We start from the raw sequence: 56503 nt of genomic DNA on the forward strand, positions 1-56503 counted from the left end.
CGGGTTGGGGCAGGGGAGAAACGCATCGACTCGAGCATCTGCGTCGCCACCACCACCGGTTTGCCCAGCGCACGGCAGGTGGTGATGATGTTTTTCTGAATCTGCGGCACGCTTTCCGCCGGCACTTCCACACCAAGATCACCGCGAGCGACCATGATTGCGTCGCTCAACTCAGCAATCTCACGCAGTTGCTCGACCGCCGAAGGTTTCTCGATTTTCGCCATCAGAAACGCCTTGTCGCCGATCAATGCGCGGGCTTCGACAATGTCCTGCGGGCGCTGTACGAACGACAGCGCGACCCAGTCCACACCCAATTCCAGGCCGAAGCTCAGATCGCGGCGATCCTTGGCGGTCAGCGGGCTCAGGTCCAGCACCGCTTGCGGCACGTTCACACCTTTGCGATCAGACAGTTCGCCGCCGTTGAGCACGGTGGTGTCGATCGCATCGGCGTACTTGGTGACCACGCGCAGGCGCAGTTTGCCGTCGTCGAGCAGCAGATCCATGCCGGCTTCCAGCGCAGCAATGATCTCCGGATGCGGCAGGTTGACCCGGCGCTCATCGCCCGCTGTCGCATCGAGATCGAGGCGGAACGCCTGACCGCGATGCAACTGCACCTTGCCGTCAGCGAACTTGCCGACGCGCAGTTTCGGCCCCTGCAGATCCATCAGAATGCCCAGTGGGTAGTTGAGCTGACGCTCGACTTCGCGGATCCACTGATAGCGCTTGGCATGGTCGGCGTGATCGCCGTGGCTGAAGTTCAGGCGGAAGATGTTGACCCCGGCCTCGACCAGCTCGCGGATGTCGTCGATACCGTCGACGGCAGGGCCGAGGGTGGCGAGGATTTTGACCTTTTTATCAGGCGTCATGATTTGCAGTTCTCAAGGATCAGAATGGCGCGGAAGTCGTTGACGTTAGTGCGGGTCGGCTCGGTGACGATCAGCGCATCGAGCGCCTGGAAGTAGCCGTAGCCGTTGTTGTTATCCAGCTCGTCGCTGGCGCTCAGACCCAGTGCGGCGGCGCGGGCGTAGCTGTCCGGGGTCATGATTGCGCCGGCGTTGTCTTCCGAGCCGTCGATGCCATCGGTGTCGCCGGCCAGCGCGTAGACGCCGGGCTGGCCCTTGAGGCTGTCGGTCAGGCTGAGGAGGAATTCGGCATTGCGTCCGCCACGGCCATTGCCGCGCACGGTTACCGTGGTTTCACCGCCGGAGAGAATCACGCAGGGCGCCGCCAGTGGCTGGCCGTGGTGGATGATCTGTCGGGCGATGCCGGCGTGGACTTTCGCCACTTCACGGGATTCGCCTTCCAGGTCGCCGAGGATCAAGGTGCTGAAACCGGCCTGACGGCATTTCACCGCCGCCGCGTCCAGCGATTGCTGCGGGCGGGCGATCAACTGGAAATGACTGCGCGCCAGACTCGGGTCGCCGGGTTTGACCGTTTCCGATTCTGGACTTTGCAGCCAGGAGCGCACGGAGGCGGGAATGTCGATGCCGTAGCGCTTGATGATCGCCAGCGCCTCGGCCGAAGTGCTCGGATCGGCCACGGTCGGGCCAGACGCAATGACGGTGGCGAGGTCGCCCGGCACATCGGAAATCGCGTAGGTATAAACCGTCGCCGGCCAGCAGGCCTTGCCGAGGCGGCCACCCTTGATCGCCGAGAGGTGCTTGCGCACGCAGTTCATCTCGCCGATGGTCGCGCCGGATTTGAGCAGGGCTTTGTTGATCGACTGCTTATCGGCAAGGCTGATGCCTTCGGCTGGCAGGGCGAGCAGGGCAGAGCCGCCGCCGGAGAGCAGGAAGATCACGCGGTCGTCTTCAGTCAGGTTGCTGACCAGCTCCAGCACACGTTTGGCCACGGCCAGACCCGCCGCATCCGGCACCGGGTGTGCGGCTTCGACCACTTCGATTTTTTCGCACGGGGCGCCGTGGCCGTAGCGGGTCACCACCAGGCCGGTGACTTCACCCTCCCAGCAGCGCTCGACCACTTGCGCCATGGCAGCAGCGGCTTTGCCGGCGCCGATGACGATCACCCGCCCCGTGCGATCAGCAGGCAAATGGGCTTCGAGGACTTGGTTCGGATGGGCCGCGTCGATGGCTGTGGCAAACAGCTCGCGCAGCAGTTGTTGCGGATCGACCGACATGGCGGGCTCCCGGAATTCTTGTTATTGGGATGGAGCGACAACGGTGCAGCGACGCGGTCCTTGTGGGAGCTGGCTTGCCAGCGATTCAGGCACCGCGGTCGTTCAGGCAGACCGAGTTGATGCCATCGCGGGCAAGCCCGCTCCCACAGGGAGCGGGCCAGAAGCGCAGATTATTTGTTATCGCGAATCGAGAAATTGGCCATGTGCTCAAGGCCCTTGATCAGCGCCGAGTGGTCCCAGTTGCTGCCACCGATGGCCGCGCAGGTGCTGAATACCTGCTGGGCATTGGCGGTGTTCGGCAGGTTGATGTTCAGTTCCTTGGCGCCTTGCAGGGCCAGGTTCAGGTCCTTCTGATGCAGGCTGATGCGGAAGCCCGGGTCGAAGGTGCCCTTGATCATGCGCTCGCCATGCACTTCGAGGATCTTCGAAGAAGCGAAACCGCCCATCAGCGCTTCACGCACCTTGGCCGGATCGGCACCGTTTTTCGAGGCGAACAGCAGGGCTTCGGCAACGGCCTGGATGTTCAGCGCGACGATGATCTGGTTCGCCACTTTGGCGGTCTGGCCGTCGCCATTGCCGCCGACCAGGGTGATGTTCTTGCCCATGGCCTGGAACAGCGGCAGGGCGCGCTCGAAGGCATCGGCGTCGCCACCGACCATGATGCTCAGGGTGGCGGCCTTGGCACCGACTTCACCGCCGGACACTGGCGCGTCAAGGTATTGCGCGCCTTTCTCGTTGATCTTGGCGGCGAAGGCTTTGGTGGCTGTCGGTGAAATCGAGCTCATGTCGATGACCACTTTGCCTTTACCGATACCGGCGGCAACACCGTCGGCGCGGAACAGCACGTCGTCGACTTGCGGGGTATCCGGAACCATGACGATGATAAATTCGGCTTCCTGCGCCACTTCACGCGGGTTGGCCAGGGCGACGGCGCCAGCGGCGACCAGATCGGCCGGGGCCGCGTCGTGGTGTTGCGACAGGAACAGGCTGTGACCGGCTTTCTGCAGGTTCGCCGCCATTGGGTGGCCCATGATGCCGGTGCCGATGAATCCGATTTTAGCCATGAGAAAATCCTCTTGTTTTTGTCGTGCTCAAGCAAATAGGGGAGCTACTTTTCATGTGGGAGCGAGCCTGCTCGCGAATGCGGTGGAACATTCAATATCCGTTTTGACTGAACCACCGCATTCGCGAGCAGGCTCGCTCCCACAGGGGATTTGCTGTGTTTTCAGATTGCGTTATGGGTTTTCAGCCAGCCGAGGCCCGCTTCGGTGGTGGTCAGCGGTTTGTACTCGCAACCAACCCAACCCTGATAACCGATGCGATCAAGGTGTTCGAACAGGAAGCGGTAGTTGATCTCACCCGTGCCCGGCTCGTTGCGCCCCGGGTTATCCGCGAGCTGCACATGGTTGATCTCGCCCAGGTGCGATTGCAGGGTGCGGGCCACATCGCCTTCCATGATTTGCATGTGATAGATGTCGTATTGCAGGAACAGATTGGCGCTGCCGACCTGTTCGCGAATCGACAGGGCTTGCGCCGTGTTGTTCAGGTAGAAACCGGGAATGTCGCGGGTGTTGATCGCTTCCATCACCAGTTTGATGCCCACCGCTTGCAGCTTGTCGGCGGCATATTTGAGGTTGGCAACGAAGGTCTTTTCCACGGTGGCATCGTCAACGCCTTGCGGGCGAATACCGGCCAGGCAGTTGACCTGGGTGTTGCCCAGCACTTGTGCGTAAGCGATCGCCAGATCGACCCCGGCGCGGAACTCTTCGACCCGATCCGGCAGGCAGGCAATACCGCGCTCGCCCTTGGCCCAGTCACCGGCCGGCAGGTTGAACAGCACTTGGGTCAGCCCGTTGGCCTCGAGTTTTGCCTTGATTTCAGCCGAGCTGAAGTCGTACGGGAACAGGTATTCCACGCCACTGAAACCGGCCTTGGCGGCGGCGTCGAAACGGGCAAGGAAATCCTGTTCGGTGAACAGCATGGACAGGTTGGCTGCGAAACGCGGCATGGTGGTCTCCTAAAAACTGATGAGGCACGGTAGGTCAGACTGAACGCGATCAGTCCACTCTCCTTGGGGAGAGGGTTAGGGTGAGGGGGAATCCTGAGTCTGATCCCGATTGTGCGAACACCGCAAAACCTTTCCCTCACCCCAGCCCTCTCCCAGAGGGAGAGGGGGCTAAAAGCGATCAATCGAGCAACGAAATCGCCGTCGGCGCGTCATTGCCGACCAGTGCCAGGTCTTCGAACTCGTTGACCGCGTTGATCTCGGTACCCATGGAGATGTTGGTCACACGCTCCAGAATGATCTCGACGATCACCGGCACCTTGAACTCTTCGATCATCTGTTCGGCCTTGCGCAGGGCAGGGGCGATTTCCGACGGTTCGAACACACGCAGCGCCTTGCAGCCGAGGCCCTCGGCGACTGCGATGTGGTCAACCCCGTAACCGTTGAGTTCCGGCGCATTCAGGTTATCGAAGGACAGCTGCACGCAGTAGTCCATTTCGAACCCGCGCTGGGCTTGACGGATCAGGCCCAGGTACGAGTTGTTCACCACGACGTGGATGTACGGCAGTTTGAACTGAGCGCCGACCGCCAGTTCTTCGATCATGAACTGGAAATCATAGTCCCCCGACAGGGCCACGACTTTGCGGTTCGGATCGGCCTTCACCACGCCCAGCGCCGCCGGAATGGTCCAGCCCAACGGGCCGGCCTGACCGCAGTTGATCCAGTGACGCGGCTTGTAGACGTGCAGGAACTGCGCGCCGGCAATCTGCGACAGACCAATGGTGCTGACGTAGCAGGTGTCCTTGCCGAACACCTGGTTCATTTCTTCGTAAACGCGCTGCGGCTTGACCGGCACGTTGTCGAAGTGGGTCTTGCGATGCAGGCTGGCCTTGCGCTGCTGGCAATCCTGCAGCCAGGCGCTGCGGTTCTTCAGCTTGCCGGCGGCTTGCCATTCACGGGCGACTTCAATGAACACGGTCAGCGCTGCCGCGGCGTCGGAAACGATGCCCAGATCCGGCGTGAACACGCGGCCGATCTGCGTGCCTTCGATGTCGACGTGAATGAACTTGCGGCCTTCGGTGTACACGTCAACCGAACCGGTGTGACGGTTGGCCCAACGGTTACCAATGCCCAGCACCACGTCGGATTTCAGCATCGTCGCGTTGCCGTAACGGTGCGAAGTCTGCAGACCAACCATGCCGACCATCAGCGGGTGGTCGTCAGGGATGGTGCCCCAGCCCATCAGGGTCGGGATGACCGGAATACCAGTCAGCTCGGCGAACTCGACCAGCAGATCGCTGGCGTCGGCGTTGATGATGCCGCCGCCTGCGACCAGCAATGGACGCTCGGCCTGATCCAGCAGGGCCAGAGCCTTCTCGACCTGTACGCGGGTTGCGGTCGGTTTGGCCAATGGCAGCGGTTGGTAAGCGTCGATGTCGAATTCGATTTCGGCCATCTGCACGTCGAACGGCAGGTCGATCAGTACAGGGCCTGGACGGCCGGAGCGCATTTCATAAAAGGCTTTCTGGAACGCGTAAGGCACTTGGCCCGGCTCCAGAACGGTGGTTGCCCACTTCGTCACTGGCTTGACGATGCTGGTGATGTCGACAGCCTGGAAATCTTCCTTGTGCATCCGGGCGCGGGGTGCTTGCCCGGTGATGCAGAGGATTGGAATCGAGTCGGCCGAGGCGCTGTAGAGCCCGGTGACCATGTCGGTACCGGCCGGGCCGGACGTGCCGATGCACACGCCGATGTTGCCGGCCTTGGTGCGGGTGTAGCCCTCGGCCATGTGCGAGGCGCCTTCAACGTGGCGAGCAAGGACGTGATCGATGCCACCGACCTTCTGCAAGGCGGAGTACAGCGGGTTGATCGCTGCGCCCGGGATGCCAAAAGCGGTATCAACCCCTTCGCGGCGCATCACCAGAACGGCGGCTTCGATTGCTCTCATTTTGCTCATGGTTTTGTGCCTCTTTACGTTTTGTAATTGTATACAAGTGGCTTTGCGCAGAGTGTATTCACGGCGGACGGCGCAGGTCAATCCATTTTCTCAAGCGCCTGTTTCATTCGTCGGAAGCCCGATGTGCTGTGGCTTTTCGTCGCATGTGGCGCTTTTCGAGAATTATTGTATACAAAAAAATAACTCATTGTGTTCTATTTGTGACATCGGACTGCGGCACAAACGCGCAGTCCCACGACTTTCCCTATAACAAAATGAGGACGGCACCATGAGCGCTTTAACCTTGAAAGTCGCAGTCAACCTGGTCAGCGAAGCCATCAACGCAGGACGCGGCATCAACGCCGCACCGCTGACCATCGCGGTACTCGATACCGGTGGCCACTTGATCGCCCTGCAACGCGAAGACGGCGCCAGCCTGCTGCGCCCCGACATCGCCATCGGCAAAGCCTGGGGCGCCATCGCCCTGGGTAAAGGCTCCCGCCTGCTCGCCCAGGACGCCCAACAACGCCCGGCGTTTTTTTCTTCGTTGAACAGCATGGGGCAGGGCAGCGTAGTGCCGGCACCGGGTGGCGTGCTGATTCGCAACCAGGCGGGTGAAGTGCTGGGCGCGATCGGGATCAGTGGGGATTTGTCGGATGTGGATGAGCAGGTGGCAATTAAAGCGGTGGAGGCGCTGGATTTGCGGGCGGATGGCGGGGTGGTTTCCTGATCTCTGGTGCTTGATCGATAGTCATCGCTGGCAAGCCAGCTCCCACAAGTTTTTGAGTTGAACAATTATGAACGCACGACACAAATCTCTGTGGGAGCTGGCTTGCCAGCGATGGCGGTCTGGCTGACACATCATGAAAAAAGACTGTCGCGATGTAGTTGGCTTTGAGGTCTAGCCTTTCATCTGAACACATCATGAAAGGGGCAATGGATTGCCTGATTTTCCTGCTTCACATCGCTTGCGTATCGGCCGCTATGCAGAGCCGAATCGAATTTATCTTCTCACCACCAACACACTGGATCGCGAGCCGGTATTTGCTGATTTCGCTTTGGGCAGACTGGTCGTTGCGCAATTTCGTCGTGCACATGACCTGGGGTTGGCGAAATCATTGGCATGGGTTGTCATGCCTGACCATTTTCATTGGCTCGTTGAGCTTGAAAATTGCTCACTCAGCAAGTTGATGCGAGAAACCAAATCACTCAGTACGCGGGAGGTTAACCGTTCGACAGGTCGAACCGGGCCGCTCTGGCAGTACGGTTTTCATGATCGGGCGCTGAGGAGGGAAGAAAATCTGGAGAAAATGGCGCGTTATGTTGTGGCCAACCCATTGCGGGCGGGCCTGGTAGATACGATTGCCGACTATCCGTTGTGGGACACCATTTGGATTAGAAATGAAACCGAGTTGCCGCCATCGCTGGCAAGCCAGCTCCCACAGGATTCCATGGTGTTTATTGATTCCGAATCCAACCCATAAATCTGTGGGAGCTGGCTTGCCAGCGATAGTCGCGCCTCGGTGTATCAATCCGGCTCACACCCCTTCAACACCAACCGGATAATCGTCTGCGCTGCCGCTTCATAATCCGCTTCATCAAGCTTGTCCTTCCCGGTCACTGCGGAAATCTGCCAGTCGAAGTCGGCGTAGGTCTGGGTCGCGGCCCAGATGCTGAACATCAGGTGGTTGGGGTCGATCGGGGCGATCTGGCCGCGGTCGATCCAGCTCTGGATGCAGGCGATGTTGTGCTTGGCCTGGGCGTTGAGCTGCTCGACCAGGTCGGCGCTCAGGTGCGGGGCGCCGTGCATGATTTCGCTGGCGAACACCTTGGAGGCGTAGGGCAGGTCGCGGGAGATGCGGATCTTCGAGCGGATGTAGCCGCTCAGCACCTCGCTCGGCACGCCGTCCGGGTTGAACGGGGTCGAGGCCTGCAGAATCGGCTCGATGATGCTTTCCAGCACCTCGCGATAGAGGTTTTCCTTGGATTTGAAGTAGTAGTAGACGTTGGGCTTGGGCAATCCCGCCTTGGCGGCGATGTCGCTGGTTTTGGTCGCCGCGAAGCCCTTGTCGGCAAACTCTTCGCTGGCGGCGCGCAGGATCAGTTCTTTGTTACGCTCGCGGATTGTGCTCATAAACCCGGTGGTTCCTTGCCTGTTCTGGCGGTGGCGCATGGTAGCACCGGCCTTGAGCGGCGCTCAACAATGCAGCCTGTGGCCGGCGGTCGCGTTATGCTTGGCAACATTCATACACAGAAGGAAACAGGATTCATGGCAGGAAGCAGTTTGCTGGTGCTGATCGATGACATCGCCACCGTTCTGGATGACGTTGCATTGATGACCAAGATGGCCGCGAAGAAGACCGCCGGTGTACTCGGTGATGATCTGGCGCTTAATGCCCAGCAGGTTTCGGGCGTGCGCGCCGAGCGGGAAATTCCCGTGGTCTGGGCGGTGGCCAAGGGCTCGTTCGTCAACAAACTGATCCTCGTGCCGTCGGCATTGGCGATCAGCGCTTTCGTACCGTGGCTGGTGACACCACTGTTGATGGTCGGCGGCGCGTACCTGTGCTTCGAGGGTTTCGAGAAGCTCGCGCACAAATTTCTGCACAGCAAAGAGGAAGACGAGGCAGAGCACACGCAGTTGACCGAAGCAGTGGCCGATCCGGCGACCGATCTGGTGGCGTTCGAGAAGGACAAGATCAAAGGCGCAATCCGCACTGACTTCATTCTCTCGGCAGAAATCATTGCGATCACCCTCGGCACCGTGGCAGATGCCTCGCTGACGCAGCAAGTGGTGGTCATGTCCGGCATAGCCATTGTCATGACCGTGGGCGTTTACGGTTTGGTGGCGGGCATCGTCAAGCTCGACGATCTGGGGCTGTGGCTGACACAGAAGCCCGGGCAGATGGCGAAAAAGATCGGCAGCGGCATTCTCAGCGCCGCGCCGTACATGATGAAAACCCTGTCGGTGGTTGGCACGGCAGCGATGTTCCTGGTCGGCGGCGGCATCCTGACCCATGGCGTGCCGGTGCTGCATCACGGGATCGAAGGTGTTGGCGCAGCGGCAGGGAGCGCCGGGTTCGTCGTGCCGATGCTGCTCAATGGTGTTGCGGGGATTATTGCTGGCGCAGCGGTGTTGGTAGTGGTTTCGGTCGTAGGCAAGCTCTGGAAAGCGCTGAAGGGTTAATCAGCAACACATAACAAATGTGGGAGCGAGCCTGCTCGCGAATGCGGTAGTCCAGTCAATATCGATGTTGACTGAAACTCCGCGTTCGCGAGCAGGCTCGCTCCCACAGTGTTTTGCGGCAGCCGATTTACTCGGCGATCTGCAACTTGCGCGCCTCGGTATACACGTACCGCACTTTCTCGTACTCGAACGGCGAGTTCATCTGGCCGTAGCGGAAGCTGGTCTGGTAGCGCTTGTCGATCGCACGCAAGGCCCAGACTTCCGGGTGGTTGGAGCTGACTTCCGCGACATTGAGGAAGTTGATCGCGGTGTCGGCGGTGTAATCCACGGCCAGACCTGCGGTGTCGCGGATGTTCGACGGGCCGAAGATCGGCAGTACGAAGTAGGCGCCGCCCGGTACGCCGTAGAAGCCCAGGGTCTGACCGAAGTCTTCGTTCTGGCGTGGCAGGCCCATGGCGGTGGCCGGGTCCCACAGGCCGGCGATGCCGATCGTGGTGTTGAGCAGCAGGCGCGCGGTGGTTTCCATCGAGCGCTGGCCCTTGAACTGCAACAGGCTGTTAACCAGGTTCGGCACGTCACCAATGTTGTTGAAGAAGTTGCTCACCCCGGTACGCACGAAGCTTGGGGTGATGTAGCGATAGCCATCGACTACCGGCAGGAACACCCACTGGTCGAAGCGATAGTTGAAGTGGTAGACCCGGCGGTTCCACGATTCCAGCGGGTCATAGACGTTCAGCGCGTTGAGCGTCGAACGTTCGAACTCGCGCTGGTCCAGGCCCGGGTTGAACTTGAGTTTGGTCAGCGGTTCCTTGAAGCCGTCGCTGTCGACCACCACCGGTGCGTCGGCTTTACTGTTGTCGGCCTGGGCCACGCCTGCACAGAGGAACGCTGCAATCAGCAGGAGATATTTAGCCACGGAAGAACTCCAGCATGGCGTCGCTGTTGACGCGATAGTTAAGGTTGCCGCAGTGGCCGCCCAGTGGATAAACGGTCAGGCGATCACCGAAGGTTTTACGCAGGAAGCCCAGGTCGCCAGGGCCGAGGATGACGTCGTCGGCGTTGTGCATGACGGCGATTTTCGGGCTGTCGTGCAGGTAATCCTTAAGCGCATACAGGCTGACCTGATCGATCAGTTGCAGCAGGCTGCCGCCGTCAGTGCGCGCGCGCCACATCGGAATGACCTGCTCGGTGATGTAGCAGTCGAAGTCGCATTGCAGCGCACGCTTGAGGAACGGCGTGAGGCTGGTGCCTTCGGTGATCGGGAATTTCGGCGGGGTAATCAGACCGCGACGGTTGACCAGGTCCGAGGTGTAGGCAATGTCGGCTGCCGAGAAACGGAACGACGTGCCAATCAACATGGCCATCTGCTCGTTGGTCAGATGCTGCTTGGACTGCTGAAAGTCATACAGCAGCGCATCGTTGAGGTCGATGTAGCCTTTCTGCTGGAAGTAGCGGGTCAGCTTGGTCAGTACCAGTTCATAGAAGGTGGTGCTGTTGTTGATGCCTTTCACCTCGGTCTGTACCAGCTTGTCGAGGTTGGTCACCGAGGTATAGAGATTGACCGGCGGGTTCAGCAACAGGACTTTCTTGAAATTGAAGCTGCGGCGTGTCTCGTCCAGATGCGCGACGAACGCCGCATCGAGGGCGCCGAGGCTGTAACCGGTGAGATAGTACTCGGTGACCGGCAGTTTCGGGTTCTGCGCCCGCACGGCCTGCATCACCCGATACATGTCTTCGGCATCTTCCTTGGTCACGCCCGGGGTGGCGAAACGCGAGGCGGCGCTGATGAAGTCGAAGCTGGTCGGCGACGACAACTGCACGACATGGTAGCCGGCCTTGTAATACAGCTTTTTCAGGTATTCGTTGAGCGTGCTGTCAAAGCGCGCACCGGTGCCGGCGATCAGGAAGATCAGCGGCGCCGGCTTGTCCTGCGTGGCGATGCGGTAAGTGAGCTTCTTCACTGCCCAGAAATTGTCCGGCAGCTGGAATTCACGCTCCGGGCGCAGGGTGAGGCTGCGGTCCGTTTGATTGATGTCGTCGTCCAGCGGCAACTCCGGACGCAGATCCGGCGGTGTCGTGGCGATCGTCGCCTCGAACGGGTTGGTCAGCGGGTAGCCATAGCTGGCGGCGTCGATATCCACCGCCAGCGCGGACGCACTCAAGATAAGGCCGCTGAACAGCGCGGCGAAGCGCAAGGAACGGAGCATGACTAGATCCCTTAGAGGAAGGTGCCGATTGAAGTTCGCAGGCTATGACCACCGGCCGTGCGCCAAAGTGCCATGCTGCGGCACCAAACAGGCGGAATTCGGGGTAATAGTAGCTGGACGATACACGTTGCGAGGGCTTGCTGAACAGTTAACAGTTGTTAGTGCTTGCGAATGCCGGTCGGCAGATTAAGCTGGCCGCCGATTTCCGCAGATTGGAGTGCCCCATGTCCCGCCGCTTGCCCGTGATTGTGCTGCTTGTTTTGTTGCCGCTGTGGCTGGCCGCCGGTTATGCCGCGCGCTATGGCTTCATGGAAGACGGGCAGTGGGTGGGCATCTGCGTCGACGAGGCCAGTCGTTGGGAATGCCTGGTGCGTTCGAATCTGGGGCTGATGATTCATTTCAAGGTGTTTGGCTGGGCGGCGGTGGCCACCGCGGTATTGGCATTTGTCGTGCCGGGACGGGCAGGGTGGTGGCTGGCGGTGCTGGCGCTGGTGTTCGGCCTGCCGGCGCTGGCGTTGTACAACACTACATTAGCGGTGTTTGCGGTGGTGATTGCCGGGTTGCGCCTGGTCCGCGAGTCCCGCAGCGCCTGACAGTCAGTCATCGCGGGCAAGCCCGCTCCCACAGGAATTGAGGTGAACACAACATTTGTGTGCAGCAGAAATCCTGTGGGAGCTGGCTTGCCAGCGATGGCGATTTCGAAGGCGCTGAAATCAGGCCTTGCGAACCCGCAGACAGCGCCACAACGCCACCACCATCAAACCACTCACCAGCGCCCAAGCCCACGCCTGCTGATTCAGCATCCCTTCCTGATACAACTGCGGTGCAATCCCGGCTCCGACGATAAAGGTCAGCAGAGCAATCTCCCGACGCGGCACGCTCACCGGGCGGCACAGGTAGGCCAGCGCCGGCAGCACGAACGCCATGCTGGCGAAACTGCGATAGCGCGGATCGAAGACCATCTCCAGCATCATCACCGCCGCGGCAAAACCGGCCGCCACGACCAGCCAGCCGGCGCGCCGCTCGAGGAAATCGAAGGCTCGCGCGCGCCAACCTGTGCGTGCGCTTAGCGTCAGCGCGGCATGCGCGAGCACTAACAAATTCAACCCGGTCAGCAAGCCGACCCACAGCCATTCCCCGGCAAACCGCGTGGTCAATCGAGCCAGATCGCCCCAAGCGCCAATCGAGCAAGCAGCGACGGCGCCCAGCAGTGGCAGGGCAAGCGCCGAACGTGTGCTGCGCACGCGTCCACCAAGCATCAGCGTGCCAAGGAAAATCAAACCGCCTACCGCCAGCCATTCTTTCCAGTACGGCACGTTGCTCACCGGCCCGGCGAGTACGCCCTTGTCCTGCCGATCGGCATCGAACAGCCCCCAATAGCCGCCGACCGCGCCTTCACTGCCGCGCTTCCACGGTTGGTCGAAGGCTTCGATCAGGTTGTAACGCCAGCCTTCCTGCTCGGCCATCGCCACAAAGCCACGAATGAATTTTGCCTCGTTGACCCGGCTCGGTACGGCTGTTTCACGCTGACGGCCTTCGCTCGGCCAGCCGGTTTCGCCAATCATCACGTCTTTGGGCGCGAACTTGTTGCCGAACACCTGACGCACATCCGCCACATGCTGCAGCGCCACGTCGATGTTCGACGGATCGTCTTCCCAGTACGGCAGCAAGTGAATGGTCAGAAAGTCCACGGCCGGGGCGATTTCCGGATGCTTGAGCCAGAATTCCCAGACGTCGGCGTAGGTCACCGGTTGCTTGACCTGGCTTTTGACCTTGTTGATCAGCCGAGCCAGTTGCGCGCCAGTGACCTCTTTGCGCAGCAGCGCTTCGTTGCCGACGATTACGGCTGTGACCACGTCGGGGTTGGCATTGGCCGATTTGATCAGCAACTCGACTTCCTGTTCGGTGTCGACCGGGTTGCTGTTGACCCAGGCGCCGATCATCAGCTTCAGACCGTGCTTGCGCGCCAGATCGGGCAGGGCGTCGAGGCCGGTCATTGAGTAGGTGCGGATACACTCGAAGCGCGTCGCCAGCAGTGCGAGGTCGGCGTCCATGCGCTCGGGGCGCAATTTTAACGGCACGTCGAACGGCGATTGGTCTTTGTCGAACGGTGTGTAGGAGGCGCATTGCAACTTGTGCGTCGGCGTCGCGGCGTCCGGCAGGATCACCGGTTGGCCGAGGCCATACCAGAAACCGCCAAGGGCCAGGAGCCCGAGCAGGCAGGCGAACAGATAAGGCAGAAAAGGAAATCGGGACGTTGCGGACATGGTCAGGCCGAGTGGCTGCAAAGCGACGCATGTTACCTGCATTTATAGAAGGGCAGGTGGCTCGCAGGCGTTGTACATGCAAAGTTCGGGCGGATTGTCTGGCGTCAATTAATCGCGCTTGATTAATGGCTTTCTGATGTCGTTTCTCGCTGCCTTGAGGTCGCTGACAGAGCAGGTCGCCGGTCGCTTGAGGTTGATGATCAAACCATCAGTACCCTTTTTGAAAAATCGGCTGATGTTCGGTGTGTGAGGTCCGGCGTGATGGGGGCGCTGTGCACCATAACAATACGTTGACGATGCCCGGCATCCGTCGGGCGCAGCATTTCGGGGAAGTAAACGATGAAGATGCGACGACTTTTAGGCGCAGGTGCCATTCTGGCGCTTGCGATGAGTTCCACTTTCGCCAACGCTGAAAAACAGACCCTGAACATCGGTTACGTTGACGGCTGGTCCGACAGCGTCGCGACCACCCACGTGGCGGCCGAAGTGATCAAACAGAAACTCGGTTATGACGTGAAGCTGCAAGCCGTCGCCACCGGGATCATGTGGCAGGGCGTGGCCACCGGCAAACTCGACGCGATGCTCTCGGCCTGGCTGCCCGTGACCCACGGTGACTACTGGACGAAAAACAAGGATCAGGTCGTCGATTACGGCCCGAACTTCAAGGACGCGAAGATCGGCCTGATCGTGCCGGAGTACGTCAAAGCCAAATCGATCGAAGACCTGAAAACCGACGACACCTTCAAAAACCGTATTGTCGGCATCGACGCCGGTTCAGGCGTAATGCTCAAGACCGATCAGGCGATCAAGGATTACGGTCTGGACAAGTACAGCCTCAAGGCCAGTTCCGGCGCCGGCATGATTGCCGAGCTGACCCGCGCCGAGAAGAAAAACGAATCCATCGCCGTCACCGGTTGGGTGCCGCACTGGATGTTCGCCAAGTGGAAACTGCGCTTCCTCGATGACCCGAAAGGCGTGTATGGCCAAGCTGAAACCGTGAACAGCATCGGCAGCAAAGGCCTGGACGCCAAGGCACCGGAAGTGGCCAAGTTCCTGAAAAACTTCCAGTGGGCTTCGAAAGACGAAATCGGCGAGGTCATGCTGGCGATTCAGGACGGCGCCAAGCCTGATGCAGCGGCCAAGGACTGGGTGGCCAAACACCCGGATCGTGTAGCTGACTGGACCAAATAATTTCAACACCGCCACACCCCTGTGGGAGCGAGCCTGCTCGCGAATGCAATCTGTCAGTTGATGCAATATCGACTGATACGACGCCTTCGCGAGCAGGCTCGCTCCCACAGTTGTTTTTGTGTGTGCTTGAAAATGGCCAGAACATCATGGCCATCTACTACTAAGGTCGTCTGGAACCTCTCTCGCAGCCGCATACATTAGCTACGTTCCAACAATAATTTGTGCTGCGAGGATAAAAACAATGAACGACAGCATTTACCTCTCGATTCAAAACAGTCCCCGATTCAAGGAGCTGGTTCAGAAAAGGGAACGATTCGCCTGGATTCTCTCGGCAATCATGCTCGGGCTGTACTCCGCATTCATCCTGCTGATCGCATACGGGCCGCACGTGCTCGGGGCGAAACTCAGTCCTGAATCGTCAATCACCTGGGGCATCCCGATCGGTGTCGGCCTGATCATTTCGGCCTTCGTCCTGACCGGCATCTACGTGCGCCGCGCCAATGGCGAGTTCGACGACCTGAACAATGCGATTCTCAAGGAGGCTCAGCAATGATCCGGCGTCTACTGGCTCTATTGAGTGTTGCGGCTTTCGCGCCGAATGTCTGGGCGGCTGACGCGTTGACGGGGGAGGTGGCCAAACAGCCGCTGAACATTCCGGCGATTCTGATGTTCGTGGCCTTCGTCGGCGCGACTTTATACATCACCTACTGGGCTTCGAAGAAAAACAACTCGGCCGCCGACTACTATGCGGCGGGCGGCAAGATCACCGGTTTCCAGAACGGCCTGGCGATCGCTGGCGACTACATGTCGGCGGCGTCCTTCCTGGGGATTTCCGCGCTGGTGTTCACCTCCGGCTACGACGGCCTGATCTACTCGATCGGCTTCCTCGTGGGCTGGCCGATCATTCTGTTCCTGATCGCCGAGCGCCTGCGTAACCTGGGTAAATACACCTTTGCCGACGTGGCGTCCTACCGCCTCGGGCAAACCCAGATCCGCACCCTGTCCGCCTGCGGTTCGCTGGTGGTAGTGGCGTTCTACCTGATCGCGCAAATGGTCGGTGCCGGCAAGCTGATCCAGCTGCTGTTCGGCCTCGATTACCACGTTGCGGTGATTCTGGTCGGCGTGCTGATGTGCATGTATGTGCTGTTCGGCGGCATGCTCGCGACCACTTGGGTGCAGATCATCAAGGCAGTGTTGCTGCTGTCCGGTGCCTCGTTCATGGCGCTGATGGTGATGAAGCACGTCGGCTTCGACTTCAACACGCTGTTCTCCGAAGCGATCAAGGTTCACGCCAAGGGCGAAGCGATCATGAGCCCGGGCGGTCTGGTCAAGGATCCGATTTCGGCGTTCTCGCTGGGTCTGGCACTGATGTTCGGTACCGCTGGCCTGCCGCACATTCTGATGCGCTTCTTCACCGTGAGTGACGCAAAAGAAGCGCGCAAGAGCGTGCTGTACGCTACCGGCTTCATTGGCTACTTCTACATCCTGACCTTCATCATCGGCTTCGGCGCGATCCTGCTGGTCAGCACCAACCCGGCCTTCAAGGATGCTGCGGGCGCCTTGCTCGGCGGCAACAACATGGCGGCGGTGCACCTGGCCAACGCGGTGGGCGGCAGCATCTTCCTAGGCTTCATCTCGGCGGTGGCGTTCGCAACCATTCTGGCGGTGGTAGCCGGTCTGACGCTGGCGGGTGCTTCGGCGGTTTCTCACGACCTGTACGCCAGTGTGATCAAGAAGGGCAAAGCCAACGAGAAGGATGAGATTCGCGTGTCGAAGATCACCACTATCGCCCTGGCGGTGCTGGCGATTGGTCTGGGCATTCTGTTCGAAAGCCAGAACATCGCGTTCATGGTCGGCCTGGCGTTCTCGATTGCGGCGAGCTGCAACTTCCCGGTACTGCTGCTTTCGATGTACTGGAAGAAGCTGACCACTCGCGGCGCGATGATTGGTGGCTGGCTGGGTCTGGTGAGTGCTGTTGGTCTGATGATCCTCGGCCCGACCATCTGGGTGCAGATTCTGCATCACGAGAAGGCGATCTTCCCTTACGAATATCCGGCGCTATTCTCGATGATGATTGCGTTCATCGGGATCTGGTTCTTCTCGATTACCGACAAGTCGGCGGCTGCGGACAATGAGCGGGCGCTGTTCTTCCCGCAGTTTGTGCGTTCGCAGACCGGGTTGGGGGCGAGTGGGGCGGTTTCGCACTAAGAGATCAGATGTAAGCTGTAAGCTGCAAGCTGCAAGCTTCAAGAAAACGCCCTGATTGAGAGATTGGGGCGTTTTTTTTGTGGGTGGTTATTGGTTGGTTTGGTGTGTATATCCGTTGCTGCGGTAACGGCGGCTTAGGGTTTCGCCCTTACGGCGAGTCACCTTTTCCAAACGCCGAAAAGGTAACCCAAAAGGCTTGCTCCTACGTTCGGCCCTCGCAGGCTCGGGTTCCTTCGCTCCGGGACTGATCCGGGCGCAGCGGCTCCGGTTTGCTTCGCTGCACCTCCTTGCGCTGTGTCTGGCTGCGCCAGACGGTCGCTGCGCTCCCACCCCCGGATCAATCCCTCCACTCAGCCTTCCGACGTCGCCGGTGAGTCAAGATCAAAAGCACGCGAGCTAACGCTCATTGTTGAGTGGTTAGAAGCGGGTGGTCTGCTTTGGATCTGCGTTGGATTCGCCCCTCATCGGAACGCCGCCCGCCCAGCCCTCTCCCGAGGGAGAGGGAGCCGATTTGTGGGCATTTCAAAGTCTGAGTTCAACTCGATATTGCATGTCGGCGTATGCCTCCAATCACCTCGGTCAGTCCCCTCTCCCTTCGGGAGAGGGCTAGGGTGAGGGGCTTTTGATTTTGCTCTGGCTTTTGATTTTGATCTGGCTCTTGATCTGGCTTTTGATCTTTTGCCCCTTCGGCAGGCTGAGTGAAGGGATCGATCAGGGGGTGGGAGCGCAGCGACCGTACGACGCAGTCGTACACAGCGGAAGGAGGTGCAGCGAAGCAAACCGTAGCCGCTGCGCCCGGATCGGTCCCGTAACGAAGGAACCCCCGAGCTTTAGCGAGCGGGCCGTACGCCGGGGCAAAGCCTTTTGGTTCCTTTTTTGCGTTTGAAAAAGGGACTCGCTGTAAGAGCGAAACCATAAGAAGCCGTTACCGCAGCAACGGATATGCCCCCAATCCAATGAACACCAACAGAAACAAAAACGGCCTCTATATAAGAGGCCGTTCCTGACACACCACTAAACCATCACACAAAAGAAAAAACCTTATTTGCGATCTTCCAGCTTGGTGATGTCTCGCGACTCATAACCGGTGTACAGCTGGCGCGGACGGCCAATCTTGTACGGGCTCGAGAGCATTTCTTTCCAGTGCGAAATCCAGCCCACGGTACGCGCCAGGGCGAAAATCACCGTGAACATGCTGGTTGGAATGCCGATCGCCTTGAGGATGATCCCCGAGTAGAAGTCGACGTTCGGGTACAGCGAGCGCTCGATGAAGTACGGGTCGGTCAACGCGATCTCTTCCAGGCGCATGGCCAGTTCGAGTTGCGGATCGTTGTTGATGCCCAGTTCCTTCAACACTTCGTCGCAGGTCTGCTTCATGACAGTCGCGCGAGGGTCGCGGTTCTTGTAGACGCGGTGACCGAAGCCCATCAACTTGAACGGATCGTTCTTGTCCTTGGCCTTGGCGATGAACTTGTCGATGTTCGACACATCGCCAATCTCGTCGAGCATGGTCAGCACGGCTTCGTTCGCACCGCCGTGGGCAGGGCCCCACAGTGCGGCGATACCGGCGGCGATACAGGCGAACGGGTTGGCACCCGAAGAGCCGGCCAGACGCACGGTGGAGGTCGAAGCGTTCTGCTCGTGGTCGGCGTGGAGGATGAAGATCCGGTCCATGGCCTTGGCGAGTACCGGGCTGATCGGTTTGATCTCGCACGGGGTGTTGAACATCATGTGCAGGAAGTTTTCCGCGTAAGTCAGGTCGTTGCGCGGGTACATCATGGGTTGGCCCATGGAGTACTTGTAAACCATCGCTGCCAGGGTCGGCATCTTCGCAACCAGGCGGATCGCGGAAATTTCGCGATGCTGCGGGTTATTGATGTCCAGGGAGTCGTGGTAGAAGGCCGAGAGGGCGCCGACTACACCGCACATGACGGCCATCGGGTGGGCGTCGCGACGGAAACCGTTGAAGAAGGTTTTCAGCTGCTCGTGAACCATGGTGTGGTTCTTCACGGTGCTGACGAACTGGGCCTTCTGTTCTGCGGTCGGCAATTCGCCGTTGAGCAGCAGGTAGCAGGTTTCCAGGTAGTCCGACTTTTCAGCCAGCTGTTCGATCGGGTAGCCGCGGTGCAACAGAATGCCGTTGTCGCCGTCGATATAGGTGATTTTCGATTCGCACGAAGCGGTCGACATGAAACCCGGGTCGAAAGTGAAGCGGCCCGTGGCCGTCAGGCCCCGAACATCAATTACATCGGGACCAACGGTGCCGGTTAAAATGGGCAGCTCGACGGGGGCTGCGCCCTCGATGATCAACTGCGCTTTTTTGTCAGCCATGTGGCCTCCTATTTATGCTTGAACCATCAGACAGACCCCCCACGCAGGGCCCGCACCACTATAGTGAGATAAATTCGAATGTCAATTTGCCTAAAGTCTTGCTCCAGAAGGCTTTAAGCCGACTTTTTCCTCGAAATTGCCTGCCATTTACGCCTTTTATGCAACTTGTGCAATCCGCTATTGGGGGTAGGTGAACGCGTTGTCATTAGTAGCCTAACTGTCTATACTCGGCCACCGACCGCCAAGGGCTTTTGGGCTTGCTTTCATTGGGGGTCGCATCCCTGGGTGGTGGTTACCTGACCAGTGCACTCCCCAACAACTTTGCCCTGATTGTTAGGGGCTCTTCAGTGTGAAAAAAAAGCCGTGAAAAGCCAACGACCTGTAAACCTAGACCTAAGGACCATCAAACTCCCAGTCACTGCTTACACGTCCATTCTTCACCGTATCTCCGGTGTCATCCTCTTCGTGTGCCTTGCCATCATGCTTTACGCATTGGACAAGTCGCTGAGCTCCGAGGAAGGCTTCGGTCAGGTGAAAGCGTGTCTGACCAGTCCGCTAGCCAAGCTAGTGATTTGGGGCATCCTGTCCGCTCTGCTGTATCACCTGGTAGCCGGTGTGCGCCACTTGATCATGGACATGGGCATCGGTGAGACGCTGGAAGGCGGCAAACTGGGCTCGAAAATCGTTATCGCCGTTTCCGTGGTGGTAATCGTTCTGGCAGGAGTCTGGATATGGTAACTAACGTCACTAACCTGTCGCGTTCGGGCCTCTATGACTGGATGGCACAGCGTGTGTCTGCGGTCGTTCTCGCGGCTTACTTCATCTTTCTGATCGGATACATCGTTGCCAACCCTGGCCTCGAGTATGCCCAGTGGCATGAACTGTTCGCTCACAACGGAATGCGTATTTTCAGCCTGCTGGCCCTTGTTGCTCTGGGCGCTCACGCCTGGGTCGGCATGTGGACCATCGCGACCGACTACCTGACGCCAATGGCGTTCGGCAAGTCCGCAACGGCGATACGTTTCCTTTTCCAGGCAGTATGCGGCGTTGCGATGTTCGCTTACTTCGTCTGGGGTGTGCAGATTCTCTGGGGTATCTGATTCATGGCTAACATTCCAACGATTTCTTTCGACGCCATCATTATTGGTGGTGGCGGTGCCGGCATGCGCGCTGCGCTGCAGCTGGCACAGGGCGGCCACAAGACTGCGGTGATCACCAAGGTTTTCCCGACCCGTTCGCACACTGTATCCGCGCAGGGCGGCATCACGTGCGCCATCGCTTCCGCCGACCCGAACGATGACTGGCGCTGGCACATGTACGATACCGTCAAGGGTTCCGACTACATCGGTGACCAGGACGCTATCGAATACATGTGTCAGGAAGGCCCGGCCGCTGTTTTCGAGCTGGACCACATGGGGCTGCCGTTCTCGCGTACCGAGCAAGGCCGCATCTACCAGCGTCCGTTCGGTGGCCAGTCCAAGGACTACGGCAAGGGCGGTCAGGCTGCACGTACTTGCGCTGCGTCCGACCGTACCGGTCACGCGCTGCTGCACACGCTTTATCAGGGCAACCTGAAAGCCGGCACCACGTTCCTCAACGAGTACTACGCTGTTGATCTGGTGAAAAACCAGGAAGGCGAATTCGTTGGTGTGATCGCGATCTGCATCGAAACCGGCGAAACCTCCTACATCCGTGCCAAGGCCACCGTTCTGGCCACTGGCGGTGCAGGCCGTATCTACGCGTCCACCACCAACGCCCTGATCAACACCGGTGATGGCGTCGGCATGGCTCTGCGTGCTGGCGTGCCGGTGCAAGACATCGAAATGTGGCAGTTCCACCCGACCGGCATCGCCGGCGCCGGTGTACTGGTTACCGAAGGTTGCCGTGGTGAAGGTGGTTACCTGATCAACAAGCACGGCGAGCGTTTCATGGAGCGTTATGCTCCGAACGCGAAAGACCTTGCAGGTCGTGACGTGGTTGCCCGTTCGATGGTCAAGGAAATCATCGCCGGCAACGGTTGCGGTCCGAATGGCGACCACGTGATGCTCAAACTCGACCACCTGGGCGAGGAAGTGCTGCACAGCCGTCTGCCAGGCATCTGCGAACTGTCGAAGACTTTCGCCCACGTTGACCCGGTCGTTGCTCCGGTTCCGGTTGTGCCGACCTGCCACTACATGATGGGCGGCGTTGCCACCAACATTCATGGCCAGGCGATCACCCAGAACGCCGAAGGTCAGGATCAGATCATTCCTGGCCTGTTCGCGGTAGGCGAAGTGGCTTGCGTATCGGTTCACGGTGCGAACCGTCTGGGCGGCAACTCGCTGCTCGACCTGGTGGTATTCGGTCGCGCTGCCGGCCTGCACCTGGAAAAGGCGTTGACCGATGGCATCGAATACGACGACGCTACCGAGTCCGACATCGAAGCTGCACTATCGCGTCTGAACGCGCTGAACAACCGTACCGACGGTGAAGACGTTGCCACCCTGCGTCGCGAGCTGCAAAGCTGCATGCAGAACTACTTCGGTGTATTCCGTACCGGCGAATACATGCAGAAGGGCATCGCTCAGCTGGCCGATCTGCGCAAGCGTATCGCCAACGTGAAGATCAACGACAAGTCGCAAGCGTTCAACACTGCACGTATCGAAGCGCTGGAATTGCAGAACCTGCTGGAAGTGGCTGAAGCTACCGCCATCGCGGCCGAAGTACGTAAAGAGTCCCGCGGCGCTCACGCCCGTGAAGACTTCGAAGACCGTGATGACGAAAACTGGCTGTGCCACACCCTGTACTTCCCGGGTGACAAGCGCGTCACCAAGCGTGCCGTGAACTTCTCGCCGAAGACTGTTCCGACTTTCGAACCTAAAGTCCGGACTTATTAAGGGTGACCGCCATGTTGCAAGTCAGTGTTTATCGCTACAACCCTGATCAGGACGCCGCGCCGTTCATGCAGGATTTCCAGGTCGATACCGGTGGTAAAGACCTGATGGTGCTGGACGTGCTGGCCCTGATCAAAGAGCAGGACGAAGGTTTCTCCTATCGTCGCTCCTGCCGTGAAGGCGTCTGCGGCTCCGACGGCATGAACATCAACGGCAAGAACGGTCTGGCCTGCATCACGCCGCTGTCTGCCGTTGTAAAAGGCAACAAACTGATCGTTCGTCCGCTGCCAGGTTTGCCGGTTATTCGTGACCTGGTCGTCGATATGAGCATCTTCTACAAGCAATACGAGAAGGTGAAGCCTTACCTGCAGAACGACACGCCGGCTCCGGCCATCGAGCGTCTGCAGTCGCCAGAAGAGCGCGAAAAGCTCGACGGTCTGTACGAGTGCATCCTGTGCGCCTGCTGCTCGACCTCTTGCCCATCCTTCTGGTGGAACCCGGACAAGTTCCTGGGTCCTGCTGCGCTGCTGCAAGCCTACCGCTTCCTGGCAGACAGTCGCGACACCAAGACCAGCGAACGTCTGGCTTCACTTGACGACCCGTTCAGCGTTTTCCGCTGCCGGGGCATCATGAACTGCGTCAACGTATGTCCGAAAGGCCTGAACCCGACTAAGGCCATCGGTCACATCCGTAACATGCTGCTTTCGAGCGGCGTGTGATTCAGCTGCTGTAACCGTTGCACCGTAGAGGCTGTGGCGCGGGCTTCAACCCGCGTCATGGCTATAACCAGAGCCGTAGCCATAAGCTGCAGCTCTTCTTTTGAAGAAATGAGACAAGCAGGGGCATCCGGGCTGGTACCCGGACTATCAGTGTGATCCTAGGTGGCTTGTTTTAGTCGCTGCATTCGGACTTCTGCAAGTTTGCTCGGTGTCGACACCGATGGTGTTCCCCTAACCGAGGGTGACCAAGCATGCAAGAAAGCGTGATGCAGCGCATGTGGAACAGCGCCTACCTTTCAGGTGGAAACGCTGCCTATGTGGAAGAGCTTTATGAGCTCTACCTGCACGACCCTAACGCTGTGCCAGAAGAGTGGCGCACCTACTTTCAGAAGTTGCCAGCCGACGGCAACTCTGCCACTGATGTTTCGCACTCGACGATTCGCGATCATTTCGTGCTGCTGGCAAAGAACCAGCGCCGCGCCCAACCGGTTTCCGCCGGCAGCGTGAGCAGTGAGCACGAGAAGAAGCAAGTTGAAGTGCTGCGATTGATCCAGGCCTACCGTATGCGTGGCCACCAGGCAGCCCAGCTTGACCCGCTGGGGCTGTGGCAGCGTCCTGCACCTGCAGACCTGTCGATCAATCATTACGGCTTGACCAATGCCGATCTTGATACGACCTTCCGTGCCGGCGACCTGTTCATCGGCAAAGAGGAAGCGAGCCTACGCGAAATTCACGAAGCGTTGCAGCAGACATATTGCCGCACCATCGGCGCTGAATTCACGCACATCACCGATTCCGAGCAGCGCCAGTGGTTCCAGCAGCGTCTGGAAAGCGTGCGTGGCCGTCCGACGTACTCCGCCGACATCAAGAGCCACCTGCTTGAGCGCGTGACTGCCGGTGAAGGCCTGGAAAAATACCTGGGCACCAAATACCCGGGCACCAAGCGTTTCGGTCTGGAAGGCGGCGAAAGCCTGATTCCGATGCTCGACGAACTGATCCAGCGTTCCGGCTCGTACGGCACCAAGGAAGTCGTCATCGGCATGGCCCACCGTGGCCGTCTGAACGTTCTGGTCAACACCTTCGGCAAGAACCCGCGCGAGCTGTTCGACGAGTTCGAAGGCAAGAAGAAGGTCGAGCTCGGTTCCGGTGACGTCAAATACCACCAGGGCTTCTCGTCCAACGTGATGACCACCGGCGGTGAAGTTCACCTGGCCATGGCGTTCAACCCGTCCCACCTGGAAATCGTTTCCCCGGTGGTCGAAGGTTCGGTGCGCGCCCGTCAGGACCGTCGCAACGACCTGACCGGTGAGAAAGTTCTGCCGATCTCCATCCACGGTGACGCGGCATTTGCCGGTCAGGGCGTGGTCATGGAAACCTTCCAGATGTCACAGACCCGCGGTTTCAAGACCGGCGGTACCGTGCACATCGTGATCAACAACCAGGTCGGTTTCACCATCAGCAACCCGCTGGACTCGCGCTCCACCGAGTACGCCACCGACGTTGCCAAGATGATCCAGGCGCCGATCCTCCATGTGAATGGTGATGATCCGGAAGCCGTGCTGTTCGTGACCCAACTGGCCATCGACTACCGCATGCAGTTCAAGCGTGACGTGGTGATCGATCTGGTCTGCTACCGTCGTCGCGGCCACAACGAGGCCGACGAGCCAAGCGGCACCCAGCCCCTGATGTATCAGCAGATCACCAAGCAGCGCACCACCCGTGAGCTGTACGCTGATCGCCTGACTCAGGCCGGTGTGCTTGACTCTGAACGCGTTCAGGCCAAGGTCGACGAATACCGCAACGCGCTGGACAACGGTCTGCACGTAGTGAAATCGCTGGTCAAAGAGCCGAACAAAGAGCTGTTCGTCGACTGGCGTCCATACCTGGGCCACGCCTGGACCGCGCGTCACGACACGCGTTTCGATCTGAAGACTCTGCAAGAGCTGTCCGCCAAGCTGCTGGAAATTCCGGAAGGCTTCGTCGTTCAGCGTCAGGTCGCGAAGATCTACGAAGACCGTCAGAAGATGCAAGCCGGCGGCCTGCCGATCAACTGGGGTTACGCCGAAACCATGGCGTACGCGACCCTGGCGTTCGAAGGTCACCCGATTCGCATGACCGGTCAGGACATCGGCCGCGGTACGTTCTCGCACCGTCACGCTGTGTTGCACAACCAGAAAGACGCGGGCACCTACATTCCGCTGCAGAACCTGTACGACGGTCAACCACGTTTCGACCTGTACGACTCGTTCCTCTCGGAAGAAGCGGTACTGGCATTCGAATACGGTTACTCGACCACCACGCCAAACGCGCTGGTGATCTGGGAAGCCCAGTTCGGCGACTTCGCCAACGGTGCTCAGGTCGTGATCGACCAGTTCATCACCAGCGGCGAGCACAAGTGGGGCCGTCTCTGCGGTCTGACCATGTTGCTGCCACACGGTTACGAAGGTCAGGGCCCTGAGCACAGCTCGGCTCGTCTTGAGCGTTACCTGCAGCTGTGCGCCGAGCACAACATTCAGGTGTGCATGCCGACCACGCCAGCGCAGATCTACCACTTGCTGCGTCGTCAGGTGATCCGTCCGCTGCGCAAGCCGCTGGTCGTGCTGACGCCGAAGTCGCTGCTGCGCCACAAGCTGGCCATCTCGACGCTGGAAGATCTGGCCGAAGGTTCGTTCCAGACCGTGATCCCGGAAATCGACGCACTGGACCCGAAAAAGGTCGAGCGCGTGGTTCTGTGCAGCGGCAAGGTCTACTACGACCTGCTGGAAAAACGCCGTGCCGAAGGCCGCGAAGATATCGCCATCGTGCGTATCGAGCAGCTGTATCCGTTCCCTGAGGACGACTTGAAAGAAGTCCTGGCTCCATACACCAACGTCAAACACGCCGTTTGGTGTCAGGAAGAGCCGATGAACCAGGGTGCCTGGTACTGCAGCCAGCATCACTTGCGTCGCAGCATCGCCAACCTCGACAAGACTCTCGTACTCGAGTACGCGGGCCGTGAGGCTTCGGCTGCGCCAGCTTGTGGTTACGCATCGATGCACGCCGAGCAGCAGGAAAAACTGCTGCAAGATGCTTTCACTGTTTAACGCCTTCGCGCTGACTGAAACCGAATTTTAAGGACCCACAGATAATGGCTATCGAAATCAAAGCCCCGTCATTCCCGGAATCGGTTGCCGATGGCACCGTTGCCACCTGGCACAAGAAACCAGGTGAGGCCGTCAAGCGTGACGACCTGATCGTCGACATCGAAACCGACAAAGTCGTGCTCGAAGTGTTGGCTGAAGCGGACGGCGTGCTGGGCGCAATCGTTGCCGAAGAGGGCGCTACCGTTCTGTCGAACCAGGTCCTGGGCTCGATCGAAGAGGGCGGCGCTGCTGCTGCCGCTCCTGCCGCCGCTGCTGCTCCGGCTGCTACTGCCGCTGCCGCACCGGCTGCTGCCGATGGCGAAGATGACCCGATCGCAGCTCCTGCCGCTCGCAAGCTGGCTGAAGAGAACGGCATCAACATCGCTTCCGTTGCCGGCACCGGCAAGGGCGGTCGTGTGACCAAGGAAGACGTGGTAGCAGCAGTTGCTGCGAAGAAAGCCGCTCCGGCTGCCGCACCTGCCAAGGCTGCTGCTCCTTCGGCTGCTGCGCCTGTGTTCGCTGCCGGCGACCGCATCGAGAAGCGCGTACCGATGACTCGCGTGCGTGCCACCGTGGCCAAGCGTCTGGTTGAAGCCCAGTCGAACATGGCGATGCTGACCACGTTCAACGAAGTCGACATGACCGAAGTCATGGCTCTGCGTTCGAAGTACAAGGACCTGTTCGAGAAGTCCCACAACGGCGTACGCCTGGGCTTCATGTCGTTCTTCGTGAAAGCGGCCACCGAAGCGCTGAAACGCTTCCCGGCTGTCAACGCGTCGATCGACGGCGGCGACATCGTTTACCACGGCTATGCGGACATCGGCGTTGCCGTTTCCAGCGACCGTGGCCTGGTGGTACCGGTTCTGCGTAACGCCGAGCTGATGAGCCTGGCTGAAATCGAAGGCGGCATCGCAACATTTGGCAAGAAAGCCCGTGACGGCAAACTGTCGATGGACGAGATGACCGGTGGTACCTTCACCATCACCAACGGTGGTACCTTCGGTTCGATGATGTCGACGCCGATCGTCAACCCGCCGCAGGCAGCGATCCTGGGCATGCACAACATCATCCAGCGTCCGATGGCCATCAACGGTCAGGTCGTGATCCGTCCGATGATGTACCTGGCGCTGTCCTACGATCACCGCCTGATCGATGGCAAAGAAGCTGTGACCTTCCTGGTGACCATCAAGAACCTGCTGGAAGATCCGGCTCGTCTGTTGCTGGATATCTAAAAAGCAGCTGCAAGCTTTCAGCTACAAGCCTCAAGCTCAAGGCGAGCGGGTGGGCTTGCAGCTTGAAGCTTGCGGCTTGTAGCTTTATTGCTAAAGAGGATTTTTTGAATGTCGCAGAAATTTGACGTAGTAGTGATCGGTGCCGGCCCTGGTGGCTATGTAGCGGCCATCAAGGCTGCTCAGTTGGGCCTGACCACTGCCTGCATCGAGAAGTACACCGACGCAGAGGGCAAGCAAGCCCTGGGCGGTACCTGCCTGAACGTGGGTTGCATTCCTTCCAAGGCGCTGCTCGACAGCTCGTGGAAATACAAGGAAGCCAAAGAGAGCTTCAACGTTCACGGTATCTCGACCGGCGAAGTCAAAATGGACGTCGCTGCGATGGTTGGCCGCAAGGCTGGCATCGTCAAGAACCTGACCGGAGGCGTTGCCACCCTGTTCAAGGCCAACGGCGTTACTTCGATCCAGGGCCACGGCAAGCTGCTGGCCGGCAAGAAAGTCGAAGTCACCAAGCCGGACGGTTCGGTTGAAGTCATCGAAGCGGAAAATGTCATCCTCGCGCCAGGTTCGCGTCCGATCGACATTCCACCGGCTCCGGTTGACCAGAAAGTCATCGTCGATTCGACTGGCGCTCTGGAGTTCCAGTCCGTACCTAAACGTCTGGGCGTGATCGGCGCTGGCGTGATCGGTCTGGAGCTGGGTTCGGTATGGTCGCGTCTGGGTGCAGAAGTGACTGTGCTCGAAGCACTGGACACTTTCCTGATGGCAGCGGACACCGCTGTTTCCAAGGAAGCGCTGAAAACCCTGACCAAACAGGGTCTGGACATCAAGCTGGGCGCTCGCGTTACCGGTTCGAAAGTCAACGGCGAAGAAGTCGTCGTCAACTACACCGATGCCAACGGCGAACAGACCATCACTTTCGACAAGCTGATCGTTGCCGTTGGTCGCCGTCCGGTGACCACTGATCTGCTGTCTGCCGACTGCGGCGTGGAAATCGACGAGCGCGGTTTCATCGCGGTCGATGACCATTGCGTCACAGCTGTACCGGGCGTCTTCGCCATCGGTGACGTGGTTCGCGGCATGATGCTGGCCCACAAGGCTTCGGAAGAAGGCATCATGGTTGTCGAGCGCATCAAGGGCCACAAGGCTCAGATGAACTATGATTTGATCCCTTCGGTTATTTATACTCACCCGGAAATCGCGTGGGTTGGCAAAACCGAGCAGGCGCTGAAGGCCGAAGGCGTTGAAGTCAACGTCGGCACCTTCCCGTTCGCCGCTTCCGGCCGTGCCATGGCTGCCAACGATACCGGTGGTTTCGTCAAGGTCATCGCCGATGCCAAGACCGACCGCGTATTGGGCGTGCACGTGATTGGCCCGAGCGCTGCAGAACTGGTTCAGCAGGGCGCGATCGGTATGGAGTTCGGCACCAGCGCTGAAGACCTGGGCATGATGGTTTTCTCCCATCCGACCCTGTCTGAAGCCTTGCACGAAGCTGCTCTGGCAGTGAATGGCGGCGCCATTCACATTGCCAACCGCAAGAAGCGTTAAGACATAATAAGAAACCACGGCGGCAACGGCCCGTCGTGAGCCTTGCGAGCAAGACTCACCGCGGAATGTCCGCCGGACGCAGTCTTGCGTAGCCCAGCTACGCAAGCAGCAGTCACAGGTGGCGCGGCACTCAAACGAGCGCAGCGCCGAATGCGCAGTACCTAACGAAGACGGTAAAAAGCATGAATCTTCACGAGTATCAGGGTAAGCAGCTGTTCGCTGAATACGGCCTGCCAGTTTCCACTGGTTATGCAGTAGACACCCCGGAAGCAGCAGCAGAAGCTTGCGACAAGATCGGCGGCAACGAGTGGGTCGTCAAAGCCCAGGTTCACGCCGGTGGTCGCGGTAAAGCGGGCGGCGTAAAGCTGGTTCGCAGCAAAGAAGACGCCAAAGCCTTCGCACAGCAGTGGCTGGGCAAGCGTCTGGTGACTTACCAGACTGACGCCAATGGCCAGCCAGTCACCAAGATCCTGGTTGAATCGTGCACTGATATCGCTAAAGAGCTGTACCTGGGCGCTGTCGTTGACCGTTCGAGCCGTCGCATCGTGTTCATGGCTTCCACCGAAGGTGGCGTGGACATCGAGAAAATCGCTCACGACACTCCAGAAAAAATTCTCAAGGCCACTATCGATCCACTGGTTGGCGCTCAGCCATCCCAGGGTCGCGAGCTGGCATTCCAGCTGGGTCTGGAAGGCAAGCAGGTCACTCAGTTCGCCAAGATCTTCGTAGGTCTGGCCAAGCTGTTCAAAGACCACGACCTGGCTCTGCTGGAAGTGAACCCGCTGGTGATCAAGGCTGACGGCGATCTGCACTGCCTCGACGCGAAGATCAACATCGACGCCAACGCCATGTACCGTCAGCCTAAGCTGAAGGCTTTCCACGATCCGTCGCAGGACGATCCGCGCGAAGCGCACGCTGCCAAGTTCGAACTGAACTACGTAGCCCTGGAAGGCAACATCGGCTGCATGGTCAACGGTGCCGGTCTGGCCATGGGTACCATGGACATCGTCAACCTGCATGGCGGCAAGCCAGCCAACTTCCTCGACGTAGGTGGTGGCGCTACCAAGGAACGCGTTACTGAAGCGTTCAAGATCATCCTGTCCGACCAGAACGTCGCGGCAGTACTGGTCAACATCTTCGGCGGCATCGTTCGCTGCGACATGATTGCCGAAGGCATCATCGGCGCTGTGAAAGAAGTCGGCGTGAAAATCCCGGTTGTTGTTCGCCTTGAAGGCAACAACGCTGAGCTGGGCGCTAAAGTACTGGCAGAAAGCGGTTTGAACATCATCGCTGCAACCAGCCTGACCGACGCTGCTCAACAAGTTGTCAAAGCTGCGGAGGGCAAATAATGAGCGTCCTGATCAATAAAGACACCAAAGTTATCTGCCAGGGTATTACCGGTTCGCAAGGTAGTTTCCACACCCAGCAAGCCATCGAATACGGCACCAAGATGGTTGGTGGCGTAACTCCAGGCAAGGGCGGCACCGAGCACCTGGGTCTGCCAGTGTTCAACACCGTTAAAGACGCAGTAGCTGCCACTGGCGCTACCGCCAGCGTGATCTACGTTCCGGCTCCGTTCTGCAAGGACTCGATCCTGGAAGCGGCATTCGGCGGCATCAAGCTGATCGTCTGCATCACCGAAGGCATTCCTACCCTGGACATGCTGGACGCCAAAGTTAAGTGCGACGAGCTGGGCGTAGTCCTGATCGGCCCTAACTGCCCAGGCGTGATCACCCCAGGCGAATGCAAGATCGGCATCATGCCAGGTCACATTCACTTGCCAGGCAAGGTCGGTATCGTTTCGCGTTCCGGCACCCTGACCTACGAAGCTGTGAAGCAGACCACTGACGCCGGTTTCGGTCAGTCGACTTGCGTCGGCATCGGCGGTGACCCGATCCCGGGTTCGAACTTCATCGACATCCTGAAGCTGTTCCAGGAAGACCCGAAGACCGAGGCGATCGTGATGATCGGCGAGATCGGCGGTTCGGCTGAAGAAGAAGCGGCTGCCTACATCAAGGCAAACGTGACCAAGCCGGTTGTTTCCTACATCGCTGGTGTGACTGCTCCTCCGGGCAAGCGCATGGGCCATGCTGGCGCAATCATCTCTGGCGGCAAAGGCACTGCAGACGAGAAATTCGCTGCGCTGCAAGACGCAGGCGTAAAAACCGTGCGTTCGCTGGCAGACATCGGCAAGGCCTTGGCCGAGCTGACTGGCTGGGAAGTGAAGAAGTAAGCTTCGGCTGACTTTTTAGCTCCAGCAACAAAGGCCACCTTCGGGTGGCCTTCGTCGTTTCAGAGCAGCGGCAAGCTTCAAGCGGCTAGCTGCAAGATAGAAGCTTGCAGCTTGAAACTTGTAGCTTGCAGCTGCTTTTCTTATGTAAACGCGACACGGAAATGTCGCGTATCGGATAGTTCGCCCTCCAACAGTGCGTTTGTCAGCCAAATTCGTTAGGCTGGCAGCCATTTTTGCGTCCGCCGCCCACAAGGCAGCCACGCGCTTTAAGGGTCAGTCCCATACGGATCGACAGCATTTCCCTAATCCAACAGGGCAATCCCCCTCTAAATTCCGATTTCAGTAGTGTGGTATTTCCTTAATGAAAGTTTTGAAAGGTCAGGACATCCTGGCACTTGGTTTTATGACGTTTGCCCTGTTTGTCGGGGCCGGTAACATTATCTTCCCGCCGATCGTCGGCTTGCAGGCCGGACCTCACGTCTGGATGGCCGCGCTGGGCTTTCTGATCACCGCCGTAGGTTTGCCGGTAGTCACCGTGGTGGCGCTGGCCAAGGTCGGCGGTGCCATGGATGCGTTGAGCAGCCCGATCGGCAAGATCGCTGGCGGTATCCTCGCGGCGGCATGCTATCTGGCTGTGGGGCCGCTGTTCGCCACTCCGCGTACCGCGACCGTATCCTTTGAAGTGGGTCTGGCGCCATTGACCGGTGAAAGCCCGCTGGCGCTGTTCCTCTACAGCTCGGTGTACTTCCTCTTGGTGTTCTTCATTTCGCTCTACCCTGGGCGTTTGCTGGATACCGTGGGCCGCTTCCTCGCGCCGCTGAAAATCATTGCGCTGGCAGTACTGGGCATCGCCGCGTTCGCCTTGCCGGCGGGTGACATCGGTCACGGCACTCCAGAGTATGTGGCGGCACCGTTTTCCCAAGGCTTCATCAATGGTTACCTGACCATGGATACCCTCGGCGCACTGGTATTCGGCATCGTTATCGTCAATGCGATCCGCTCCCGTGGCGTCGAGTCGCCGGCGCTGATCACCCGTTACGCGATCATCGCCGGGCTGATTGCCGGCGTGGGTCTGGCGCTGGTCTACGTGAGCCTGTTCCGCCTCGGTTCCGGCAGCCATGAAGTCGCGGTCGGCGCCACCAACGGCGCGGCGGTGTTGCATGCCTACGTGCAGCACACCTTCGGTTCGCTGGGCAGCGGTTTCCTTGCGGTGCTGATCTCGCTGGCCTGTCTGGTCACGGCGGTCGGTCTGACCTGTGCCTGCGCTGAATACTTCAGCCGTGTGCTGCCACTGTCCTACAAGACGCTGGTGATTATCCTCGCGGCGTTCTCGCTGCTGGTCTCCAACCTCGGTCTGACCAAACTGATCGCCTTCTCGATTCCGGTACTCACCGCGATCTACCCGCCGTGCATCGTTCTGGTCGCGCTGAGCTTCTGCAAGGATTTCTGGCATGAGCACGGGCGCATTCTTGGCCCGGTGATGCTGGTTTCCTTCGTTTTCGGCACCATCGACGCCCTGAAAGGCGCTGGTCTGGCTGACTGGATGCCAACTCAGCTGACCCATCTGCCGCTGAGCGAGCAGGGTCTGGCGTGGCTGGTGCCGTGCGTGATGACCCTGGTGGTCGCCGTGGTCTGCGATCGCCTGCTGGGCAAGCGCAGCGAAGTCACTGCCTGACGTGATTCGGACCCGCCACAAGTGGGTCGAGCACGGTTAAACAGAAATGCCCCGTATCAATCGATACGGGGCATTTTTTATGCGCGGGAGGCAGTGTCTTTTTTGCTGAGCTAACGTCGAAGGGTTGCCGAAATCGTCATGTGGAAGCGAGCCCGCTCGCGAAAGCGTTGTGTCAGCCGCCATGAGTGTTGGGTAGTACGCCGCTTTCGCGAGCAGGCTCGCTCCCACAGGTCATTCATACCGTGATCACATCTCACAAGGAATTGCATGTCGTTCATCCAAGCCAATCTGATCCACCTGCTCGCCGCCGTCTGGTTTGTCGTCTGCTGGGGCGGTTACACCCGTTATGCCACTTGGAAGGCTCGCGATACGGCGTGTCTGGCCAGTGTGTTGCACCTGTACCGCGAGGACTGGATGCGCCGCATGCTGCTGCGTGACAACCGCATCGCCGATGCCAGCGTGATCGGCAATCTGGAGCGCAACGCCTCGTTCTTCGCGTCCAGCACGTTGATCATCCTCGCCGGTATTCTCACCGTGCTCGGCGCGTCCGACCGAGCCGTGTCGTTGTTGGCGGATATTCCGATGGTGCAGCAGGCGTCGCAGGGCATGTCGGAGATCAAGTTGCTGTGCCTGGCACTGGTGTTCGTCTATGCGTTCTTTACTTTCAGCTGGTGCATGCGCCAATACAACTTCGCTGCGATTCTGGTCGGTTCAGCGCCGATGATCGGCGAGCGCCAAGTGACCGAGCAGGAACGCAAGGCGTTCGCTTCACGGGCGGCGCGGGTGATTTCGATGGCGGCCAACCAGTTCAACTTCGGCCTGCGTTCTTATTACTTCGGCATGAGCATGCTGGCGTGGTTCGTCAGCCCGTGGCTGTTCATGATCATGAGCGCGGGCGTGGTGGTGGTTTTGTATCGCCGCGAGTTTCATTCCGACGTTCTCGATGTCATGGTCTATACCCCTACAGAGGCGCCCGTCCCTGAGGCAAACAAAGAGGCTGTTTGATGAGTATTCCGTTCTGGTGTGTGTTTATCAGTGCTTTATTGATCTACGTGGCGCGCATGCCGGTGGCCAAGGCCATGAAAGAGCAGGGCGGGTATGACAATCACTTGCCGCGGCAGCAGCAGGCGCAGTTGACCGGCTTCGGTGCGAGGGCGCTGGCGGCTCATCAGAACAGCATCGAAGCCTTCATCCTCTTCGCCGTCGGCGTGCTGATGGCGCATACCACGCAAACCACGGGTTGGCTGATCGATGCGCTGGCGATCATCTTCGTGATCTCGCGAGTGTTCTATCTGTGGTTCTATCTGGCCGACCTGGCGAAGTTGCGCAGCCTGATGTGGCTAGTTGGCTTCATCTGTTCGTTGTTGCTGATGATTAGTCCGACTTTTAGAACCGTGTTGCTCTAACCGGTAAATCGCAGGCAAAAGAAAACCCGCACTTGGCGGGTTTTCTTTCACACCAGAAAGCTTATTGCTTTTTGGCGGCTTCTTCTTGAGCAGCGGCGTTCGATTCAGCCTGAGCTTTGGCAGCTTCGGCGTTTTCTTTTGCTGCGTCGTTCACTTTATCCTGAGCTTTGTTCATGTCTTGCTGAGCTTGCTCAGCATGTTGGTTGGCATCTTGAGCTTTGTCCTCGGATTTTTTATCGCAGGCAGCGAGACCGAGGGAAGCGGTCAACATCAAGGCAATAGCTAAAGTCTTACGCATGGGGTGTATCTCCTTATGGAAAATAACTACTGGCCTTAAGAACTCGGCGCTACGGGTTAAGTTCCTCAATTGTTTCAGATATATAAGTTTGTTTTATCACGGAACTTTTGCCGCTTTTCTCACTACTGGCACAAGGCCCAAACGCGAGTAATTATCACATGGCCGAAAACCCCGTTTTTGAGCGCGCGACGCGCTTTTTATCGGCATTGCGCCACTGTCAGGTCTTGGGTCTGCAAGTGCACAGTGCTTCCAGTGAAGGGCTGACGGTGATCCTGCCGTACAGCGAAAAAATCGTCGGCAATCCCGAAACCGGAGTCATCCACGGCGGTGCCATCACTTCATTGATGGATACTGCATGCGGCATGTCGACCCTGTGCGTGCTGCCAGAGTTCGAAGTCTGTCCGACCCTCGATCTGCGTATCGACTACATGCACGCCGCTGAACCGCACAAAGCGGTGTACGGCTTTGCCCAGTGCTATCGCGTCACCACCGACGTGATCTTTGCCCGTGGTTTTGCCTACCAGGACGATCCCGAGCAACCGATTGCCCACGTCGTTGGCACATTCATGCGCATGGGCATCGGTCTGAAGGGCAGCAAGGGTTTCGCGGGCGCGATCAAGGGAGCGAGGCAATGAGCAACGATCTCAGGGAGCAGCTGCAACAGGCCCATGCACAGGGCGATTACACGCCGCTGCTGGCACTGATTCCTTATGCCGGGCTGATCGGTATCGAATGTTCGCGGGTCGGCGATGAACTCTTGTTCAAGCTGCCGGCGAACAAGGACAACATTGGTAACCCTTTATTGCCAGCGATCCACGGCGGCGTGATTGCCGGCTTCATGGAGCTGGCAGCAGCCCTGCATTTGCTGATTTTTACCGGCACGCCGGGTGTGCCGAAGATCATCGATTTTTCCCTCGATTACCTGCGCGCCGGGCAGTTCCGCGACACTTGGGCCAGGTGTCAGGTCTGCCGTCAGGGCCGTCGCGTCGCTAACGTAGCGGTAACTGCCTGGCAGAGTACCGAGGCCGAACCGATCGCCACCGCCCGCGCGCACTTCAAAATTGATGAGCCCTTGAAATCCTGAACAGCGCCCCCAACTCAGATGACAACCCGCCGCAGACCATTTCGGGTCGCGGCCACTGCCATCTGATTGGAGTTTGATGACCATGAGTGTGGAAACTCAAAAGGAAACCCTGGGCTTCCAGACCGAGGTAAAGCAGCTGCTGCACCTCATGATCCATTCGCTGTATTCGAATAAGGAAATTTTCCTTCGCGAATTGATCTCGAACGCCTCTGACGCTGTCGACAAGCTGCGCTTCGAAGCCCTGGCCAAGCCGGAGTTGCTCGAAGGTGGCGCTGACCTGAAAATCCGTGTGAGCTTCGACAAGGACGCCAAGACCGTCACCCTCGAAGACAACGGTATCGGCATGAACCGTGACGATGTGATCACCCACCTGGGGACCATCGCCAAATCCGGCACCGCCGACTTCATGAAAAACCTGTCCGGCGATCAGAAGAAAGATTCGCACCTCATCGGCCAGTTCGGTGTCGGCTTCTACTCGGCCTTCATCGTTGCCGACAAGGTTGATGTTTACAGCCGTCGCGCCGGCACTGCCGCCAGCGAAGGCGTGCACTGGTCGTCGAAAGGCGAGGGCGAGTTCGAAGTCGCCACCATCGACAAGCCAGAGCGCGGTACCCGCATCGTCCTGCACCTGAAATCCGGCGAAGACGAATTCGCGGATGGCTGGCGTCTGCGCAACATCATCAAGAAGTACTCCGACCACATCGCTTTGCCGATCGAGCTGCCGAAGGAAGTCACTCCGGCCGAAGGCGAAGAGGCTCCAGCCGTTGAGTGGGAAACCGTCAACCGTGCCAGCGCCCTGTGGACCCGTCCGCGCACTGAAGTCAAAGACGAGGAATACCAGGAGTTCTACAAACACATCGCTCACGACTTCGAAAATCCGCTGTCGTGGAGCCACAACAAGGTTGAAGGCAAGCTTGAGTACAGCTCGCTGCTGTACGTGCCGGCCCGCGCGCCGTTCGACCTGTATCAGCGTGAAGCGCCGAAAGGCCTGAAGCTGTACGTGCAGCGTGTGTTTGTCATGGATCAGGCCGAGTCGTTCCTGCCGCTGTACCTGCGCTTCATCAAAGGCGTGGTCGATTCCAACGACCTGTCGCTGAACGTGTCGCGTGAAATCCTGCAGAAAGATCCGATCATCGATTCGATGAAAACCGCGCTGACCAAGCGTGTGCTCGACATGCTGGAAAAACTGGCGAAGAACGAGCCTGAGCAATACAAAGGCTTCTGGAAAAACTTCGGTCAGGTCATGAAAGAAGGCCCGGCAGAAGACTTCGCCAACAAAGAGAAAATTGCCGGTCTGCTGCGTTTCGCATCGACCCAGGGCGACGACGGCGAGCAGGTTGTCGGTCTGGCTGACTACCTGGCCCGCGCCAAGGAAGGTCAGGACAAGATCTACTACCTCACCGGCGAAACCTACGCGCAGGTCAAGAACAGCCCGCACCTGGAAGTCTTCCGCAAGAAAGGCATCGAAGTGCTGCTGCTGACCGATCGCATCGACGAGTGGCTGATGAGCTACCTCAGCGAATTCGACGGCAAGACGTTTGTCGACGTGGCGCGCGGTGACCTCGATCTGGGCAACCTGGACTCGGAAGAGGACAAGAAAGCCGCAGAAGAAGTCGCCAAGTCCAAAGAAGGCCTGGTCGAGCGTCTGAAAACTGCGCTGGGTGATTCCGTGGCTGAAGTCCGCGTATCCCATCGTCTGACCGATTCGCCGGCCATTCTGGCCATCGGCGAACAGGACCTGGGCCTGCAAATGCGCCAGATCCTCGAAGCCAGCGGGCAGAAAGTCCCGGACTCGAAGCCGATTTTCGAATTCAACCCGAGCCACCCGCTGATCGAGAAACTCGATGGCGAGCAGAGCGAAGAGCGTTTTGGCGACCTGTCGCACATCCTCTTCGATCAGGCCGCCCTGGCGGCGGGCGACAGCTTGAAGGATCCGGCCGCTTACGTGCGCCGGCTGAACAAGCTGCTGGTTGAACTGTCGGTTTGATCACGTTGTAGGAAAAACCCGCTTCGGCGGGTTTTTTCGTTCTGGTGTTTACTCAATCAGGAGTCAGAAATGAGCCAAGTCACTGTACGTTCCGTGGTCTATCAGATTGACGGCCAGGCCTATGAAGGTCGCCTGGCGTTCGACGCCGAGCATAAGGCTGCGCGCCCGGGTTTGCTGATGGCGCCGAACTGGATGGGCGTCAGCGCCGGTGCCGAAGACATCGCCAAAGCCGTAGCGGCCAAGGGTTACGTGGTGCTGATCGCGGATGTCTACGGCCAGAGCGTGCGTCCGCAGAACGCTGATGAGGCGCTGGCAGCAATGATGCCGCTCAAGGACGACCGCGCGCTGTTGCGCAAACGTCTGCAAGTGGCTTTCGAGCAGTTGCAGAGCCAGGGCGAAGCGGCGGTCGATACGTCGAAACTGGCGGTGTTCGGTTTCTGCTTCGGTGGTTGCTGTGCGCTGGACCTGGCTCGCACCGGCGCGCCGGTAAAAGCGGCGGTGTCGTTCCACGGCACGCTGGATTCGCCGAACCCGGCGGATGCGCAGAACATCAAGGGCTCGGTGCTGGTGCTGCATGGCGCGTCCGATCCATTGGTGCCAAAAGAGCAACTGCCGGCGTTCGAAGAGGAAATGAACGCGGCTAAGGTCGACTGGCAACTGCTCAGCTACGGCGGCGCGGTGCACTCGTTTACCGATCCGCATGCCAACGTACCGGGCAAGATGATGTACGACGAAAAGACCGCCAAGCGCGCGTTCAAGTCGATGCATGATCTGCTGGATGAAGTGTTCAACGGTTAAAAGCGAAAAGCGAAAAACCCCTCACCCTAGCCCTCTCCCGGAGGGAGAGGGGACTGATTGGGGGGGGCTCGGGAGTGGCGTCGACCTGAACGTGAATAGGCGAATCCATAATCGCCGAGATTTTTCAGGTCGATGTATAACGCAAGACGCCTCGGTCGGCTCCCTCTCCCTCTGGGAGAGGGCTGGGGTGAGGGTAAGCGGCCTAGCGCGGTAGTTCGATCCGCTCGATTTCCCCCGGCACCGTCGGCCAATCCTTGGCCGCCCATTTGCGCCGTGCCTCATCAATCGCCGCCGGATCGCTGGCAACAAAATTCCAGTTGATCCGCCTCGGACCGTCCAGCGCCGCGCCGCCGAACACCACCGCGTGCACATCGCTTTCGGCAAACAGGCTCATCTCTTCTCCGGCTGGCAACACCACCAGCGCATGCGGCTCGATCGCCTCGCCATTCAATTGCGCATCACCGCTCAACACATACACCGCGCGTTCTTCATGCTCGGTGGGAATCAGCAGGGTGGTCGCGGTCTGCATCTTCACTTCCGCATACAACGTAGGAGAAAGCACCGGCACCGGCGATTCCAGGCAAAAGCCTGACCCGGCAATCATGCGAATCTGCACGCCAAGGTTATCGCTGAGCGGCAACGTCGCTGCCGGGTGATGACTGTAATGCCCCGGGCCCTGTTCCTGTGCCTTGGGCGAGGCCAGCCAGACTTGCAGGCCGTGCAGGGTGAAGGTCTCGGCGAGCAGTGGCGCTGGCGTACGCTCGACGTGGGCGATGGCGCTGCCGGCGGTCATCCAGCTGACATCGCCGGCACCGACCACTTGATCGGAGCCCAGACTGTCCTTGTGCTGCAATTGCCCTTCGAACAGATAGGTAAGTGTCGACAGGCCAATGTGCGGATGCTGTCGGATGTCCATACCTTTGCCCGTCGGATAAATCGTTTCGAGCATGTGGTCGAAAAACACGAAAGGCCCGACGTTGCGGCATTTGGCTGACGGCAGCGGGCGCAGAATCGGCTGGCCTTCGACGTCTTCGGCGCGCGGGCGGATGATCAGGAGTGGCGTGTCCATGGTGCATTCCAGGCTGAGCGGGTGATGCCAGAAGCATAACCCGCCGCTGGCATCAGGAGGATTATTGGCTGTCGAAGCCTTGTGGTGCGTGAGTTTCGATGCTGACTTCGCTGGTGGTCATCAATTTGTGAATCGGGCAGCGATCGGCCACACGCAGCAGTTCCTCGCGCTGGGCGTCAGTCAGCACGCCTTTGAGCGTCAGGGTGACATGCAGGGCGTATTTGCCTTTCTGTTCCTGGCTGTTGTCGCGCTTTACCTCGACTCCTACGCCGGTCAGCGGGATGTCTTTTTTCTTCGCATACATTTTCACAGTCAGCGCTTTGCAGGCGCCCAGCGCAGCGTCGAAGTAATCGTGTGGCTCTGGCGCGGTGCCTTCACCCCCGGCGGTTTTCGGTACATCGGCAAACAATTCGTGGTCGTCGATCTGGACGGTGTGACGAAAACCTTCGGCGGAGACGGTATTGACGGTAACAGTCATGGAAACCTCACAGGCGGCAGGAAAAATCGTTCGATCAAAGCAGACCTTGCAGTTATAAAGCATTCCCGGCAGTGGGCGTTCCGCTTTTCCGCAGGGATGAACCCTTGTCGTTCGGGCGCGGTCTAGGCTATGCCCATCTGCCGGAGATTACTTGTGTCCTTGTCTCGTCTGAGTCTTGCCTGTCTGCTGCTGTTCGCTGGCAGCGCCAGTGCCCGCGAATACACCTACAGCGATGCGCACCTGCATTACGTGGATTTTTTCCAGGAAAGCGCCGGCATGCAGAAACTGCTCACGGCCATGAAGGACAATTCCATCGAGCACGTGATGATTTCCGGGATTCCCGTGGCGAAGAAATGGCATGAAGACGAACCCAAGCGCCCGCGCTATTACGCCGGTGATGACGCCGATGCCTATTGGTACAGCGCCACCGATGTGATCATTGCCGACGCGGTGGAAAAACTTGCGCCGGAGCAGCGCCAGTACTTTCATCCGTTCCTGTCCGGCTTCAATCCCAATGACAAGAATTCCGCCGCGCACATTCAGCGCATGCTCGACCTGTATCCGGGTTTGTGGCAGGGCATCGGCGAGGTGTTCACCCGGCACGATGACCTGACCGCGCTGACCTCCGGCGACACACCCCGGGCCAACAACGAGGCGATGACCAGGATCTATCACCTCGCCGCGGAAAACGACCTGCCGGTGATGCTGCATTCCAACATCACCTCCAAGCGTGAGAAAAATCCGTTGTACCTGAAAGAAGTCGAAGAGCCGCTGCGCAATCATCCGCATACGCGATTCATCTGGGCGCATGCCGGCACCAGCGCCGAGATCCATCGGCATCAGACCCAGATGCCGTTTCTCCTGCCAACCCTGACGCGCATGCTGGAGGCTTATCCGAATCTGTTTATCGACCTGTCGTGGAGCATGCTCACGCCGTATCTGCTGGACGAGCAGGGCAAGCCCCGCGCCGAATGGCTGGCGCTGGTGGAAAAGTATCCCGAGCGCTTCATGCTCGGCTCTGACGTGGTAGGACGGTTCAACAAGCTCGGTCAGGAAATGCACAGCTACAAGCCATTTCTCGATGCGCTGCCGGAAGCGGTGGCGCGCAAAGTCGCGCGGGATAACTTCCTGGCAATCTTGCCGCGCAATACAGGTAAACCCGCTGCTCCGCGCTGAAACGTCAAAAGCCATGGGGTCGGACTAGCCGCTCGTCTGCCTATCGCTTTTTCGTCTTACGCAATTTCAGGGCAATGCCGATACCTTCTAAAGCAACCCGCTGCAGGCTGATGCAGCGCTTTTGGAAGGAGCCAGAGTGATGAATATCCGTAGTCTCAATATTGCCCCGCGTGCCGGTCTCGGTTTTGGCCTGCTCGCCTTGATGGTGTTTGCCCTCGGCGCGTTCGCCTTGCTGCAAATGTCGAACATGCGTGCGCAGTCCGATGTAGTCGACAACAACTGGCTGCCAAGCGTGATGGCGGTGGGTGAGATGAGTCAAGACATGCTGCGCCTGCGTGCCTTGACCATGCGCCTGTTGCTCAACCGTGATCCCAAGGCCCTGGAGCAGAATGTCGCCAAGCTCGACGAACTGCGCAGCGGTCTGAGTGAAGCGCAGCAGCGTTATGACGCGTTGATCGTTTTGCCGGAAGAGCGCGCGCTGTTCGATCGCTTCAAGGTTGCCGAGCACAAATACCTGGAACTGCAGGCGCAAGTCCTGCAGCTGTCAGCGCAGAATCGGGTGGCAGATGCTTCGGCGATTCTCAATGATCAGATGAGTCCACTGGCCGATGAGATTGCTGTGACTCTGCGCGATCTGGTCGAGATGAATAAACACAATGCCAACCTGGCCACCGAGGCTGCACGCTTGGTATTCAGTCAGTCGCGGGTGTGGGTCGGGGTTATGATCGCCATGGCTGCGCTGATTACCATTGGCCTGGCATTGCTGCTGACGCGCAGCATCGTCGTGCCATTGTCGCAATCACTCGGCGTGGCTGAAGTAGTGGCGGCGGGGGATTTGACCGGCGACATTCACATCGTTGGCAAAGACGAGCCGGCGCGCCTGCTGCAAGCGCTGAAAAGCATGCAGCACAATCTGCGCGACACGATCCGCCGAATCTCCGAGTCGTCCACGCAATTGGCCTCGGCTGCCGAAGAACTCAGCAGCGTCACTGAAGACGCCACTCGCGGCTTGCATCAGCAAAGTCAGGAAATCGAACAGGCCGCCACTGCGGTCAACCAGATGACAGCAGCGGTGGAAGAGGTGGCGAACAACGCCGTGGCCACGTCTGAAGCTTCCCGCGAATCCGACCGCATCGCCCGCCAAGGGCGCGAGCAAGTGCAGCAGACAGTGACGTCGATCGAGTTTCTTGCCGGCGACGTCACCAACAACGCAGCGCAGGTCGAGGCGCTGGCGCAAAAGGTTCATGGCATCAGCAAAGTGCTGGACGTGATTCGCTCGATTGCCGAACAGACCAACCTGCTCGCCCTCAACGCCGCGATCGAAGCGGCGCGCGCCGGCGATGCCGGGCGTGGCTTTGCGGTGGTGGCTGATGAAGTGCGCGCGTTGGCTCATCGCACCCAGCAGTCGACCCAGGAAATCGAGCAGATGATCGGCGGGATTCAGCAGGGCACCGATTCGGCGGTCAGTTCGATGCAGCAGAGCAACTCAAGGGCGCGCTCGACCCTCGAGCTGGCGAAGAGCGCAGGCTCGGCCCTGGACGAAATTGCCTCGGCGTTTACCTTGATCAACGAGCGCAATCTGGTCATCGCCAGCGCCTCGGAAGAGCAGGCGGCGGTGGCGCGCGAGGTGGATCGCAACTTGATGAATATTCGTGATCTGGCAATGCAGACATCGGCGGGGGCCAATCAGACCAGTGCGGCGAGTCAGGAGTTGTCGAAGTTGGCGGTGGATCTGAACGGGATGGTGGCGCGGTTTTCTGTCTGACCGCGCAATCCATTGCAATTAAAACCTGTGGGAGCGAGCCTGCTCGCGAAAGCGCAGTGTCAGCCAGTGAAAAGGTTGGCTGAGCAGACGCCTTCGCGAGCAGGCTCGCTCCCACGGGGATTGTTGTGTTTGCGTAAACTGCGGGCAATAAAAAGCCCCGCATTCGCGGGGCTCTTTGTTCTTGCGACGGATCAGCTGCCTTTGACAGTCTTGCCGTTGACCGTACCGTCCTGGAGCATGATGTTGTACTCCTTGCCGTCAGTCTCGACCTGTTGCAGGCGCACCAGCAGGTAATCCCAGTCCTTGGCGAACCACAGCACGGTGATGCGCTTGCTTTGTGTCGGATCGCGCACGCGTTCGACCTTGATCGCGTCGATCTGGCCGGCCTTGGTGTCGACCTTTTCCGAACCCAGCACGCGGAAGTCGTAGGTATCGACTTCGCCATCATCAACCACCTGATAGCTCATGCTTTTCTTGCCGGCGGCAACGTCGTGCTGCAGCGCCAGTTGGTAGGTCGACTTGTCGACCATGCCGCGGTTCAGCGGGATTTTCACCGCGTCGCCACGGTCGGTCCCGGTCACCAGTTTATTGGCCCAGTCGAAGTCCAGATCAGCTTTTTTCGCTTTGCCCAGACCGCCACGTTCAAAGTGGTAGGACTGCGGCAGCAGGGTGTCCTTGTCCAGCTTCAGTGTGCTTTCTTCAGTCAGGCTGGCTATCATCATCGAGGCCTTGAAGCTGAGTTTCCAGACGCCGTTGGCTTCCTTGGTCAGGCTGCGTTCGGCGGTGCCGCTCATGGGCAGCTGCTTCCAGTCGGCGGTGTAACTGGCGGAGAACGGTTGAAGGTCCGCTGCCTGCGCGAAGGGCAGGGCGAGCAGAGCGCAAGCGAAGAGCAGGGCGCGACGCATAATATCTCCTAGTGTCGAATCAAGTGGCCGCTGGCGGCGAGTAACTGGCCGTCAAGTAAAGCACCCTGGTCGCCGAGTGTCAGCCTGCCTTCGGCAAACCAGCGTACTGCCATCGGGTAGATCAGGTGTTCCTGAGCGTGGACTCGTTGCGCCAGACTCTGCGGCGTGTCGTGCAACTCTACCGGTAATACTGCTTGTACGACCAGTGGTCCGCCATCGAGTTCCTCGGTGACGAAGTGCACGGAGCAGCCATGTTCCGTGTCGCCGGCCTCCAGCGCGCGCTGGTGAGTGTGTAACCCTTTGTATTTGGGCAGCAGCGACGGGTGGATGTTGAGCAGGCGACCCTGGTAGTGGCGCACGAAATCAGCGCTGAGAATGCGCATGAAGCCGGCCAGTACCACGAGTTTGGGGTTGAATTGGTCGATCAGTTCGATCAGTGCGGCATCGAAGGCCTCGCGGCCCTCGAATGCTTTGTGATCCAGCGAGCGGGTGGCGATACCCGCGTCGCGGGCGCGTTGCAGGCCGTAGGCGTCGGCGCGGTTGGAAATCACCGCAGCGATGCGGACCGGGCTGTCGCCGGTCCGCGTGCTGTCGATCAGAGCCTGCAAGTTACTGCCGGTGCCGGACAACAGCACCACGACATCACAGGGCTTTGGCATCAGTGAGCCTTGAGGTTCTTCAGCTCGACCTGCGCAGCGCCTTCGGCGGCCACGGCGATCTGACCGATGACCCAAGGCTGCTCGCCAGCGTCACGCAGAGTGTTCAGGGCCACTTCGACGTGCTCCTGAGCCACGCAGATGACCATGCCGACGCCGCAGTTCAACACGCGGTGCATCTCGGTTTCATCAACGTTGCCTTTCTCTTGCAGCCAGTCGAACACGGCCGGGCGAGTCCAGCTGGCCACATCAACTACAGCCTGAGCGCCTTTTGGCAGTACGCGCGGGATGTTGTCGAGCAGGCCGCCACCGGTGATGTGCGCCATGGCCTTGACCGCGCCAGTGTCCTTGATCAGCTTGAGCAGTGGCTTGACGTAGATGCGGGTCGGGGCCATCAGCAGGTCGGTCAGCGGTTTGCCGTCGAGCTGGGTGTTTTCGATGTCGGCGCCGGACACTTCGATGATCTTGCGGATCAGCGAGTAGCCGTTGGAGTGCGGGCCGGACGATGGCAGGGCGATCAGGGCGTCACCGGTGGCGACTTTCGAGCCGTCGATGATTTCCGCTTTTTCCACGACGCCGACGCAGAAGCCGGCCAGGTCGTAGTCTTCGCCTTCGTACATGCCTGGCATTTCAGCGGTTTCGCCGCCAACCAGCGAGCAACCCGACAGTTCGCAGCCAGCGCCGATGCCGGTAACCACTTGGGCAGCGGTGTCGACATTCAGTTTGCCGGTGGCGTAGTAGTCGAGGAAGAACAGCGGCTCGGCGCCGCATACCACCAGATCGTTGACGCACATGGCGACCAGGTCGATGCCGATGCTGTCGTGCTTGTTCAGGTTCAGCGCCAGACGCAGCTTGGTGCCGACGCCGTCGGTGCCGGACACCAGCACCGGCTGCTTGTAACCGGCCGGGATTTCGCAGAGGGCGCCGAAACCGCCCAGGCCGCCCATGACTTCCGGGCGCGCAGTGCGCTTGGCGACGCTCTTGATGCGTTCGACCAATGCTTCACCGGCGTCGATGTCTACACCGGCGTCCTTGTAGCTCAGGGAGGGTTGCTTGCTCATGATCCAGGCCTTTAGGGGAGGGGATTCAGGGGTTACGACCGAGTTCAGCGGGAACATCGAACTCGATGGGCGATCGCCTCACGCGAGTTTCGAGGGGCCCGGCTGTTGCCGGTCTGCGAAGGCGCGCGATTTTATCAGGCTTGAGGGGCAGCGGCCATCCTCGCACCGACGGGCAGGGCCATATCGGCGGAAATTTTTTGCAATCGCAGGGTATGACTGCCTGTATAAGGTATGGCGATTAACCGTCTATCGTTAGGACTGTGCAAAAACTTACCGCCACCGTGTGAATGTTTTGCCAGGGGAGGGGGTCACAGCCTTGCTCAAATGGTTCACGCGGCGTGTTCCAGCCGCTCCTGTCGACGGGAATTTTCCATGCGTTTTTGTAAATTGTTATTTGTAGGCTGCCTGACGCTGGTCAGCCTGGCGAGCCATGCCGAAAACCTCAAAGGTCTGTATCAGGTGCGTCAGCCAGTCAACGGCCAGGCGCCGCAAGAGCGTGATCGCGCCACGCAGGCGGCGCTCGATACCTTGGTGCTGCGCCTGACCGGCGACCCGAAAGCCGCGCAGAACCCGGGGCTGGCACCGATTCGCAAGGATCCGCAGCAAATCATCAGCCAGTTCGGTTTCGATGCCGGGCCACCGGAAGTGCTGAAAGTCGACTTCGATCCGGCAACCACCGAGCAGGCCTTGCGCCGGGCCGGGTTGCCGGTGTGGGGCGCCAGTCGACCGTCGATCCTCGGCTGGTGGCTGAACGATTCGACTGAAGGTGCGAGCCTGGTCGGTGATGGTCAGGCCGCAGCCGCAACGTTGCGCACGGCCGCGCAACATCGCGGTTTGCCACTGCGCTTGCCGCTGGCTGATCTCAGCGAGCAATTGGTTGCCACCGCACCCGCGCTGGAAAGCGCTGATCCGGCGCCCCTGCGCAGTGCTTCGGAACGCTACAACGCTGACGCCTTGCTGGCGGTGCACGCGCGCGAAGAGGGCGGGCAGTGGCAGGCGAAATGGCGCTTGTGGCTCGGTGATCAGAAAGAGGCCGGCAGCGTGCAGGGCGCCGATCAGGCCGCCGTTGCCGATGCGGTGATGCTGGCGGTGGCCGAGCGTCTGGCGCCGCGATTTGTCGCCAAGCCCGGCGCGTCGGGTCAGCAGACTCTGGAAGTGCAGGGCATGAATCTGGAGCACTATGCAGCGCTGCTGCGGTTACTCGAACCGTTCGGCGTGCGTCTGCAAAGCGTGCAGGGTGATCGCATCGTCTACCGGGTCAATGGCAGCGTCGATCAATTGCGCGCGCAATTGTCGCTGGCGAAGTTGCAGGAGCTGCCGGCCGAAGCGCCGGCTCCGGTGGCGCCTGCCCAGTCTGCGGCTGACGGTGCGCCTGCGGTGGCAGCGCCAACCCCGGCAGCGGCTGCGCCGTCGTTGCGGTTTCGCTGGTAAGTCTTTCCTTATATAGAAGCATCAGGAGTGGTAAATGGCCGATACGCGGCGTTGGTTCTGGCTCGGTGGGGTAGTCCTGCTTTGCGCGTTTGTATGGTTGCTGCACCCGATCCTCACGCCGTTTCTGGTCGCGTTGTTGCTGGCTTATCTGTTCGACCCGCTGGTGGATCGTCTGGAACGGCTCGGGCTGTCGCGAACCTGGGGTGTGATCGCCGTGTTTGCCTTGTTCACCTTGATCGTCACCGCGTTGCTGCTGGTGCTGGTACCAATGCTCGCCAAGCAGTTGCTGCGTCTGTACGAGCTGGCGCCGCAGATGCTCGACTGGTTGCAGCACACCGCTGTGCCGTGGGCGCAAGCGAAACTGGGGCTGTCGGACGGCTTCTGGAAATTCGATAAGGTCAAAGCTGCGATCAGCGAGCACATGGGCCAGACCACCGACATCGTCGGCGTGGTGCTGAGTCAGGCGACGGCCTCGAGCCTGGCGCTGATCGGCTGGCTGGCAAACCTGGTGCTGATTCCGGTGGTGAGCTTCTATCTGTTGCGCGACTGGGACGTGATGATGGGCAAGATCCGCAGCCTGCTGCCCCGTGATCGCGAAGAGCGCGTGGTTTCGCTGGCGGGCGAGTGCCACGAAGTGCTCGGCGCGTTTGTGCGCGGGCAGTTGCTGGTGATGGTTGCGTTGGGGGTGATCTACGCGGCTGGCCTGATGATCGTCGGTCTCGAGCTGGGGCTGTTGATCGGCTTGATTGCCGGGCTCGCGGCGATCGTGCCGTACATGGGTTTTGTCATCGGCATTGGCGCGGCGCTGATCGCCGGATTGTTCCAGTTCGGTGGCGATCTGTACCCGATGGTCGGGATTGTCGCGGTGTTCATGGTCGGTCAGGCACTGGAAGGCATGGTGTTGACGCCGCTCCTGGTCGGGGATCGGATCGGCTTGCACCCGGTGGCGGTGATCTTCGCGATCCTCGCTGGCGGCGAGCTGTTCGGTTTCACCGGCGTTCTGCTGGCGTTGCCGGTGGCGGCGGTGATCATGGTGCTGGTGCGTCATGTCCACGACTTGTATAAGGATTCCGGGATCTACAGCGGCGTTGACGAACCTGAGCTGTGATGGCGCGGGCGGCCCGGCGCTTGGCCGGGCTGCCCCGTTTCGTTCGGGCGAGGGCGCCAGAGAATCTGCCATCAAACCGCTGCGTCAACGCAAACCTTTGATTTTGCTTGGGGTCTGTCGCATTGTGCGCTCAGCCTCACGGGTATAAACTTCGCCAACTTTACACAGAGGCCACTAACGGTTCCTTTGAGAACTGTTCAGTCAGCATGAAACCGATTCAGCTGCCCCTAGGTGTGCGTCTGCGTGACGACGCCACCTTCATCAACTACTACCCAGGCGCCAATGCCGCTGCACTCGGCTATGTCGAGCGTCTCTGCGAAGCCGACGCCGGGTGGACGGAGAGCCTGATCTACCTGTGGGGCAAGCACGGCGTCGGGCGCACGCATCTGTTGCAGGCCGCGTGCCTGCGCTTCGAGCAGATGGGCGAACCGGCGGTGTATCTGCCGCTGGCCGAGTTGATGGACCGCGGCGTGGAAATCCTCGACAACCTTGAACAGTACGAACTGGTCTGCCTGGATGACTTGCAGGTGATTGCTGGCAAGGCGGACTGGGAAGAGGCGATGTTTCATCTGTTCAATCGTCTGCGTGACAGCGGCCGGCGCCTGCTGATCGCCGCGTCCACTTCGCCGCGCGAACTGCCTGTGAAGCTGGCTGACCTGAAATCCCGCCTGACCCTGGCGCTGATCTTCCAGATGCGCCCGCTCTCCGATGAAGACAAATTGCGTGCGTTGCAATTGCGCGCATCCCGTCGCGGTCTGCACCTGACCGATGAAGTCGGGCACTTCATTCTCACTCGCGGCACGCGGAGCATGAGCGCGCTGTTCGATCTCCTCGAGCAGCTTGATCAGGCTTCCTTGCAAGCGCAACGCAAGCTGACCATTCCCTTCCTCAAGGAAACTCTGGGCTGGTAGTAGTGGGCTTTTGCCAGCTTTCAGGCGCCAGAAAACCCGCGTCCCTGCGCCGATTCACCGGCCAGACGAGTTACGCGCTTAGATGTAAACGCGAAACCGGGAAGTCACATAAAGTTCGATTGAATTTGCAAATGAGGACGATAGCGGGCATAGTCTCGGCTTCTTTACAACTACCAGCCACGGTCGTGCCCATGCTAAAGCGCTTCGCACCCCTCGTGCCTCTCGCACTCGTTACCCTGTTATTCGGTTGTGCTGCTCATTCTCCGGTTCAAGAGCCGCCGCAACAGGTCAAGAATTCTACTACCGCCCAGTCTTCCGTTATTTACCAGGAAGAGCTGGACACCGAAAAAGAACTCAACCAGTTCAACGGCAGCAAGCCTTATCAGCTTCCTGTACTGGCTGACAGCATCCTCGAACGCGGCATGTCCCTGATCGGTACCCGTTACCGTTTCGGCGGTACCTCTGAAGCCGGCTTCGATTGCAGCGGTTTCATCGGTTACCTGTTCCGCGAAGAGGCGGGCATGAACCTGCCGCGCTCCACTCGCGAAATGATCAACGTGGATGCGCCGCTGGTTTCGCGCAGCAACCTTGAGCCGGGTGATCTGCTGTTCTTCGCCACCAATGGTCGTCGCGGTCGTGTCAGTCACGCCGGCATCTACCTGGGTGACAACCAGTTCATTCACTCCAGCAGTCGTCGCAGCGGCGGTGTTCGCATCGACAGCCTGGGTGACAGCTACTGGAGCAAGACCTTCATCGAAGCCAAGCGTGCACTCGCCATGGCGCCGACCGTGGTCACCGCTCGCAAGTAAGCCCGATGTCGATGCGTTCGCGGCGACAATACGGCACGGCAGCGGAGTAGACGTAAACTTTACAAGGTGAAGTTAAAGTCTTACTTGAAGTTTGCCGCGTAGCCGCTAGAATCCTGAATCTATATTGATGGCAAACCGCCTGCGTGATGACGCAGGCGGTTTTGTTTCTGTCCATTCGGCAGAGAAAGCCGCAGCCAGATCAGGATGTTCTGCTTATGACGATGTCGGCCCGCCTCACCTTGATCCTTTGCGCCGCGCTGCTCAGCGCCTGCGCCAGCCGCACACCGCCGCCAGCCCCCGTGGTTCGCGCGCCGATCGTGTTCGCTCCCTCCCAGGCTTTTTCCCCCGTTGCTGAAGACGTACTGTTCCGTGCCCTCGGCCTGGTCGGTACACCGTATCGCTGGGGCGGCAACACGCCAGATTCCGGTTTCGATTGCAGTGGTCTGATCGGTTTCGTCTACCGCGACGCGGCGGGAATTTCGCTGCCACGCTCGACCCGCGAAATGATCGTCATGCAGGCGCCGAATGTCGGCAAGGAAGGCTTGCAGACCGGCGACCTGATTTTCTTCGCCACCAATGGCGGCTCGCAGGTCAGTCATGCGGGGATTTACGTCGGTGAGGGGCGCTTCGTGCACGCACCGGCCACGGGCGGCACGGTCAAGCTCGACAGTCTGTCGAAAGCGTATTGGCAGAAGGCGTATCTGAGCGCCAAGCGAGTGTTGCAGCCGGGGCAGCTGGCGCATAACCCGTAGTAAAAATCGCAGACATTCTAATGTGGGAGCGAGCCTGCTCGCGAAAGCGGTGTATCAGCCAATTCAATGGAGGCTGACACTACGCATTCGCGAGCAGGCTCGCTCCCACATTTTTTTACGTCGTGCTTAGCTTATTTGCTGGCCGACACGCGCCACACCTTGTTCCCGACATCATCCGCCACCAGCAAGCCACCTTGCTGATCGATGACCACGCCCACTGGGCGGCCCAGCGCGTTCTCATCCTTGTCGAGGAAACCGGTCAGCACATCCACCGGTTGCCCGGTCGGTTTGCCGCCAGTGAACGGCACGAAAATCACCTTGTAGCCACTGTGCGGTTTGCGGTTCCACGAGCCGTGCTGGCCAATGAACGCGCCTTCCTTGAATTGCGCCGGCAAGCGGTTGCCCTCGGCGAAGGTCAGGCCCAGCGAAGCGGTGTGCGGACCGACCGCGTAATCCGGAGCGATGGCCTTGGCCACCAGATCCGGATTCTGCGGTTTGACTCGCACATCGACGTGCTGGCCATAGTAGCTGAACGGCCAGCCATAGAAGCCGCCGTCCTTGACTGACGTGATGTAGTCCGGCACCAGGTCGCTGCCGATTTCGTCACGCTCGTTGACTGCTGTCCACAATGCGCCGCTGGTAGGTTCCCAGGCGAGGCCGTTGGGGTTGCGAATGCCCGAAGCAAAGATCCGATGATTGCCGGTCGCGCGATCGACTTCCCAGATCGCCGCGCGGCCTTCTTCCTGATCCAGACCGTTTTCGCCGACGTTACTGTTCGAGCCGACGGTGACGTAGAGCTTGTTGCCGTCCTTGCTGGCGATGACGTTCTTGGTCCAGTGGTGATTCAGCGTGCCGCCAGGCAAGTCGACGACTTTGATCGGTTGGGTCTTGATCTCGGTGGCGCCCGGCTCGTAGTTGAAGCGCAGCAGGCGGTCGGTGTCGGCAACGTACAAATCATTGCCAACCAGCGTCATGCCAAACGGCGAGTTGAGGTTCTGCAGAAATACCGTGCGGGTTTCTGCGACGCCATCGTGGTCGGCATCACGCAACAGGGTGATGCGGTTCGGGCTGGGCACGCCGGCACCGGCCTTGCCCATGACTTTCTTCATCACCCAGCCACGAATGCCTTTGCTGTCATCGGGCTTGGGCGGCGCGTTGGTTTCCGCCACCAGCACATCGCCGTTGGGCAGCACATAGAGCCAGCGCGGGTGATCGAGGCCTTCGGCAAACGCTGCGACCTGAGTGCCGGCCGCAGCGGTCGGTTTCGCACCTTCCGGCCAGCCCACCGCCGGGGCGATGTTGACTGTCGGGATCAGCGTCTTGTTCGGTTCGGGCAGTTTCGGTGACGGACCGGTGCCGTCGGAGACTTGCAGGCTGGAGGTTTCACCGCAGGCGGCGAGCCCGCCTGCGACGGCGATGATGAGAGCGAGTGGGGCCTTGCGCATTGCTGATCTTCCCTATGAATGCATTCCTAAACATAGAGGAGGGCGCAGGCCCGATGGTTCAACTGCTCAACCGCGGGCTTCCTTGAACAGCACGGCGATGCCCGGATGATAGTTGCCCGTGTCGCTGTGCAATTTGCGATAGGCGTAGGGGAAATACCAGGCCACTGCGCAGGTGTGTTCCTTTTGCAGGTCGTCGACCATGTCCTGCAGTTCTTCGGGGCTGGCGCTGTGCTGGGCTTTTTGCGGAGCGATGAAGAGGCAGCCGAGCTTGAGATCGCTGGCGTAGCTGATGCGCTTGGCATCAGCGGTGATGTCGAGCAGGGCCTGGGTCAGGTTAAGGTTGTTGACCCGTGGCCAGCGTTGCGTGGCCTGGATGAACGCGCGGTCTTCGGCGCCGGCAATCAGCAGATCTGCGCGGGCATTGCGTTCGCCTTCTTCGTTCTGTTTGCGCGTGGCGGTGTCGTTCAGCGTGACCATTTCAGCCATCCACGCCGCTGCCGCGAGCAGGCCGAGATTGGCTTTTTCGTCGTGCCAGTACGGCGTGTCGTTGTCGCCGCGAACGGTGTTGTAGCGATCGATACAGTCAAACCAGCGTTCCAGCAGCGGGCGCAGGAATTCCAGGCGCGGGTTGCTGATGATCATGCCTTGCATCGTCGTCATCCTTATTGTTGTAGTGGGCTTTTTGGAAAAAAGCATGGCTCTTTGATATCACCTGTCACAGTCTGGCACAAGATTGCCGCTGCACAATTGATCAGCGGCAGTTATTCGCGCGCAAAGCGCCTCTTCAATTGACGCTCCACCCCCAACCCTCTAACCTTCGCCGCTTGTTTCAGGTGCTCTGTGGCCCCGCGTCGACAGAGTGAAACAGGGAAGCCGGTGAGGGTGGTCTTCAAGCGAAGCCACGACGATCCCGGCGCTGCCCCCGCAACGGTAAATGAGTGAAAACTGCGCCTTGAGCCACTGCCTCGAAAGAAGCGGGAAGGCGCGCAGTCAGGCGAAACGCCGCTCATGAGCCCGGAGACCGGCCTGATCCATCTCAGCGGCATCACGGTGGGCGATGCCAGGCTTTTTGCCGTCTATTCTTGTGCCTGCCCGCCGTTATCCAGCCTCAACGGAGAGCTCCCCATGACTGATTCCCCCGAGCGTGACGAGCGCCATCTGGCGCGCATGCAGCGCAAGAAAGCCGTGATTGACGAACGCATCGCCAACTCGCCCGACGAATGTGGCCTGGTGCTGGTGCTGACCGGCAATGGCAAAGGCAAAAGCAGTTCGGCGTTCGGCATGCTCGCCCGCGCCATGGGCCACGGCATGCAATGCGGCGTGGTGCAGTTCATCAAGGGCCGCAACAGCACCGGCGAAGAATTGTTTTTCCGCCGCTTCCCCGAGCAGGTGCGTTTCCACGTCATGGGCGAAGGCTTCACTTGGGAAACCCAGGATCGTCAGCGCGACATCGCCGCGGCGACCGCCGCTTGGGAAGTCTCGCGCGAATTGTTGCGCGACCCTTCGATCGGTCTGGTGGTGCTCGACGAATTGAACATCGCCCTCAAGCACGGCTACCTCGATCTCGATCAGGTGCTCAGCGATTTGCAGGCGCGTCCGCCGATGCAGCACGTGGTGGTCACCGGTCGCGGCGCCAAGCCGGAAATGATCGAGATGGGCGACACGGTCACCGAGATGGGCATGCTCAAGCACGCCTTCCAGGCCGGGATCAAAGCGCAGAAAGGCGTCGAACTTTGAAGCAACCACGTCACTGCCCGGCGGTGTTGATCGCCGCGCCGGCCTCCGGTCAGGGCAAGACCACCGTCACCGCTGCACTCGCCCGTTTGCATCGCAATCAGGGGCGCAAGGTGCGCGTATTCAAATGCGGTCCGGACTTTCTCGACCCGATGATCCTCGAGCGCGCCAGCGGTGCGCCGGTGTATCAACTGGACATGTGGATGGTCGGCGAGCAGGAAAGTCGCCGCCTGTTGTGGGAAGCCGCCGCCGAGGCTGATCTGATTCTGATTGAAGGCGTGATGGGCCTGTTCGACGGCACGCCATCCAGCGCTGATCTGGCGCGCCACTTCGGTGTGCCGGTGCTCGGCGTGATCGACGGCACCGCCATGGCGCAGACCTTTGGCGCCTTGGCGCTGGGCCTGGCGAAGTATCAGCCGGACTTGCCGTTCGCTGGCGTGCTGGCCAACCGCGTCGGCACCTTGCGCCATGCGCAATTGCTCGAAGGCAGCCTCACCGAAGGTTTGCGCTGGTACGGTGCGCTGTCCCGCGAGACCGGCATCGAATTGCCGAGCCGCCACCTCGGTCTGGTCCAGGCCAGCGAATTGAATGATCTGGATCTGCGTCTCGACGCGGCTGCCGATGCGCTGGCCAGCAGTTGCCAAGTTGCGCTGCCACCAGCCGTTGAATTCGCCGCGCCTGAGGTCATCGCCGCCGAGCCTCTATTAAAAGGTGTGCGCATCGCCGTCGCCCGTGATGAAGCCTTTGCCTTCACCTATGGCGCCAGTCTCGATCTGCTGCGGGCGATGGGCGCCGAGCTGCAGTTTTTCTCGCCGATCCGCGACACGCAATTGCCCGAGGCGGACAGCCTGTATCTGCCGGGCGGTTATCCGGAACTGCACCACGTCGCGCTGGCGCAAAACACCACGATGCTTGCAGCAATCCGCGCGCACCACGCAGCGGGCAAGCCGTTGCTCGCCGAGTGTGGCGGCATGCTTTACCTGCTGGATTCGCTGACCGACGTGGAAGGCACCCGTGCTGAGCTGGTCGGTTTGCTCAAGGGCGATGCGGTGATGCAGCAGCGTCTGGCGGCGCTGGCGTTGCAGGCGGTTGAGCTGCCGGAAGGGGAGTTGCGTGGGCATACCTATCATCATTCGCTGACCACCACCGAGCTGACGCCGATTGCCCGGGGTTTGAGCCCCAATGGCGGGCGCGGCGCTGAGGCGGTTTATCGCGAGGGGCGGATGACGGCTTCCTATGTGCACTTTTATTTTCCGTCGAATCCTGTGGCTGTCGCTGCGCTGTTTGCGCCCGGCCTTGAGACCGCCATCGCTGGCAAGCCAGCTCCCACAGGGGATTGCGTTTCGTCAGGTATTGCACCGCCCACTGTGGGAGCTGGCTTGCCAGCGATGGGACCATGACCGACAACACATTCTCCGAAGCCGAACGCGCGGCGGTCTACAAGGCCATCGCCGAACGCCGCGACATGCGCCACTTCACCGGCGGCAGCGTCGAACCGCAGCTGCTGCGCCGTCTGCTCGAGGCCGCTCATCAAGCGCCGAGCGTCGGCCTGATGCAGCCGTGGCGCTTCATCCGCATCAGCGATCGTGCTCTGCGCGGGCAGATCCGCGATCTGGTGGAAGAAGAGCGCATCCGCACCGCCGAAGCCCTTGGCGAGCGCAGCGATGAGTTCATGCAGCTCAAGGTCGAAGGCATCAACGACTGCGCTGAGGTGCTGGTCGCGGCGCTGATGGACGATCGCGAAAAACACATTTTCGGTCGGCGCACGTTGCCGGAAATGGACATGGCCTCGTTGTCCTGCGCGATCCAGAATCTGTGGCTGGCCTCCCGCGCTGAAGGCCTGGGCATGGGCTGGGTCTCGCTGTTCGAACCGCAAGCCTTGGCGGATTTGCTCAAGTTGCCGGCCGGTGCCAAGCCGCTGGCGGTGTTGTGTCTCGGTCCGGTCAAGGAATTCTACCCGGCGCCGATGCTGGTACTTGAAGGCTGGGCGCAGGCGCGACCGCTGAACGAGCTGCTGTACGAAAATTATTGGGGAGTGAGTCAATGAGTGTGGCGTTGCTGAGTGTCGCTGCGGTAGCGCTGGATGCGCTGCTCGGTGAACCGAAACGCTGGCATCCGCTGGTGGCGTTCGGCAATTTTGCCGGGCGCATCGAGCAACGCTTCAACGCCGGCGGCCGTGGCTGGCGCAGCCATGGCGTGACCGCGTGGGTTATCGCGGTACTGCCGCTGACCTTGCTCGCCACCGCATTTTCCTGGGCGCCCTACGTGGGCTGGATTGTCGAGATTCTCGCGCTGTATTGCGCCCTCGGCATGCGCAGCCTCGGCGAACATGTCGCGCCGGTCGCGGCTGCGTTACGCGCCGATGATCTGGACGAGGCACGCAAGCGCGTCGGTTATCTGGTCAGCCGCCAGACCGATGAACTCGACGGCACTGCGGTTGCCCGCGCCGCGACTGAGTCGGTGCTGGAGAACGGCAGCGATGCGGTGTTCGCTGCGCTGTTCTGGTTTGTCGTCGCCGGCGCGCCGGGCTTGGTCCTGTATCGCTTGAGCAATACCCTCGATGCGATGTGGGGTTATCGCAACGAACGCTTCGAGCGTTTCGGCTGGGCGGCGGCGAAAATCGACGACGTGTTGAACTACATTCCTGCGCGTCTGGTGGCATTGACCTACGCGCTGCTCGGCAAAACCCGACTCGCGCTCAAGTGCTGGCGCACCCAGGCGCCAAAGTGGGACAGCCCCAACGCCGGCCCGGTGATGGCGGCCGG

General features: G+C 59.7%; 51 protein-coding genes, 1 pseudogene and 1 riboswitch (2 of these 53 running past the window's edge). Of the genes and pseudogenes, 34 read left to right on the top strand and 18 right to left on the bottom strand.

Annotated elements, in window-relative coordinates; translation table 11 throughout:
- The 5 genes from pyk to gcl form a co-directional block, all read right to left on the bottom strand.
- On the bottom strand, nt 1-866 hold the 5' portion of the coding sequence (gene pyk / locus HU724_RS08650; protein WP_133340666.1) for a pyruvate kinase. 550 nt of this gene lie to the left of the window's left edge; 866 of the gene's 1416 nt are visible here — the first part of the coding sequence; its start codon is at nt 864-866; its stop codon lies off the left edge, out of view.
- Nucleotides 863-2137, bottom strand: coding sequence for a glycerate kinase type-2 family protein (locus HU724_RS08655; protein ID WP_186565942.1), 1275 nt, complete (start codon nt 2135-2137; stop codon nt 863-865). Before HU724_RS08655 ends, pyk begins: the two co-directional genes overlap by 4 nt.
- 170 nt (nt 2138-2307) lie before the next feature.
- Nucleotides 2308-3201, bottom strand: a complete 894-nt coding sequence (locus tag HU724_RS08660; RefSeq protein ID WP_016771028.1) for a 2-hydroxy-3-oxopropionate reductase — start codon at nt 3199-3201, stop codon at nt 2308-2310.
- 161 nt (nt 3202-3362) lie between these two features.
- Nucleotides 3363-4145 (bottom strand): hydroxypyruvate isomerase, encoded by a 783-nt coding sequence (gene hyi, locus HU724_RS08665; RefSeq protein WP_186565940.1) that lies wholly within the window; start codon nt 4143-4145, stop codon nt 3363-3365.
- Between the two features lie 178 nt (nt 4146-4323).
- The gene (gcl, locus tag HU724_RS08670) at nt 4324-6099 is read right to left on the bottom strand and encodes a glyoxylate carboligase (RefSeq protein ID WP_042607573.1); all 1776 of its coding nucleotides are present in this window, start codon (nt 6097-6099) and stop codon (nt 4324-4326) included.
- 268 nt (nt 6100-6367) lie between these two features.
- On the opposite strand from gcl, the gene HU724_RS08675 reads away from it, so the two are divergent.
- The gene (locus tag HU724_RS08675) at nt 6368-6808 is read left to right on the top strand and encodes a GlcG/HbpS family heme-binding protein (RefSeq protein ID WP_186565938.1); all 441 of its coding nucleotides are present in this window, start codon (nt 6368-6370) and stop codon (nt 6806-6808) included.
- A gap of 211 nt (nt 6809-7019) precedes the next feature.
- Nucleotides 7020-7475: pseudogene (locus tag HU724_RS08680) on the top strand (REP-associated tyrosine transposase); the annotation flags it as partial.
- 131 nt (nt 7476-7606) lie between these two features.
- Here HU724_RS08680 and HU724_RS08685 read toward each other — a convergent pair.
- Nucleotides 7607-8212, bottom strand: a complete 606-nt coding sequence (locus HU724_RS08685) for a TetR/AcrR family transcriptional regulator (RefSeq protein WP_042607576.1) — start codon at nt 8210-8212, stop codon at nt 7607-7609.
- A 135-nt stretch (nt 8213-8347) separates the two neighbouring features.
- On the opposite strand from HU724_RS08685, the gene HU724_RS08690 reads away from it, so the two are divergent.
- Entirely contained in the window at nt 8348-9262 is a 915-nt protein-coding gene (locus HU724_RS08690) for a DUF808 domain-containing protein (RefSeq protein ID WP_186565936.1), read from the top strand.
- 127 nt (nt 9263-9389) lie between these two features.
- On the opposite strand, the gene HU724_RS08695 is transcribed toward HU724_RS08690, so the two are convergent.
- The gene (locus HU724_RS08695; RefSeq protein ID WP_024012144.1) at nt 9390-10178 is read right to left on the bottom strand and encodes an MlaA family lipoprotein; all 789 of its coding nucleotides are present in this window, start codon (nt 10176-10178) and stop codon (nt 9390-9392) included.
- Nucleotides 10171-11469, bottom strand: a complete 1299-nt coding sequence (locus tag HU724_RS08700; protein ID WP_024012145.1) for a serine protein kinase PrkA — start codon at nt 11467-11469, stop codon at nt 10171-10173. Before HU724_RS08700 ends, HU724_RS08695 begins: the two co-directional genes overlap by 8 nt.
- 224 nt (nt 11470-11693) lie before the next feature.
- Here HU724_RS08700 and HU724_RS08705 point away from each other — a divergent pair, with 224 nt between their 5' ends.
- A complete protein-coding gene (locus HU724_RS08705; protein WP_186565934.1) occupies nt 11694-12062 on the top strand; it encodes a hypothetical protein in 369 nt (122 codons plus the stop codon).
- Between the two features lie 120 nt (nt 12063-12182).
- Here HU724_RS08705 and HU724_RS08710 read toward each other — a convergent pair whose 3' ends face one another.
- The gene (locus HU724_RS08710; RefSeq protein ID WP_186565932.1) at nt 12183-13778 is read right to left on the bottom strand and encodes a glycoside hydrolase family 17 protein; all 1596 of its coding nucleotides are present in this window, start codon (nt 13776-13778) and stop codon (nt 12183-12185) included.
- Between the two features lie 297 nt (nt 13779-14075).
- Between HU724_RS08710 and HU724_RS08715 the strand changes: the two genes are divergently transcribed.
- The 3 genes from HU724_RS08715 to HU724_RS08725 all read left to right on the top strand — a co-directional run bounded on the left by HU724_RS08715 (nt 14076) and on the right by HU724_RS08725 (nt 17135).
- Nucleotides 14076-14927, top strand: a complete 852-nt coding sequence (locus HU724_RS08715; RefSeq protein ID WP_186565930.1) for a glycine betaine ABC transporter substrate-binding protein — start codon at nt 14076-14078, stop codon at nt 14925-14927.
- A 241-nt stretch (nt 14928-15168) separates the two neighbouring features.
- Complete coding sequence (locus HU724_RS08720) at nt 15169-15480, top strand: DUF485 domain-containing protein (RefSeq protein ID WP_016771016.1); 312 nt, start codon at nt 15169-15171, stop codon at nt 15478-15480.
- Complete coding sequence (locus HU724_RS08725) at nt 15477-17135, top strand: cation acetate symporter (protein WP_186565928.1); 1659 nt, start codon at nt 15477-15479, stop codon at nt 17133-17135. The genes HU724_RS08720 and HU724_RS08725 overlap by 4 nt, the downstream gene beginning before the upstream one ends.
- A 1041-nt stretch (nt 17136-18176) precedes the next feature.
- Here the strand turns inward: HU724_RS08725 and gltA are convergent.
- Nucleotides 18177-19466: a citrate synthase gene (gene gltA, locus HU724_RS08730; protein WP_003222994.1), complete on the bottom strand. Its 1290-nt coding sequence runs from the start codon at nt 19464-19466 to the stop codon at nt 18177-18179.
- A 363-nt stretch (nt 19467-19829) separates the two neighbouring features.
- On the opposite strand from gltA, the gene sdhC reads away from it, so the two are divergent.
- The 12 genes from sdhC (at nt 19830) to HU724_RS08790 (ending at nt 34271) form a co-directional block, all read left to right on the top strand.
- Nucleotides 19830-20204 carry a succinate dehydrogenase, cytochrome b556 subunit gene (gene sdhC, locus HU724_RS08735; RefSeq protein WP_016773673.1) on the top strand — a complete coding sequence of 125 codons (375 nt, stop codon included), beginning with the start codon at nt 19830-19832 and terminating at the stop codon, nt 20202-20204.
- A complete protein-coding gene (gene sdhD / locus HU724_RS08740) occupies nt 20198-20566 on the top strand; it encodes a succinate dehydrogenase, hydrophobic membrane anchor protein (RefSeq protein WP_008049683.1) in 369 nt (122 codons plus the stop codon). Before sdhC ends, sdhD begins: the two co-directional genes overlap by 7 nt.
- A gap of 3 nt (nt 20567-20569) precedes the next feature.
- A complete protein-coding gene (sdhA, locus tag HU724_RS08745) occupies nt 20570-22342 on the top strand; it encodes a succinate dehydrogenase flavoprotein subunit (RefSeq protein WP_024012149.1) in 1773 nt (590 codons plus the stop codon).
- Nucleotides 22343-22353: 11 nt separating this feature from the next.
- Nucleotides 22354-23058 carry a succinate dehydrogenase iron-sulfur subunit gene (locus HU724_RS08750; protein WP_016773675.1) on the top strand — a complete coding sequence of 235 codons (705 nt, stop codon included), beginning with the start codon at nt 22354-22356 and terminating at the stop codon, nt 23056-23058.
- 251 nt (nt 23059-23309) lie between these two features.
- The gene (locus HU724_RS08755) at nt 23310-26141 is read left to right on the top strand and encodes a 2-oxoglutarate dehydrogenase E1 component (RefSeq protein ID WP_186565926.1); all 2832 of its coding nucleotides are present in this window, start codon (nt 23310-23312) and stop codon (nt 26139-26141) included.
- A gap of 44 nt (nt 26142-26185) precedes the next feature.
- The gene (odhB, locus tag HU724_RS08760) at nt 26186-27412 is read left to right on the top strand and encodes a 2-oxoglutarate dehydrogenase complex dihydrolipoyllysine-residue succinyltransferase (RefSeq protein ID WP_024012151.1); all 1227 of its coding nucleotides are present in this window, start codon (nt 26186-26188) and stop codon (nt 27410-27412) included.
- Between the two features lie 108 nt (nt 27413-27520).
- Nucleotides 27521-28957 carry a dihydrolipoyl dehydrogenase gene (gene lpdA / locus HU724_RS08765; RefSeq protein WP_016773678.1) on the top strand — a complete coding sequence of 479 codons (1437 nt, stop codon included), beginning with the start codon at nt 27521-27523 and terminating at the stop codon, nt 28955-28957.
- 182 nt (nt 28958-29139) lie between these two features.
- Nucleotides 29140-30306 (top strand): ADP-forming succinate--CoA ligase subunit beta, encoded by a 1167-nt coding sequence (sucC, locus tag HU724_RS08770; RefSeq protein WP_016773679.1) that lies wholly within the window; start codon nt 29140-29142, stop codon nt 30304-30306.
- Entirely contained in the window at nt 30306-31190 is an 885-nt protein-coding gene (gene sucD / locus HU724_RS08775) for a succinate--CoA ligase subunit alpha (RefSeq protein ID WP_016773680.1), read from the top strand. Before sucC ends, sucD begins: the two co-directional genes overlap by 1 nt.
- Nucleotides 31191-31551: 361 nt before the next feature.
- Nucleotides 31552-32865 carry a branched-chain amino acid transport system II carrier protein gene (brnQ, locus tag HU724_RS08780; protein ID WP_016773681.1) on the top strand — a complete coding sequence of 438 codons (1314 nt, stop codon included), beginning with the start codon at nt 31552-31554 and terminating at the stop codon, nt 32863-32865.
- Between the two features lie 267 nt (nt 32866-33132).
- On the top strand, nt 33133-33870 hold the full coding sequence (locus HU724_RS08785) for a DUF599 domain-containing protein (RefSeq protein WP_016773682.1): 738 nt from the start codon (nt 33133-33135) through the stop codon (nt 33868-33870).
- Nucleotides 33870-34271, top strand: a complete 402-nt coding sequence (locus HU724_RS08790; protein ID WP_186565924.1) for an MAPEG family protein — start codon at nt 33870-33872, stop codon at nt 34269-34271. Before HU724_RS08785 ends, HU724_RS08790 begins: the two co-directional genes overlap by 1 nt.
- A gap of 61 nt (nt 34272-34332) precedes the next feature.
- Here the strand turns inward: HU724_RS08790 and HU724_RS08795 are convergent, their stop codons facing one another.
- Nucleotides 34333-34569 carry a hypothetical protein gene (locus HU724_RS08795; protein ID WP_007959016.1) on the bottom strand — a complete coding sequence of 79 codons (237 nt, stop codon included), beginning with the start codon at nt 34567-34569 and terminating at the stop codon, nt 34333-34335.
- A gap of 158 nt (nt 34570-34727) precedes the next feature.
- Between HU724_RS08795 and HU724_RS08800 the strand changes: the two genes are divergently transcribed.
- The 4 genes from HU724_RS08800 (at nt 34728) to HU724_RS08815 (ending at nt 38438) form a co-directional block, all read left to right on the top strand.
- Nucleotides 34728-35204 carry a PaaI family thioesterase gene (locus HU724_RS08800; RefSeq protein WP_186565922.1) on the top strand — a complete coding sequence of 159 codons (477 nt, stop codon included), beginning with the start codon at nt 34728-34730 and terminating at the stop codon, nt 35202-35204.
- On the top strand, nt 35201-35653 hold the full coding sequence (locus HU724_RS08805) for a PaaI family thioesterase (protein ID WP_073472701.1): 453 nt from the start codon (nt 35201-35203) through the stop codon (nt 35651-35653). The genes HU724_RS08800 and HU724_RS08805 overlap by 4 nt, the downstream gene beginning before the upstream one ends.
- A gap of 82 nt (nt 35654-35735) precedes the next feature.
- Nucleotides 35736-37640, top strand: a complete 1905-nt coding sequence (gene htpG, locus HU724_RS08810) for a molecular chaperone HtpG (protein WP_071171478.1) — start codon at nt 35736-35738, stop codon at nt 37638-37640.
- 69 nt (nt 37641-37709) lie between these two features.
- A complete protein-coding gene (locus HU724_RS08815) occupies nt 37710-38438 on the top strand; it encodes a dienelactone hydrolase family protein (protein ID WP_110645094.1) in 729 nt (242 codons plus the stop codon).
- A 202-nt stretch (nt 38439-38640) separates the two neighbouring features.
- Here the strand turns inward: HU724_RS08815 and HU724_RS08820 are convergent, their stop codons facing one another.
- Nucleotides 38641-39507: a pirin family protein gene (locus HU724_RS08820; RefSeq protein ID WP_186565920.1), complete on the bottom strand. Its 867-nt coding sequence runs from the start codon at nt 39505-39507 to the stop codon at nt 38641-38643.
- Between the two features lie 61 nt (nt 39508-39568).
- Complete coding sequence (locus HU724_RS08825; protein WP_016773690.1) at nt 39569-39985, bottom strand: OsmC family protein; 417 nt, start codon at nt 39983-39985, stop codon at nt 39569-39571.
- 129 nt (nt 39986-40114) lie between these two features.
- Here HU724_RS08825 and HU724_RS08830 point away from each other — a divergent pair, with 129 nt between their 5' ends.
- On the top strand, nt 40115-41161 hold the full coding sequence (locus tag HU724_RS08830; protein WP_189691320.1) for an amidohydrolase family protein: 1047 nt from the start codon (nt 40115-40117) through the stop codon (nt 41159-41161).
- Nucleotides 41162-41300: 139 nt separating this feature from the next.
- Nucleotides 41301-42926 (top strand): methyl-accepting chemotaxis protein, encoded by a 1626-nt coding sequence (locus HU724_RS08835; RefSeq protein WP_186565916.1) that lies wholly within the window; start codon nt 41301-41303, stop codon nt 42924-42926.
- Nucleotides 42927-43117: 191 nt separating this feature from the next.
- On the opposite strand, the gene HU724_RS08840 is transcribed toward HU724_RS08835, so the two are convergent.
- Genes HU724_RS08840 through purM form a run of 3 tightly spaced genes read right to left on the bottom strand, consistent with a single transcriptional unit; the run spans nt 43118 to nt 45548 of the window.
- A complete protein-coding gene (locus HU724_RS08840) occupies nt 43118-43831 on the bottom strand; it encodes a DUF3108 domain-containing protein (protein WP_016773693.1) in 714 nt (237 codons plus the stop codon).
- Between the two features lie 8 nt (nt 43832-43839).
- A complete protein-coding gene (gene purN, locus HU724_RS08845) occupies nt 43840-44490 on the bottom strand; it encodes a phosphoribosylglycinamide formyltransferase (RefSeq protein ID WP_122691595.1) in 651 nt (216 codons plus the stop codon).
- The gene (gene purM, locus HU724_RS08850; protein WP_016773695.1) at nt 44490-45548 is read right to left on the bottom strand and encodes a phosphoribosylformylglycinamidine cyclo-ligase; all 1059 of its coding nucleotides are present in this window, start codon (nt 45546-45548) and stop codon (nt 44490-44492) included. Before purM ends, purN begins: the two co-directional genes overlap by 1 nt.
- 372 nt (nt 45549-45920) lie before the next feature.
- Here purM and HU724_RS08855 point away from each other — a divergent pair, with 372 nt between their 5' ends.
- The 5 genes from HU724_RS08855 to HU724_RS08875 all read left to right on the top strand — a co-directional run bounded on the left by HU724_RS08855 (nt 45921) and on the right by HU724_RS08875 (nt 50559).
- A complete protein-coding gene (locus HU724_RS08855) occupies nt 45921-46979 on the top strand; it encodes a DUF2066 domain-containing protein (RefSeq protein ID WP_186565914.1) in 1059 nt (352 codons plus the stop codon).
- Nucleotides 46980-47013: 34 nt separating this feature from the next.
- Entirely contained in the window at nt 47014-48087 is a 1074-nt protein-coding gene (locus HU724_RS08860; protein WP_130887144.1) for an AI-2E family transporter, read from the top strand.
- Nucleotides 48088-48293: 206 nt separating this feature from the next.
- The gene (hda, locus tag HU724_RS08865) at nt 48294-48998 is read left to right on the top strand and encodes a DnaA regulatory inactivator Hda (protein ID WP_007919828.1); all 705 of its coding nucleotides are present in this window, start codon (nt 48294-48296) and stop codon (nt 48996-48998) included.
- 191 nt (nt 48999-49189) lie between these two features.
- Complete coding sequence (locus HU724_RS08870) at nt 49190-49807, top strand: C40 family peptidase (RefSeq protein ID WP_186565912.1); 618 nt, start codon at nt 49190-49192, stop codon at nt 49805-49807.
- Between the two features lie 215 nt (nt 49808-50022).
- Complete coding sequence (locus HU724_RS08875; protein WP_041479547.1) at nt 50023-50559, top strand: C40 family peptidase; 537 nt, start codon at nt 50023-50025, stop codon at nt 50557-50559.
- A 131-nt stretch (nt 50560-50690) separates the two neighbouring features.
- Here HU724_RS08875 and HU724_RS08880 read toward each other — a convergent pair whose 3' ends face one another.
- A complete protein-coding gene (locus tag HU724_RS08880; RefSeq protein WP_186565910.1) occupies nt 50691-52004 on the bottom strand; it encodes a PQQ-dependent sugar dehydrogenase in 1314 nt (437 codons plus the stop codon).
- 66 nt (nt 52005-52070) lie between these two features.
- The gene (locus HU724_RS08885) at nt 52071-52655 is read right to left on the bottom strand and encodes a hypothetical protein (protein ID WP_186565908.1); all 585 of its coding nucleotides are present in this window, start codon (nt 52653-52655) and stop codon (nt 52071-52073) included.
- A gap of 163 nt (nt 52656-52818) precedes the next feature.
- Nucleotides 52819-53048: riboswitch (cobalamin riboswitch) on the top strand.
- Nucleotides 53049-53129: 81 nt separating this feature from the next.
- Between HU724_RS08885 and cobO the strand changes: the two genes are divergently transcribed.
- The 4 genes in view from cobO to cbiB are tightly spaced (each overlapping or abutting the next) and all read left to right on the top strand, a layout consistent with a single transcriptional unit that may run on beyond the window.
- Nucleotides 53130-53741 (top strand): cob(I)yrinic acid a,c-diamide adenosyltransferase, encoded by a 612-nt coding sequence (cobO, locus tag HU724_RS08890; RefSeq protein ID WP_016773703.1) that lies wholly within the window; start codon nt 53130-53132, stop codon nt 53739-53741.
- Nucleotides 53738-55138 carry a cobyrinic acid a,c-diamide synthase CobB gene (locus tag HU724_RS08895; protein WP_186565906.1) on the top strand — a complete coding sequence of 467 codons (1401 nt, stop codon included), beginning with the start codon at nt 53738-53740 and terminating at the stop codon, nt 55136-55138. The genes cobO and HU724_RS08895 overlap by 4 nt, the downstream gene beginning before the upstream one ends.
- Nucleotides 55135-55785, top strand: coding sequence for a 5,6-dimethylbenzimidazole synthase (gene bluB / locus HU724_RS08900; protein WP_024012169.1), 651 nt, complete (start codon nt 55135-55137; stop codon nt 55783-55785). Before HU724_RS08895 ends, bluB begins: the two co-directional genes overlap by 4 nt.
- On the top strand, nt 55782-56503 hold the 5' portion of the coding sequence (cbiB, locus tag HU724_RS08905) for an adenosylcobinamide-phosphate synthase CbiB (RefSeq protein ID WP_186565904.1). Its footprint extends 187 nt past the window's final position; 722 of the gene's 909 nt are visible here — the first part of the coding sequence; the start codon lies at nt 55782-55784; its stop codon lies off the right edge, out of view. Before bluB ends, cbiB begins: the two co-directional genes overlap by 4 nt.

This window comes from Pseudomonas iranensis (assembly GCF_014268585.2).
Lineage (GTDB): Bacteria > Pseudomonadota > Gammaproteobacteria > Pseudomonadales > Pseudomonadaceae > Aquipseudomonas > Aquipseudomonas iranensis.

What these genes read in the sequence shown, in the direction of transcription:
- HU724_RS08840 (WP_016773693.1), bottom strand. Translation starts at nt 43,831, where the DNA reads ATGCGTCGCGCCCTGCTCTTCGCTTGCGCTCTGCTCGCCCTGCCCTTC.
- HU724_RS08815 (WP_110645094.1), top strand. Translation starts at nt 37,710, where the DNA reads ATGAGCCAAGTCACTGTACGTTCCGTGGTCTATCAGATTGACGGCCAG.
- hyi (WP_186565940.1), bottom strand. Translation starts at nt 4,145, where the DNA reads ATGCCGCGTTTCGCAGCCAACCTGTCCATGCTGTTCACCGAACAGGAT.
- sdhD (WP_008049683.1), top strand. Translation starts at nt 20,198, where the DNA reads ATGGTAACTAACGTCACTAACCTGTCGCGTTCGGGCCTCTATGACTGG.
- gltA (WP_003222994.1), bottom strand. Translation starts at nt 19,466, where the DNA reads ATGGCTGACAAAAAAGCGCAGTTGATCATCGAGGGCGCAGCCCCCGTC.
- HU724_RS08825 (WP_016773690.1), bottom strand. Translation starts at nt 39,985, where the DNA reads ATGACTGTTACCGTCAATACCGTCTCCGCCGAAGGTTTTCGTCACACC.
- brnQ (WP_016773681.1), top strand. Translation starts at nt 31,552, where the DNA reads ATGAAAGTTTTGAAAGGTCAGGACATCCTGGCACTTGGTTTTATGACG.
- HU724_RS08795 (WP_007959016.1), bottom strand. Translation starts at nt 34,569, where the DNA reads ATGCGTAAGACTTTAGCTATTGCCTTGATGTTGACCGCTTCCCTCGGT.
- HU724_RS08785 (WP_016773682.1), top strand. Translation starts at nt 33,133, where the DNA reads ATGTCGTTCATCCAAGCCAATCTGATCCACCTGCTCGCCGCCGTCTGG.
- purN (WP_122691595.1), bottom strand. Translation starts at nt 44,490, where the DNA reads ATGCCAAAGCCCTGTGATGTCGTGGTGCTGTTGTCCGGCACCGGCAGT.
- HU724_RS08835 (WP_186565916.1), top strand. Translation starts at nt 41,301, where the DNA reads ATGAATATCCGTAGTCTCAATATTGCCCCGCGTGCCGGTCTCGGTTTT.
- HU724_RS08875 (WP_041479547.1), top strand. Translation starts at nt 50,023, where the DNA reads ATGACGATGTCGGCCCGCCTCACCTTGATCCTTTGCGCCGCGCTGCTC.
- HU724_RS08790 (WP_186565924.1), top strand. Translation starts at nt 33,870, where the DNA reads ATGAGTATTCCGTTCTGGTGTGTGTTTATCAGTGCTTTATTGATCTAC.
- HU724_RS08655 (WP_186565942.1), bottom strand. Translation starts at nt 2,137, where the DNA reads ATGTCGGTCGATCCGCAACAACTGCTGCGCGAGCTGTTTGCCACAGCC.
- HU724_RS08830 (WP_189691320.1), top strand. Translation starts at nt 40,115, where the DNA reads ATGCCCATCTGCCGGAGATTACTTGTGTCCTTGTCTCGTCTGAGTCTT.
- sucD (WP_016773680.1), top strand. Translation starts at nt 30,306, where the DNA reads ATGAGCGTCCTGATCAATAAAGACACCAAAGTTATCTGCCAGGGTATT.
- HU724_RS08710 (WP_186565932.1), bottom strand. Translation starts at nt 13,778, where the DNA reads ATGCAGGTAACATGCGTCGCTTTGCAGCCACTCGGCCTGACCATGTCC.
- cobO (WP_016773703.1), top strand. Translation starts at nt 53,130, where the DNA reads ATGACTGATTCCCCCGAGCGTGACGAGCGCCATCTGGCGCGCATGCAG.
- hda (WP_007919828.1), top strand. Translation starts at nt 48,294, where the DNA reads ATGAAACCGATTCAGCTGCCCCTAGGTGTGCGTCTGCGTGACGACGCC.
- HU724_RS08820 (WP_186565920.1), bottom strand. Translation starts at nt 39,507, where the DNA reads ATGGACACGCCACTCCTGATCATCCGCCCGCGCGCCGAAGACGTCGAA.
- HU724_RS08750 (WP_016773675.1), top strand. Translation starts at nt 22,354, where the DNA reads ATGTTGCAAGTCAGTGTTTATCGCTACAACCCTGATCAGGACGCCGCG.
- sucC (WP_016773679.1), top strand. Translation starts at nt 29,140, where the DNA reads ATGAATCTTCACGAGTATCAGGGTAAGCAGCTGTTCGCTGAATACGGC.
- HU724_RS08725 (WP_186565928.1), top strand. Translation starts at nt 15,477, where the DNA reads ATGATCCGGCGTCTACTGGCTCTATTGAGTGTTGCGGCTTTCGCGCCG.
- bluB (WP_024012169.1), top strand. Translation starts at nt 55,135, where the DNA reads ATGACCGACAACACATTCTCCGAAGCCGAACGCGCGGCGGTCTACAAG.
- HU724_RS08800 (WP_186565922.1), top strand. Translation starts at nt 34,728, where the DNA reads ATGGCCGAAAACCCCGTTTTTGAGCGCGCGACGCGCTTTTTATCGGCA.
- odhB (WP_024012151.1), top strand. Translation starts at nt 26,186, where the DNA reads ATGGCTATCGAAATCAAAGCCCCGTCATTCCCGGAATCGGTTGCCGAT.
- HU724_RS08715 (WP_186565930.1), top strand. Translation starts at nt 14,076, where the DNA reads ATGAAGATGCGACGACTTTTAGGCGCAGGTGCCATTCTGGCGCTTGCG.
- HU724_RS08685 (WP_042607576.1), bottom strand. Translation starts at nt 8,212, where the DNA reads ATGAGCACAATCCGCGAGCGTAACAAAGAACTGATCCTGCGCGCCGCC.
- HU724_RS08860 (WP_130887144.1), top strand. Translation starts at nt 47,014, where the DNA reads ATGGCCGATACGCGGCGTTGGTTCTGGCTCGGTGGGGTAGTCCTGCTT.
- HU724_RS08880 (WP_186565910.1), bottom strand. Translation starts at nt 52,004, where the DNA reads ATGCGCAAGGCCCCACTCGCTCTCATCATCGCCGTCGCAGGCGGGCTC.
- HU724_RS08705 (WP_186565934.1), top strand. Translation starts at nt 11,694, where the DNA reads ATGTCCCGCCGCTTGCCCGTGATTGTGCTGCTTGTTTTGTTGCCGCTG.
- HU724_RS08700 (WP_024012145.1), bottom strand. Translation starts at nt 11,469, where the DNA reads ATGCTCCGTTCCTTGCGCTTCGCCGCGCTGTTCAGCGGCCTTATCTTG.
- HU724_RS08885 (WP_186565908.1), bottom strand. Translation starts at nt 52,655, where the DNA reads ATGCAAGGCATGATCATCAGCAACCCGCGCCTGGAATTCCTGCGCCCG.
- HU724_RS08755 (WP_186565926.1), top strand. Translation starts at nt 23,310, where the DNA reads ATGCAAGAAAGCGTGATGCAGCGCATGTGGAACAGCGCCTACCTTTCA.
- sdhA (WP_024012149.1), top strand. Translation starts at nt 20,570, where the DNA reads ATGGCTAACATTCCAACGATTTCTTTCGACGCCATCATTATTGGTGGT.
- HU724_RS08870 (WP_186565912.1), top strand. Translation starts at nt 49,190, where the DNA reads ATGCTAAAGCGCTTCGCACCCCTCGTGCCTCTCGCACTCGTTACCCTG.
- HU724_RS08855 (WP_186565914.1), top strand. Translation starts at nt 45,921, where the DNA reads ATGCGTTTTTGTAAATTGTTATTTGTAGGCTGCCTGACGCTGGTCAGC.
- HU724_RS08675 (WP_186565938.1), top strand. Translation starts at nt 6,368, where the DNA reads ATGAGCGCTTTAACCTTGAAAGTCGCAGTCAACCTGGTCAGCGAAGCC.
- htpG (WP_071171478.1), top strand. Translation starts at nt 35,736, where the DNA reads ATGAGTGTGGAAACTCAAAAGGAAACCCTGGGCTTCCAGACCGAGGTA.
- HU724_RS08805 (WP_073472701.1), top strand. Translation starts at nt 35,201, where the DNA reads ATGAGCAACGATCTCAGGGAGCAGCTGCAACAGGCCCATGCACAGGGC.
- gcl (WP_042607573.1), bottom strand. Translation starts at nt 6,099, where the DNA reads ATGAGCAAAATGAGAGCAATCGAAGCCGCCGTTCTGGTGATGCGCCGC.
- lpdA (WP_016773678.1), top strand. Translation starts at nt 27,521, where the DNA reads ATGTCGCAGAAATTTGACGTAGTAGTGATCGGTGCCGGCCCTGGTGGC.
- HU724_RS08660 (WP_016771028.1), bottom strand. Translation starts at nt 3,201, where the DNA reads ATGGCTAAAATCGGATTCATCGGCACCGGCATCATGGGCCACCCAATG.
- HU724_RS08690 (WP_186565936.1), top strand. Translation starts at nt 8,348, where the DNA reads ATGGCAGGAAGCAGTTTGCTGGTGCTGATCGATGACATCGCCACCGTT.
- purM (WP_016773695.1), bottom strand. Translation starts at nt 45,548, where the DNA reads ATGAGCAAGCAACCCTCCCTGAGCTACAAGGACGCCGGTGTAGACATC.
- HU724_RS08720 (WP_016771016.1), top strand. Translation starts at nt 15,169, where the DNA reads ATGAACGACAGCATTTACCTCTCGATTCAAAACAGTCCCCGATTCAAG.